Genomic DNA, 57671 nt, shown 5'->3' on the forward strand with positions numbered 1-57671 from the left:
TGTTTTCTGGGCAATTGCTGGAATATTACTTCTTTGGCTTGGCCGGGTAGCTCCATCAGACTTCGTTTCACACTTTACCGTTTTTGTGTTGGCCATTTTTGTCGGTTGGCAGGTAATTTGGAATGTCACCCATGCCCTGCATACCCCATTGATGAGTGTTACTAATGCGATTTCTGGGATTGTTGTGGTGGGGGCATTGTTACAATTGGGAGCTACTGGTTCTGGGCTTGTAACCTTGCTGGCCTTTGTTGGTGTACTTGTAGCTAGTATCAATATATTCGGTGGTTTTTTTGTTACCTACCGGATGTTGAAGATGTTTCGCCGTTAAGAAGGGAGATAAGTGATGAACGGTATGATTGCAATGGCTTATCTTTTTTCCGCGGTAATGTTTATTTTAAGTCTGGGCGGTTTGTCCAGTCATGAAACTGCGCGCCGGGGAAATATCTACGGAATGGTTGGTATGGCGGTTGCCATAATAGCCACTATTTCCGGTATTGCTTCCGGCGCTTACTGGATGGTGATTATTGCCATGGTGGTGGGGGCTGTAATAGGCCTGTCACTCGCAAAACGCGTGGCTATGACGCAGATGCCGCAGATGGTAGCCCTTCTGCACAGCTTCGTTGGCCTTGCGGCAGTTTTAATTGGTTGGGGGGGCTTTCTCGATCCTCGAGTCAATCTCCATGGTTCTGCACATGTTGTGCACAGCACAGAAATTTATCTCGGGGTGTTTATTGGGGCTATCACCTTAACGGGCTCACTCGTTGCTTTTTGTAAGCTACAGGGCATAGTTTCCGGTAAGCCCTTGACATTGCCGGCTCGGCACTGGCTCAACCTAATTGCTATCCTGGCCTGTATCGTATTAGGTGTGCTCTTTGTGCCTGCGGAAGTGAGTGGGCCTACGGTTATCAATCTACTAGTGATGACCGCTATTGCTTTAATATTAGGTATCCACTTAGTGGCTGCTATCGGTGGGGCTGATATGCCGGTGGTTATCTCCATGCTGAACAGTTACTCAGGATGGGCCGCAGCGGCTACTGGATTTATGCTAGGCAATGATCTGCTTATCGTAGTTGGTGCACTCGTTGGTTCTTCCGGTGCGATCCTCAGCTATATTATGTGCCGCGGTATGAATCGCTCTTTTATCAGTGTGATTCTCGGTGGTTTTGGCTCTGACGGTGGGGAAGTCTCCGATGAAGAAGTCGAAGGTGAGGTGATTGCCATTGACCAGCAGGAACTAGTCGATGACCTCAAGACCGCCGATAGCATCATTATCGTGCCTGGGTTCGGAATGGCTGTTGCCCATGCGCAACAAGCCGTCAGCGACTTGACCGATCGCCTGCGCGGTATGGGTAAAACAGTGCGTTTTGGTATCCATCCTGTTGCAGGGCGATTGCCGGGCCATATGAATGTCTTACTGGCCGAAGCCAATGTGCCTTATGACATAGTGTTAGAGATGGATGAAATTAATCCCGACTTCCCCAGCACCGACTTGGTACTGGTGATCGGAGCCAACGACACTGTTAACCCCGATGCCGTAGAAAAACCCGGCTCTCCAATTGCTGGAATGCCTGTAGTGGAAGTTTGGAAAGCGCGCAAAGTGGTAGTGCTAAAACGTTCTATGGCCTCTGGTTATGCGGGTGTGGCAAATCCCCTGTTCTATAAAGAGAATACTCGTATGTTGTTTGGCGATGCCAAAGACAGCCTGCAGGGTGTGATTGGGAGGGTTTGCGACTAATAAAATTGCGCCTGATGTTTAATCATTAGGTGGCCATTACCCAATGGGTCTGAGACGCTGATACCAGATTGGTATTGGATGTTTCAGCTCCATTAGTCTTTCTGAGTGAAAGTATTTTTAAATTGCTTTGACTATCGCCGGTTTTAATAAACAGTGATAACCTCCCCCGCTTAATAGTATTAAACAAAAATATTTAAGGAGCGGGGGATGGGGACCCATTTTCGTACACTTGTCTTACGGGGATTGATTGCTTTCGGAGTGCTCAGCCTCGTTGCCTGTGGTGGCGGTAGCGGAGGCAGTGGTAGTGATAGTGCTTCTAAAAAAGAGGAAGAAAATAGTGGTACCTGGGTTAAGGGTAATTTTTTGCCGTCTTCCACATTTAGAGGTAGGTGTATCTCGCCGAGAACTGGAATCAATCCAGATACAGGCTATGAGTATATTGACCAGTTAGGAACGCGTGAAGACGAAAACAATTGGCTGCGCTCCATGAGTAATGAGTTCTATCTTTGGTATGATGAAATTGAAGATAGGAACCCCGCTGACTTTTCAGATTCTCTGGCTTACTTTGACTTGCTGAAAACAAAGGCTATTACGTCTTCAGGTAAAGCCAAAGATAGTTACCATTTTGCTGAGTCTACTGAAATATTGCAGACAGAAAAGCAAATTGGATATGGAGTTCAGTGGGGCTTACTCTCTGAGCCAGGTGAATTACCACGTAAAGCCGTGGTGGCCTATCTCGATTATGAGAGAGAGGGTGAGAATAATAACTTACCAGATTGGCTTACCCGAGGCGCAAAAATCATCAAAGTGGATGGCGTTGATCTCGCCTATGGCGAAGACGTCGATACCTTAAATAGAGGTATGTGGCCCGCAGAGGAAGATGAGGCACATGTCTTCGAAATGCTGCCATTAGGAGCCACAGAAACTGTGGAAGTCACTTTGGTTTCTAAATTGATTAACTCAGATCCGGTACAATACGTAAAAGTTGAAACCACAGACTCCGGCCATAAAGTAGGCTATATCCTGTTTAATGACCATCTCGGCAGGGCGGAAGGCCAGTTAAAAACAGCGATCGAAGAGCTTGAAGCGCAAAATATTGATGAGCTTGTTTTGGATCTCCGTTACAACCGGGGTGGATATTTAGATTTGGCCGCAGAGATGGCTTATATGATAGCCGGTGATGCGAGTATTGGGCGACCATTTGAATATACTCGTTTCAATGATAAGCACCCAGAAATTAACCCATTTGAGGGAAAACCGCTTGATCCGATGCCTTTTCATAGTACTGCATTGGGTATTACGGATAAATCTCTCAAGGGGCAGACCTTACCAACACTGAACCTGTCGCGCCTTTTTGTATTAACTGGTGGGAATACCTGCTCAGCCAGTGAATCTATTATCAACGGTTTGCGTGGGATTGATATCGATGTGATTCAAATAGGTGGCACTACTTGTGGTAAACCCTATGGATATTACCCTCTGGATAATTGTGGTACCACCTATTTTTCCATTCAGTTTGCCGGTTCAAATGCTAAAGGCTTTGGCGAATACACTGATGGATTCTTCCCAGGTGGTATGCCGCAGGGCGGTGCAAATTTACCGGGCTGTGAGGTAGGGGATGACTTTGAACACTTCTTGGGTGAAACTGATGAGGCTCGTTTTGAGGCAGCCCTCAATTATATCGAAACGGGAGAGTGTGCAAGTTTTGGGATTAAGGCCTTTTCCGACTTTGGTGTAAGTGCCCCTCAATTAGAGTCAGGTGTGCGTGTACCGAAACCCATTTATCGCAGCAGCCGGCTCATGAGGCAATAGTATGAAAATACTCCGCCAGGCCAGTTTACTTTTCGTAGCCTTTATTGGCAGTGGCTGTGGGGCTCAACAGTCCTCGAAAGAGTTGCAGCAGCCTGCGCTACTCGCTGAGGCAGGACCTGAGAGTCACAGCGAAGTACAACGCGTTGTTTCTAAGGCACTGGGAGGGATGGAAATCACTCTCAGTCCCAATGTGTTTTTGGAGAGTAGCCAGCTAGTCTTTGACAAGACACCCAGACAGATGGGTTTGATTGGCCGGGATATGGGCCGGCCAATCAAATTCGAACTCTTTTTACAAGGCGAGCGTTGTTGGCTAGTGCGCTTGCCAGATGGTCCTCGTTGGTTACTAGAAACACCTTGTAAACATACAGCTTCAAACTAAAAATAAGTATAAGGGAGTTAAATCAACTTCCTTATACCTTTGCGTCGTATGACGTTAACATGCATGCAATATAAAAGAGAGCGCAATAATAGGATAAGTAAGCCTCCACGAGTGATTAAATTTGGTGATTAGCATAGCAATTGTATTCTTCTTGGGTTCCCTGATTTCAGGGCTCATTTTGACTGACACAAAGCCATCATCTGAAGAGACCATCTCCCAGCCAAGCAAAGTATTTTGCTTCAACAGCCTTGCTAATTAACAAAATTCCAAAAGCTAAACTCTTGTTTTATAGATAATTGATATTTTCTTGTTCAAGTATTCAATTAAAGATACTGTAAAAGAGGATCTTTATGTTTCGCTCCTGAACGCAGAGCCCTCGAAATATCTTCATCTTCGGTAATTACTCGATCTTCAATAGAAAATACACCATCTTTTCATTTTATCTCTTGGGAAAGTAGGGCCTGATCAGTTTTTACTAATCACTAGTAAATTAAGCATTGAAACGACATTACTAATGTTGGTCGTTCTCAACATGATCCAGTGGCAATCCGTAACTTCGCGCAGTACAACATTTTTAAATTGAAATAGAAGAAAAATATTCCTTATAAGAGATTGGGAATGATTAAAGTTAGAGAAAAATACAGTTAGTCGTATATGTCAAGTGTGACCAATTAATGTAATCGATTTAATCCCTACAAGAAATGAGGTCAATTACTATTTTATTAGCGTAAATAAAAAAATCTCCACAATTAACGAACAAAGTTCGAGCAAATTACTAATTGGTACGTTTTGTTGGTGGAAAATAAAAAAAATCTTTGCTGCGACTTGAGCTATCAATTTATAATAAAAAAATAGAGCTTATGAACATTTGTAATAATGAAATTGTTCATAGTGGAGACGTGGATAAGAAGGATGGCTAAGGATGGCTAATCAAAGAATAACTCAATGCCTACTATTAATTGTTTTTAATCCATCTTCTAGGAAGAAATATTCAAAAATTTTTTCCTATGTCAAAAGTTTTCTTTTAAGAAAGTCTAGCAATATAAGTTGTAGAGACACCTGTTAAACATAGTAATTTACTAAATCCACTGTTTGGTTAATTTGAAGTTGATTTTTAGATGATCGTATACCTGCTTGGGAAGTTTGGCTGTATATGGTGAAGTAAAAACAATTCATTGATACCTAATAAGGGCATATTTTATAAAGCCGTGGCTCAATTATATTTTTAGCCGTGGAATTATGGTTAATGCCTTTAAAGTGTTAGGGGGCGGTTTTACAGTATAATTTCTCTACTGTTTAGCTGACACCTTGGAACTATAAAGAGTGAAATTAAATTGCTCTTATGCTGTTAGTGCAGGACAAGGAGTCATTATATGTTAAAGGTAATTTTGTCTGGGATTATAATAGTAAATAATAGAGTGGTAAACAAAATCTATAGAGAGCCTGGTTTTCTTCTTTATTTGATATTTTTTATTCTTTTCCTTAGTTCTAATGCGTTAGCCAATATAAAAACTTTATCTCCTTCAAGTATTTCTTTGCAAGAACATCAGTTATCAAAAAAAGAAGAAAATTTCATATCTAGTCAAAAAACAGATGGTAACACTAAGAGTGAGTTCATAGAAGTACGCAATGGAATGTCAGGTGAAGCATCATGTAAATCAAAAATTCAGCTTACTCATTACACACCTAACATATGCTATTACAATTCTTTGGGTCTAGATTGTGTTGACCAATGTTTGAGCACTCTGCCAGGAAGTAATCCTGGTTGTTTTATGGATATTCATCTTCCTTGCGAGATACGAGACTCTCTGTTTGAAAGCGCAAGAAGCTACCAAAGTTTTGAAGATGTAAGCTGGGTTCATATTTCAGATTTACTTAACTTCCCTGCTTTAATGGGTGATTTACATATCGTTAGAAGAGATTTGTTTCAAGAATTATATAAATCTTATGTAATTCCCCCGCCCTCTGAAGGGTTTAGCGAGTCAACAAAACAAGTTAGAAAAGACAATTATCGCCTTTTATCTATAAATAATGCAATAGATATTCTTTACCCCTTAAAATCATCTGCAGTTTTTAAAAGGCTTTCATTAGGTTCTGCAATAGAAGATAGCGTTGAATTTGAATTTAATGAGCTTCTAAAAGGTATCAATCAGTTTCCATTTTTTTCCGATTTTGAAAAAAACAATTTAAATAGTGAGCTTATTTTATTTAAGGAAAGTGAATTGAAAGTATGGGGCTTGATGAGTCTTATACCAGAGAGTGTCATTCAAGAATCTCGAGTAACATACCTTAATGACCATTTAAAATATTTGGCTGAAAAGATAAATACTCTTAAAGATTCATATGCTGACTATTTAATCAATAAAATTAATAATTCAACGAAGTTGAATTTTAGAAGGTGTCAGGCAGGTATTTGTTTTAACGAAATAGATCCTCATTTTTCTATCTATTACCCTGCCGTCGATAAAATACACACCTATCTAGAGTTGATGGTTAATAATTTTGTTGATGAAGCGGAAGCTTTTGAGCGTACTATTGATATTGACTCAATTTCAATATCGACTCAAGAAGATGTCTACCCTGATTTCTCGGGTTTAATTAACACAAAATTGCATAACTTTCAGGTCAATCCGATACAGCAAAATTTAAAAGAGTTAGAAGCTGCGATTAATGTTGCATTTTTACAACAGAGTCGAGATGGTCAGGAAATATTTAATTATTTAAAATCTCAGTCATCTGCTCAGATAAAAGGCAATAGCTTTTTGGCGCCATTTGAAAGTGAGCAAGTTCTGCTATGTGAAAGTTTAGAAAGAATAGATCGAAAATTAAAAGAAAATCAACAGAAAGTCTATGAGGTATCTAGAGAAGCCACAGGTGTAATTGCGGAGATGATTAACCGCGGTCACTCTTTAGAATTAAGGGCTAAATTGGAACAATTGGTTTTGACGCTTTCACAGCTTTCAATTGAAAGTCAAAGGATTTCACGTTTAAACCGATTCTCACTCGATAGAAGCGTTAACATTTATTGGAACTTTGATTCAGATCAATCTGAATGGGATACAAAGTTGTACGATATTCAAGTTGAATATATTTCTTTTGATGGTGTCTATTGGTCGGTTATGGATTCAATACCATTGATGGATATGCTTCCTGCCGTATCTAATTTTTCTACTATCAAGGGTTCATTACTTCCAAATGCAAATGGCAGTATAGCTGGGTTAAAAACCCTTCATTTATCATTGCGGCAGTCGGCTTATACAGCCTGTTCGAAGAGTAATAATGAAATAAAATTAATCGTAAGTTTAACTGATCAAGAAGGCAGCTCTAAGCGATATGCATTAACGGCAATACTTGATCAAATTTAAAAAATAAATAAAGACTTTCAGTAGATAACATTTGTTTGATTTTTCTTAAAAAAGAAGGGTTTGTTATGCGAAAAATTCAATTGACTTTATTCATTGCGCTGAGTATTCCATCACTTTCTAATGCATATCCAGTGAGTTTGTTTGATGCGGAGCAAAGTTGTCAGGCAAGAGATACTACTACTGGTGTTCGGTATATCCCACCATGTGATTTCACTCCGCAAACCTTGCTCCCGGCACAAGAGAAAGTCACCATAGAAAATAGCAATCTACTAGAAGGAAGCTTTAAGTCTGCTCTATCATTTAGTTTCAGCTGTGAAACTTTGCGTCCACTAAGTATCGCCTATATTGCAACCGATGATGACGCAGAGTTAATAATCAGTGATGCGCCTGCAAAAAAATCAGAAGAAGATTTTTTTCTTAGCTTTAACCATCAGTATGATGGAGCAAAATTCTCTACTAGAGAGTTAGTAGGAGCAACTGGATTTCAAGCAATAAAACCAGGTTGTGAATTGATAGTAAATGACTTTATATCATATCCAGACCCTGAGTATTACCACTTACTATCTAGTTCCCTTATTAATGTAGATAAGCTATTAAAAAATATATTCTCTTTAACAAATCCCAGTATGGATTACGTTACCTCTCTTGGGTTAATTGACAATTCATTATTGATGCTTTCATTTTTGAGGCCTCAGGCTGATTGGCTTACACGATTTATGATCGATCAAACCACATTTGGTTTAATTGAAGCAAAAAACACTTTAACTCAGGACTGTGGCGCCGATTCAAATACTAGGCTGTGTACATCTGCCATTTCAAATACAAGAGATGCTATTTATCAAGAATCTATAAAGAATGAAAAAAATATAATTATTCTTAGTAAATATATAAAAGCGCAGGTTGACTGGTTAGGGTATCAAAGTATTGATGTTGAAAATGATAGGCAAAAATTAGAAGCTACTCTAAATGATTTGGCAGATCAATTACAGATTTAGAAATATCGAATTTGTACTTGATTAAATAGAATTTTGAATCTTGATTTAGAGTGAAATTATATGTGGTGTAAGTAAGAGTCCACTTTATTGATTGTTTTTTTGGGAGGTTGAAAATGTAGATATAGTTGTAACTGTAATCTTTATTAAATATTTAAGTGCCCTTTGATTGTTAAGTGGTGGGCTCTTACTAGATGATAATTTTTTAAAAAATAAATTTGGTAGCTAGGACGCAAAATGAGATCGAGAAAAATTTTAAGTTGTTTAGTGTCAGTGGCACTAACACTTGGAGCACTGAATGCTCAGGCCCTTCCTGACGCAAGGCAGGGTAACCCGCTAAGCAGTTTAGGAATACAAGCCCCTGATGGGATTGGAGACGTTGTTCGAGATCACGAAGACCCTAATACTTTATATGTTGGTCCGGCAGGCGTAAAGCAAATAAATGGTATTTATACTGAACTCGATAGCTCTGGCGCGATGTGTATTGACTACGCACATATTCGTAAGCAAGCATATTATGCGCCTCCCACTGATGATTTGAAAGAAGAAGCATATGATAATCATGACTATATAAGTAATTATTTTCAAATGACCTATGTTATCCCTAACGCTAATGCTGAAGCGTTAAGGGCGATTAATGGTGCGCGAAGTAAGATGCGGGATATTGAGAATGGTACAAGAAAAGAACTTGCAGCCATATACAATACCTTAAAAGCAGAATGGTATGACCTAGAAGCAAATATTTCTTCACTTAAAGCTGAGCAATCAGCGCTTGATTCAAAAAATACGATTAATATTGGTAGCTGTATTACTACAAACGTAGGTAATCAAAATGGCCTTATTCAGTGTCTAACAAATAATGCTAACTGGTATACCACTGAGAGTAATAAAATTTCTTCTCAACTCGCTGAGCCTATTGCGAGAAAGAAAGAGATAAGTCAAGACTACTATGCTGCAAAAGGCGAAATGGAAGCTTACCAGGCGGAATTAGCCCAATTTGAATCAGATATAGCATTTAACAGCTTAATAATAAATGCGCAGATTCAAGTAACTGATAGCGCTTGGAGCATAGAAAAAGAAGTTGAGCGAGCAGAACGATCAAAGATTGTAGGTCGTGCCAGTGCTGGCTATAACCTTTTTGACAATGAGGCAAATATACTGTCTCAAACTTTATCGCAGCACGGAAAAAATAACTATAAAGTAAAACAGCTTGATGTTTTTAATGTTAGTTTAAATTCTGGGGTAACAATAGAAAACCCTGTAATTTCAACAGCCAATGATGTTGCCTTGTATAAGAAAAATACTTGGTCATTTCCTGCAGATACTTTGATGCGAACTTCCGTTCTAAAGAAGTGGGAAATGCCATTTGAGCGTGAAGAGCGTGGAGATGTTATTCACTTTGACACGATGGATGCAGATTCATTTGCTTCAGGTGGCTTTAATTTTTATGTCACCAAAGGTGCGCGTTGTGGTGAATATTCGCAATATGTGAAAACAACTTATACTTCAACTGATTCTGGGACCGATGTAAACTGGACTGTAAGTGAGCAGTTCTTTGAACCCCAGCCAAATAGAACCGTATTCTCGGAGTCGATTGGACTAAGTTATAACTATTACGCATATCCTGGCCCTCTGCGTGGTGAGTGCTCTATAAATGTTGATCGTATGCATAATTATTGGAGAAATAGTGGCTCTAGGAGAGGTTGGAGCTGGTTTAGATCAAAAACCAAATCCTGGGATATAACTAAAACAGAAGCAAGAGATGACATGGGCGTAGAATGTACTCTTGATCTTAAGCCCGAATCTAATAATCCAGAAGAAGCCAGGCAAATTGCCGAAGACTTCGAGCGCCAGATGTACAACGATCTGTGGCAAATGTTTATCACAGTTTACGCCAAAGAATATAATATTGAGATTCTTGATCCCGAAGTTATAGATGCCGGAAAAAGTACAGTAGGTAAAACCTTGGGCGATGGTGTAATGAAAATGTGTGGCGCTAATGTCTATTGTCAAATTGGAGGTGTAGTGTTAAAGACACTTGACGAAATAGGCGGCTCAAAAGCGCAAGGTAAAACATCTGCTGAACATAATGTATATGGCAAAATATGGAAGCGTTTCGATAAAGATACATGGACAGTTAAAAGTGGAAGCGCGCTTGTTAATTTGAGAGTTTGCGTCGATAAGAATCAATGCGATTAAACTAATATTAATGATAAAGAGGTGGGTTTGCTCACCTCTTTAAGGAATACAGAATTTTTAGTTGTAAAATTTTATGAAAAAATATTTTTATTTAGGTGTCTTGGGTGCTGGTATAATTTCTTGCTCTCTATTTTTTTACTCTTACAGCATCCCCCCCCAAAAAAACCAAACGATCTCTCATGATAATTTGCTGGCTAAAGCTCAAAATTTATCTGAGACGAGTCCAAGTCTTACCCCTGAAGAGCTTAATGAGTCAAAAGAAGTATTGGTGAAGTCTCAAGAAGATAGCGTTCCTTTAGAAGAGGACTTTATTTCTAATGAGCTCCAAAAAGCGCTAAATAATGAGATTGATTATTCTGATGGAGGCCCTTTGGAGCAGGTTAAGGAATTATTTCCTGAGATATCCGGTCAAATAGATGCATATCAAACTAACGTTTATAGTCACAACCAAACCATAAAAGAATTTAAGGGGTTAGCTGAATATAAGAATCAGTTGCTTCGTAACGGTCAGACTGTGCCTAAATACCTTGACTATGAGATGGAAGCTAAGAGGGATGGATTAATGCTGGCAGCCCAGGCTTTAGGCAAAGAGGCTATGGAAGTGAATGCTGCAATACGTAGGCAAGCTAATGCTGCTCGATTGTCAAAGGACTGATGAGTTATATAATGAAATACCATTTATTTATTCTCTATGTTTTCTGTTTATTGATTCCCTGCGTTGCTAATAGTAATAGTTGTGAAAAGGAGGGAGGAAGTGATTGTGAGGTATCTAAAACAGTACGTGTACATATAATTGAAACATTAATTCAGCCTGATGATGTATCTATAAGCAGTTGTCACGATTTATCTGAACAGATAAAATCCTTTAAGGGTGCTGTATATGAATCAGGAGTATCCTATGCTAGCTCTGCAAGAGAATTTACTAGCAAACTTTTTTCAGTTGGCGGGACCTTTTATACAAAGGATAATAAAGAGCTGGAAGTTAATCCGGTAAGTGTTAAGTTACAAAGGTTTGGTTATCTAGATATTGATCTTGAAGATTGGGGAAATAACCCTTCTCTTTCTGGACGTAATATAGATAAAATGGAAGAGTTAGCAAGGTGCTTTCTGACTGATGAAGTTAGCTACTATTCATATGATTTAATAGCTCGTGTAGATGACAATTTGGTTTTTTGGACATCTCGGGAGGCAACAGATAATCAGTTTGACTATGATCTTGAGTCGAAAGAAATATTTAAGTATCTCTACGGGAAGGATGGGCTAGGATATGGCGATTATGTACGAGGTGGGATTTATTATAAAAATACACCAAAACTCTTTGGTGTCGAATGGAGTTATGATCAGTTTTCATTAATTTGGGGGCTTGAGCCAATAGATGTTTCTGATCGGGCCGCAGAAATTATCCCGGAAACTATTGCGAGGCAGGTAAAAGATAGCTGGCTAGGTAGCTGTCAATCAGTGCGAATACGCATCTCATCTGATCCAGGATTCTCATCTGCTACAAAGTATATAGAAAACAAACCTTTGCACTGTCTAGAACAGCCGCTGTTTACGGATTTATCTCGTTACCCCCCACCAGATAATAATGCACCAGATTTTTCCAAATATCTCAGCAGTATTGAATCATTGCATCATCAATCATTGTTGTTGGATTCTCAAGGCGTGCGTATTCCTTGTGATAGTAGAGATGAGATATCTTTTGATGGTTGTAGCCAGAAAATAGTTCATGAGTTCTCCCCACTTTTAATTTCCTTTTTAAAGGCGGAGATAGATTTATATATTGAGCTGGTTTTTCCAGAGTGGAAGACCCACTCTTATAGGGTGGACAGGTTTACTGGTGATGTGTCTTTGATGATAAATGAGCAGTAAATATCGGGTTTCCTAACTTTCCATGAGATTTTTTATGATTAAAAATAAAATTGTCCTAGCTTTACTGTCTTTTATTTCTTGTTGTGCTCAAGCTTCAGGTAATGATATCGAGTCGCAAACAAAAGATTTTGTATTCGTTAATGGCTTAAAATATGAATTAAATTATGATTCCTTTGGTAAGGAATATAATTTTACTTTCCCTGAGAATCCAAAGGTATATTACAGGCTGGTAACAACAGTTCCAGTGGTAGGGGATATGGCTCAATCATTAAACTTTACCGTTAATATGCGGGCTAAAGGGTTGGGCTATTATGATTCCGGGTTTCGATGCCTAGCTCCGATTTCTCGGTATCCTGTTGATCCTATGCATCCTTTTTTAAGAGAAAATTTAGGTGATTTAACGCAGCTTGAAAATATAAATCCTAAGACCAATAGCCCATGTTATTTGGGTGCTGATACGGATAATCAGTTTAATTTTTCTGTTTCTATGTCAGTATATTGTAACTCTACAAGTCGAAAATTACTTGGCTCTGATTCTGCTAACAGGGATACATTGCTTTCCCAGGAGCAAGTAAATGCTATCAGGGACAGTCTTGATACGAGACTCGGAGTTGTCGGAAATCCTTATGAAAGAGAGAGGGAGGTGAATTTATTTATAGATGTTGAGCGTGAGTCTGGTGAAGCGTGCAGCGAACTAAGAATAGAATTAAGTGGATGGCCTCTCACAGAGATTTATGATGTTACCGGCGATATCTTGATTTTAGAGTCATTCTGATCAGGTTGTGCATAGATATTTTTAAGTGTGTTGCTTTTAGTTGAATAAAGATGAAGCTTTTCAATAAATTCTATATTTTTATAGTATCTTTTGTGTTTGCTTTTGCGAATATTCCTGTTTTTGCATCTAGTTTGACTGGTGCAGACTATGTCTATGTTAACGGGACAAGAATTACTTTGAGTGACGAGTCTTTTGTCAATATTGGTGGGCAAAAATATGTTGCCACTGTACCTGTAGAAGGGGATGTAGGGCGAGATTTAATATTTGATATCGATGCCAAGATAAAGGGCGATGGTTATTATGATTTAGGTTTTAAGTGCTACGCTAGAGGGTGGCAAATTGGAGAGCTTGAACCTGGGATAAGGGATCTTTTATTCCCTTGGTATCCTCCCTGCCCAATTGGATATGCAGTCCCTGGTGATAATTTTTACTTTTCCATTCGCATGGATGTTACCTGTAGTGACTTCATTATAGGCACCGAATCCGCAAACAGAAATACTCTGCTAACCAGCGAACAAAAGAGCGCTATCGCAAAAAGTGTTGATCGGAAATGGGGCAAAGTTATAGGCAATCCTTATGAGCGCACAAGAGAGTTGAATTTGTTAATAGATAATTACCTTAACACCGAGGGGGCTTGTAAGGAGCTTAGGATAGAAATAGAAGGGCTAAATGGTACTCAGATCTCTGAAATTGTTGGGGACATTTTAATTGCCGAAGATTTTTAAGTTCATTCATTGTATGAAAACAATTTTTAGCTTTTAGTAAGGTTTAAGATTATGAAGATAAAACATATTTTTCTATTCTCTATGTTGCTACCTTTAAGTGTGGTCGCTGGTGACTTTGTGTCACATTCTAACTTTGCTACCAATAAGTCTGTTTATGTTAGTGGTACCAGAGTCACCTTGGACCATACTTCATTTACTAAGTACGACGATATTGAATCTTACTTTGCATTGGTGCGTGTTGATGGTGATGTTGGGCAGTCCCTTGTGTTTGATGTAGATGCAAAAGTTAAAGGTAATGGGTTTTATGATGTTAAAGAGGATTGTATTAGGCTTGATCCTATTGGGGAGCCGGTTTATCCAGATCCTGTGAGTAATTGGCAACCAATGGGAACTAGGAGGGTGTGTACCGCAAGCGATTATCCTAAGAATAAATTCTTTTTTACTGTACGTTTGAATGTCACCTGCAATGAACATGTGGTTGGCACTTATACTGGAAATAAAAATGCATTGTTAAGTCCGGCTGAGCTGAAGGCTGCAAAGGGGGGCGTTGATCCAATTACAGGTAAGCCTATCGAAAACCCTTATAATACTGAAAGAAATATTAATTTATTAGTGGATGCTGAGATTAATACAGGGGGGGCTTGTAAAGAACTTAGGGTGGAGCTGGAAGGATTGCAGGGAACCAAGATTTCTGATATTGCCACAGATATTCTGATTGCCGAATCTTTTTAGGGCTTGGCTGCTTTTAAGATCAAAATTATGAGATTGCTTCTTTGTTAGCATAGGGGACGATATGACTCTATTGATGATGCAGTCCGAGAAGTTCTATTAATGATATGGTTTTAATTGCCGATTTTGGGCTTGGCAATTAACGATTGTCCGTAGCGTTTTGGAGGTTGCTCAGGCTTTCCTCCTCAAAATTTTTCCATAAATGGATTTTAAAGATGAAAATAAGGTTGTTGTTATCTTTTGCTTTGTTATGGTCGGTAGCTGTATCTGCTGACGAGTTTGAGACTTTGCCTGGTTTGGCGGCAAATAAACATGTTTTTGTTAGCGGTTCAAGGGTAACTTTGAATCATGAATCCTTTACCAATGTCAACAAAAATATAAAAGGTGCAAACGATAAGTATGTTGCGCTGGTCCGTGTTGAGGGCGATCCTGCAGGACCATTAATTTTTGATGTTGATGCAACAATAAAGGGGAATGGTTTTTATGATACCGGATTCAGGTGTTATAAGTATTTTAGGCAGCCGAATGGGTCAGTTAGAATCGGATCGGGATTGCCACCAAATTGTGATTCCACATCAGTTAATGTCGATAATAAATTCTATTTTTCAGTGCGATTAAATGTGACCTGTAATGATATGGTTATTGGTACTTATACTGGAAATAAGAATGCTTTAATAACTCCCTCACAGGTTCAAACTATTGAGGATAGTATAGACCGTACCTATGGATGGATTATAGGCAACCCTTATGAAACTAAAAGGGAGATCAGCTTACTCGTTAATGCTGAGAGAAATACAGGTGGAGCCTGTAAAGAGCTTAGAGTTGAGCTAGAAGGGCTACAAGGGACTAAGATTTCTGAAATCACCAGCAATGTTTTAATTGCTGAACCCTTTTAAGAGGGAATTTTTCATTACAAGTTGAATAATAGCAGCTAGGTTTAAACTTAAATTCCTGACTGCTTCAATCAAGGCCTGACGGAGTTCCCTGCTGATAGTAGGACTATTGTTCAGGCCTCATTGTCTATGGCTAGTCCAGTTTTATAGGACTAGCGCAACAAATTAGATTTGCGTACATCCGGCTTCTTCGCAGCTCGATAGATTAAAGCGATTTTACCAATCTCCTGGATCAGATCAGCAGAGGATTTCTGGCAGAGCTCCCCGACAATCTGATGTCTGACTTCACGGTCAGCGATCATCAGCTTTACCTTGATCAGCTCGTGATCTTCCAGTGCACGTTCCAGTTCTTCCATCACGCCCTCGCTGAGCCCATTGCCCGCTACAGTCACGACAGGTTTGAGATTGTGACCGAGAGAGCGCAGTGCTTTTTTGCGGTCGGCGGTTAAAGGCATACAATACTCCATTACCACTTTGTGGATATCGATATGGGAGTGGCCAAAAGCCTCGATCTTCGTCAGCAGTTGTTTGGCTGACCCGATCGCGGCTCATGACCGCTCTTACTAATAAGCTGTAGTGATTGTAGGCATTGTACCCGATGGGCCGATCTAAGAGCAGCCACCGCTGGCTGCGTGAACATTTTAATGACCATTACGTCAAACAGTCCCAGAAAGAGGGCTATCGCTCCCGTGCCAGCTACAAGCTGCAGGAGTTACAGGATAAGGACCGCCTGTTCAAGCCAGGCATGACGGTTGTCGACCTGGGCGCTGCACCGGGAGGGTGGTCTCAGGTGGCGATGGAGCTAGTGGGGCACAAAGGCCGGGTTTTGGCGTCTGACATATTGCCGATGGATCCCCTGGCCGGTGTGGACTTTGTGCAAGGTGACTTTACTGAGGAGTCAGTGCTCAACGAGCTGCTGCAACATCTTGGCGATGAGATGGCAGACCTTGTGATTTCCGATATGGCCCCCAATATGAGTGGGATACGCGATGTTGATCAGCCCGCCTCCATGTATTTGGTAGAGTTGGCAGTAGATATGGCTCGGCAGGTATTAAAGCCTGGCGGTGCTTTTGTTGCCAAAGTCTTCCAGGGTGAGGGGTTTGATGAGTTGATCCGCGACTTGCGAGCGAGCTACAACAGTGTTGTGACTCGTAAGCCTGGCGCCTCCAGACCTCGCTCTCGCGAAGTCTATTTGGTGGCCAGGGGCTTTAAGGGCAATTAGGCGCGAAGGCGTATTTCTAGTCTGCCTGCTCGATATGGTATAAGCAGTATTCCTATTGGGCGGCAGGGCTGTTGTCTCCTACACCTATACTGATTTGATGGGTATAGATAGGATTGGCACAGCAAAATGAACGGATTTTGAGTGCGAAAGCGAGAGGGCTATCCCTTTGAATGATATGGCAAAGAACCTTGTACTGTGGTTGATCATCGCGGCGGTGCTGCTGATGGTATTTCAGAATTTTAAGCCGCAGACACGGGATGAGGCTCTCAGTTATTCCGACTTTGTTCAGGATGTGCAGTCGGGACAGGTGAAAAGCGTCGTTGTGGATGGTCTGGTGATTACTGGCGAAAAAGCCGACGGCAGTCGTTTCAAGACTATCCAGCCACAGATTATTGACGATGAACTCACCAATGAGTTGGTGCGCAGTAATACCCAGTTCGTTGGCCGTGAACCTGAATCTCCCAGTATCTGGCAGCAACTCTTGGTAGCGAGCTTCCCGATCCTCATTATTATTGCCGTCTTTATGTTCTTCATGCGCCAGATGCAGGGCGGTGCTGGTGGCCGTTCCGGGCCTATGGCTTTTGGTAAAAGTAAAGCGCGCCTATTAGGCGAAGATCAGATCAAGACCACCTTCGCCGATGTTGCGGGTGTGGATGAAGCAAAGGAAGAAGTACAGGAGCTGGTAGAGTTTCTACGAGACCCCACCAAGTTCCAGCGCCTGGGCGGTAATATCCCCCGTGGTGTACTGATGTGTGGTCCTCCCGGAACCGGTAAGACCCTGCTGGCTAAGGCCATTGCCGGTGAGGCAAAAGTGCCCTTCTTCTCTATTTCCGGTTCCGACTTCGTAGAAATGTTTGTCGGCGTGGGTGCTTCCCGCGTCCGTGACATGTTCGATCAGGCCAAGAAGCAAGCTCCCTGCATTATCTTTATTGATGAAATCGACGCCGTAGGCCGCCACCGTGGCGCCGGTGTTGGCGGTGGTCATGACGAGCGTGAACAGACACTCAACCAGCTACTGGTAGAGATGGATGGCTTTGAAGGCAATGAAGGGGTGATCGTGATCGCCGCCACTAACCGCCCGGACGTACTCGACCATGCTCTGTTGCGCCCTGGTCGATTCGACCGTCAGGTTTTTGTCGGCCTACCGGATATCCGTGGCCGCGAGCAGATTTTGACTGTGCATATGCGTAAGGTACCACTGGATGACAAGGTCAATGCTCAGACTATTGCGCGGGGTACACCCGGTTTCTCCGGTGCCGATTTAGCCAACTTGGTGAATGAAGCTGCACTTTTTGCTGCTCGCGCTAATAAGCGAACGGTGACCATGGAGGAGTTTGAGCGTGCCCGTGACAAAATCATGATGGGTGCCGAGCGCAAGTCCATGGTGATGAATGAGAAAGAGAAAGTGAATACTGCTTATCATGAAGCGGGTCATGCGATTATTGGTCGCCTGGTTCCAGAACATGATCCGGTTCACAAAGTCACCATTATCCCTCGCGGCCGTGCACTGGGTGTTACCCAGTTCTTGCCTGAGGAGGATAAGTACAGCCTCTCCAAGCGTGCAATTGAATCCCAGTTGTGTTCACTGTTTGGTGGTCGTATTGCCGAAGAGATGACCCTGGGTATAGATGGTGTGACAACCGGCGCGTCCAACGATATCGAACGCGCTACCGACTTGGCACGTAGTATGGTGACCAAATGGGGACTCTCTGAGAAACTTGGTCCCTTGCACTATGGAGAAGATGAAAGTGGCCAGCCGGGGCAGGGTAACCCGGTTTCCGGCAAGACCTCTAATGATATTGATGAAGAAGTTCGCCGTATCATTGATAGCTGCTATGAACGTGCCAGCCAGCTGCTAGAGGAAAATCGGGATATCCTTGAAGCGATGAAAGATGCCTTGATGGAATATGAAACCCTGGACGCAGAACAAGTGGACGACCTGATGGCTCGTCGCAAAGTGCGTCCACCTAAAGACTGGGAAGACAACAATTTTGGCTCCGGTGGCAACAGCTCAACCGATGAAGTGGATAAAACGGATACATCTGAGGCCTCTACGGAGGCAGACAAGAGTAACCCGGTTGGTGGCCCGTTAAACGAGCACTGATTCTCAGCGAAACATTTAAATGGCATAAACGGAATGTAGGTCGGGATGGCGTCAGTCCACCCCGGTTCGACATTCCGTTTTTTTATCTCTGTATATGAAAATCACCTGTGGAAAACACACACTAGACCTCTCCTCACCGGTAGTGATGGGGGTTCTCAATACCACCCCAGACTCTTTTTCCGATGGCGGCAGTTACTATCAGGCTGGCATGCTAGATCTGTCTCTTGTCTTGCGCCGGGCCGAGCAAATGCTAGACGAGGGGGCCGCAATTATTGATGTGGGTGGGGAGTCTACTCGACCTGGAGCTTCTCCTATTTCTGAGGAGGAGGAGCTCGACAGAGTACTTCCCGTGGTAGATGCGATTTGTACGAGGCTGGATGTCGTCGTCTCGGTAGATACCAGTACACCAACAGTGATACGCGAAGCCGCTAAAGTGGGAGCAGGGCTTATCAATGATGTTCGTGCACTTGAGCGAGAGGGTGCACTTGAGGCTGCTGCGCAAACAGATTTACCGGTATGCCTTATGCATATGCAAGGACAGCCGGATACCATGCAAACTTCCCCCAATTATAGAGATGTAGTAACGGAAGTCGCCCATTACCTGGCGGGCCGTATTGAGGCCTGTGGTGCGGTGGGAATTAACCGAGAGCGCCTCTTGCTGGACCCAGGCTTTGGCTTTGGCAAGAACGATGCTCATAACCTGGCTTTATTAGGTGCCTTGTCGCAATTGGGCCCAGCGGATGTGCCTATACTGGCTGGCTTGTCGCGTAAGTCGATGATCGGGCGCCTGTTGCAGCGAGAGGTGGAGGATCGGCTTCCAGGTAGCCTTGCACTTGCTATGCTAGCAGCCCAGCGAGGGGCAAAGATTTTACGGGTACACGATGTTGCAGAGACAGTTGATGTTCTGCGATTACAGCAAGTTGTCGAGGGGTTTAAAGCCTAATTCTTACAAACATTAGCCTCCTAAAATTGTAGAGGCATTTTTAAAATTTTTACAAATTAAATGCGGCGTAGTTAGCTGCAGTAGAGAACAGAAATGGAAAGAAAGTACTTTGGCACTGACGGAATTCGTGGACATGTGGGAAAGGGGCCAATAACCCCGGACTTTATGCTGAGGTTAGGGTACGCCACCGGTAAGGTACTGGGAAAGATGTCCGCGGGTAAGAGGTCCAGTCGCCCCTATATTTTGATTGGCAAGGATACGCGAGTGTCCGGCTATATGTTTGAAGCTGCCCTGGAGGCGGGTTTAATCTACTCAGGAGTTGATGTGGGCCTATTGGGCCCCATGCCTACCCCTGCTATTGCCTACCTCACTCGCACTTTCCACGCTCGGGCGGGAATCGTAATCAGCGCCTCGCATAACCCTTTTCACGATAACGGCATCAAGTTCTTCTGTGCCGAAGGCTACAAATTGCCCGACGAAGTAGAGCGCGAGATCGAAGCGGCGCTCGAGCTTCCCATGGAAGCGGCGGAAAATCTAGGCAAGGCATATCGAGTAGATGATGCGGCCTCGCGTTATATCGAATTCAGCAAAGCATCCACACCTTGGAACTTTTCTCTGGGTGGTCTCAAAATCGTTCTTGATTGCGCAAACGGGGCCACTTATCACATAGCACCAAAGGTCTTTCGAGAGCTGGGGGCAGAAGTTACTGCCTTAAGTGCTAGCCCGGATGGACTAAATATCAATCTGGAGTGTGGCTCTACCAAACCCAAGCAGTTACAGAGCGCAGTAGTGGAGCAAGGTGCAGATCTCGGGATCGCTTTCGATGGTGATGGAGACAGGGTTTTGTTTGTAGATCGCAATGGTGATCTTGTCGATGGGGATCAGCTGCTCTTTATTATTGGTCTTTACCAGCAGGAGCATCTTGGTGGCTGTAAGGGCATTGTCGGTACCCTGATGAGTAATTACGGCTTTGAGTTGGCCCTGCGGGAGCGCAATATCCCGTTTGAGCGCGCTAAAGTTGGCGACCGCTATGTGCTCGAAAAAATGAAGGCCAATGGCTGGATGCTGGGTGGTGAATCTTCTGGCCATATCATCTGCGCCGATGCTTCAACAACCGGAGACGGCATTGTTGCTGCTCTTCAGGTGCTTCGAGCCCTTTCTGAATTTGGCCTACCTCTGCACCAGCTCAAGGCGCGCATGCAGATGCTTCCCCAGCACATGATTAATGTGCGACTTGGACATCGCGATGGTATACTCGACCATCCGGAAGTTATGGCAGCGGTCAGTGATGCGGAGCTTCAACTCGCTGACAATGGTCGTGTTCTACTGCGTCCCTCTGGTACTGAGCCCCTTATCCGGGTAATGGTGGAAGGCCGTGATAGCACTCAGGTAGAGCAACTGGCACAGCAGATCTCCGCTGTAGTACAAAGGATTGGGGGCGGCTGAGCCCTTCATTAGGGGTGCTCCTGAGGTGTTCTATATGGCGCCATCAGTGAGATAGGCAAACTCGTATATTTTTGGTTGTATGTTGGCGGCAATGTCGCTAAGATTTGCGCCCCTTAAAGGAGCACACATGCGAATACCGCTGGTAGCAGCTAACTGGAAAATGAACGGCAATAAAGCCTTTGCCGAACGTTTTTTTTCTGACTTCGACCTGCAGGCTATTGCCGCTCACGTGGTTGTTTGCCCGCCATTTCCTTATATTCCCCTGGTGTCCCAGGTAGCAGAAGATAGGGAGCGCTTTAGTGTTGGTGCGCAAAACCTTAGTCAGGAATCCAGTGGCGCGTATACCGGTGAAATATCCGCTGAAATGCTGCTCGACTGGAATGCTCGCTATGTCATTGTTGGGCACTCCGAGCGCCGCAGCCTCTATGGGGAGACAAGCGAGCTGGTAGCCAAGAAGTTTGTGGCTGCCCAGCAGGCTGGTTTGATCCCGATCCTTTGTGTCGGGGAAACCCTGCAAGAGCGTGAGCAGGAGCGTACTCTCGAGGTGATCGCAAACCAGCTTAAAGCTGTTAGAGACATCATCGAAAGTGATACCTGGAAGCATTCAGTTGTGGCTTATGAACCTGTTTGGGCAATAGGCACAGGTAAAACTGCAACGCCTGAAGAAGCACAGGACGTTCACCAATTTATTCGGGGTGAGCTCGGTAATGTAGGTGAGCAGGTACAGATTTTATATGGCGGTAGTGTAAAATCCGCTAATGCCAGCGCCTTGTTTGCGCAGGCTGATATTGACGGCGCCCTTGTGGGTGGCGCTTCGCTTGATGCGAAAGAGTTCGCCGCAATTTGTCGCGCTGCTGAATAATATTCAGCGAGCGGATTAGGGAATACTAAAAACGGGTTAGCACAACCCCGGCAGAGAGTTTCCAGAAAATGGAAGAAATTGTTTTAGGTATACACGTTCTGGTTGCATTGGGTATTATCGGCCTGATTTTATTGCAGCAAGGTAAGGGTGCCGAGGCCGGTGCCTCCTTTGGTGCAGGTGCATCTCAGACAGTTTTTGGTAGTCAAGGTGGCGGAAATTTCTTTTCCCGCTTGACAGCAATTCTTGCTACTGTATTCTTCGTCACCAGTTTGGGGCTGGCCTTTTTGGCTCGTCAAAACGCAGATGCCGATGTCGATGCAAATCTGCCGCAAATACCCGCTGCAGTTGAGCAAGTTGGACCGGCCAACGAGTTGCCAGAAATCGAAAGCGATATCCCGCAACTTGAATCAGATCTGGAAGCCGGTGATGTTCCTCAGGCTCCGACTGAAAGCAGCGATTCGCAAGAGCCAGCTGTAAATCAGGAAACTGATTCAGAGGAACAGCAGTAAAGATTTTTGCCCAGGTGGTGGAATTGGTAGACACGCTATCTTGAGGGGGTAGTGAGCTATGCTCGTGCGGGTTCAAGTCCCGCCCTGGGCACCACATCAAGATCCGAAGAAGTTCGGAATCATTCAGAAAGCCCGGTAAATCCGGGCTTTCTGCTATTTGGAGGGTACGTAGCCCTCCGCTCTCGTTCGTTGTCATCCGGTGCTATCTGGTGCTACATTTGGTACTACCTAGTTCAATTTAGAAACTGGTAGCACCACCATGGCTCTGACAGATACTCAAATCAAGCAGGTCAAACCAAGCGACAAGGATCAGTGGCTTACGGGTGGACAGGGGCTGCGCCTGTTGATCAAATCTACTGGCTCCAAGTATTGGCGGCTTAAATATCGATTCCAAGGAAAGCAAAAGACGTTGGCCTTGGGCGTTTACCCCTCTGTAAGTCTCAAATGGGCGAGGCAAAAAGTAGCTGAAGCAAAACAGCTGCTAGTAGAGGATCGTGACCCTTCAGCACAGAAATGAGTTGAGAAGTACCAGGCTAGAGTCAGTATTGACCGGAGTTTTGCTGCTGTTGCAGAAGAGTGGTGGAACCACCAGAAAGGAACCTGGACAGAGGACCATGCCAACCGTGTATGGACTAGGCTACGAGATAATACCTTCCCTCGAATTGGCCAAAGGCCCATAGCCGATCTTCAGCCCCAAGATGTAATAGCCATTGTCCGCGATATAGAGGAGAGGGATGCGATGGATGTTGCGCAACGGGTTTTACAAGTTATTCGCCGCTTTGTCGCTATGCGGTTCAGGTTGGCAAGCTTACGCATAATCCCGCAATTGAGTTAACGGGTATTTTGCGTGGCCGAAAAAGTAGCCACCGGGATTCCCTCCCGCGAGAAGAGTTACCCTGCTTCCTGAAAGAGTTAGACCTTTACCAGGAGCGAGAGCGGATATTAACCAAGCTCGCTATCCAGTTATTGATACTCACCTTCGTTCGACCTGGGGAATTACGTTGTGCATGTTGGGAGACTTTGAATCCTCTCTTTGGCGAATCCCCGGTGAGCGTATGAAGATGGGCACGGATCATATAGTACAGCTATCTACTCAAGCCTGTGCTGTCTTGGAGGAATTAAACCCCATCAGTGGCCAATATTTAAAGCATAAGGGTTAGCTGTGCCTTAGTGGGGCGTTATCGTTGACAGCTTCCATAGCGGTTAGCTGTTCTTAAAATAATCCGGCTAACCCCCTGTGGTAGCTTCGAATACAGCAGGGTAATCAACGGTAGAAAGGGGGGCTGCGAAAAGTGGTGCAGATTCTCGCCTTTGTATACTTCCGTCAAAGAATTCCCCACCACCTTTATATTAACAGTTCAGATAATACGTATAATGGTGAAAATCTATCTTGCTCTTGGTTATCTAAATAAACACCATACATTTTAGTTACACTTTTTTATCTATATATAATACTTATATTTACTTGCTTATTTTTAGAATATAAATTTCGAATTGCGAATCTGTAGAGGACCAACAGAATGTTAAAACGTTTAACTGTGTCTATTCTCAGCCTCATAATGCTATTCGGCATATCTCTCATATCTTCCCAAGAAGATATAAAGCTGTTTGTTTTTACTGCCATCCCGGACCAGGACCCGGTACGCTTACAAAAACGCTTTGGCAAAGTTGCACAGTATTTATCTGATACGCTAGGGGTTGAGGTTAAGTACTTACCCGTAGATTCCTATAGCGATACGGTCGAAGCTTTTAGAAATAATAAAGTTCAATTGGCTTGGTTTGGTGGTTTTACTGGGGTGCAGGCTCGTATTGCGGATCCTGGCGCCAAAGCCATTGCTCAAGGTGAAGAAGATCAAAATTTCACTTCCTACTTTATTGCCAATAAAAGCACCGGACTCAAACCGTCAGAAGACTTTCCCCGTGGTATTGAGGGTATGACGTTTACCTTTGGCTCAGAACACTCTACTTCTGGACGACTAATGCCGGAATATTTTATCCGAAAGGCATTGGATAAACCTCCAGCTGATGTGTTTAGCCACGTTGGTTTTGGTGGCCATCATTCTAATACCTTGGATCTTGTGCAGTCTGGGAAATATCAGGTTGGAGCCCTGAATTACAAAGTGTGGGAGAATGAAAAGAAAGCTGGAAAAGTGGATGAGAGTAAAGTCCAAGTGATCTGGAAAACTCCGGGATATCCAGATTACAACTGGACAATTCGTGGAGATGTCGATGATGCCTGGGGTAATGGATTCACAGAAAAGGTGCAACAGGCGATTTTGAATATGCGAGATCCAAAACTACTTGCCGCATTTCCCCGTAAAGGGTTTATCAAAGCCGATAACTCAATGTACCAACCAATCGTGGAGGTTGCCCACGAAATTGGCTTATTGAATAACGAGTAAGCAAATTAAATTCAAATTGTCCCTGCCGAAGGGGATATTGCTTACCTAAGAGGTCTCTGGGGTAGCCATGAAAAATCTTAGCTTTTACAAGCTGAGCCGATCAAAGAATATATGCTACTTAGAGTCCAACAATAATATTGAAGCTATTGGGCAGAATAGAGCTTAAGTAAATTTATTATAATTCTAACTAGTCCAGTTTAGGTGCTGGGCTAGTATTTATCTTAGTGTTAAAAATTTTCCCTATTAAAACTCCCTTCCTATTACTTGCCTATCCAAATAGATACTAATCTCCTCATAATCAATACCGTGTTCCGCTTGATAAGACTGAGTAACCCGCTCATTAGTATGCGCTATCAATTGCTGCACTGACTGCACGTCGTATCACATCAGCTTAAACCGGTCTGAGGCCAGGCTGCGCACTTCGTGGAAGCTGGGTGGAGTTTTGTTTTTGGGGTAAGTCGATATAAAGTCCAGTAGGGTTGCGAGCTTCTGTAAACATATCGCTCAGTCGGCCGGGGCTTACCTGGTAAACATGCTCTTTAGTCTTTCCGGTGCACCGTTGCTTAGGTGTGTGGCTCAGTATGTAGGGGCAGCGGCAATTTCTTAGGCTGAGTTCCCTTACACGGCTAATAAGTTTGCCAAGTTGTTGGTGGGTTTTTAAATTAAAACTTAGATGGTTGGCGGCGAGACTGTCTCGTTGCGCTTCGGATTTATTGATTGTTTTGCGTAGATTGTCGCCTTGTAGCTGTTTCTCAACGTTCAGCTCACAAATATCAGCACGGAGCATAGTTGTGAGCATACTGATACCCAAAGCTATTTGCAGAGTGTCATAACCCATCTCACCGGCCTTTTCATAAATGGTCCAGTAAGCCTCTAGGGTTAGGCGTTGATGTTTCTTGGTAGGTTTTCAGTAGGCGCGGTCGATCATCGGCTGCGGTAAACGGGTTGCTTTCCAGTTTGCACAACCCTTCAGCCATTAAGAAATTAAAAAATTTATTAAATTCCGAGCGGCGAGCATGCTGCTGATGAAAGGTAAGGGATTCCCACCACTTGCGCAGATCCGCTAGCTTCGCTTTGTGCACTGGGATGGACTTAAAGTCCTCGCCAAAGTGCTTTAGGGCGTTACAGCGATTGCGCCAGCTAGCTTTACTGGGTAAGAGTGGGTCATTCTCCACCCACCATTCCATATAGCGCACGGCATGATGGGCAAAGCTAGCTCTATGGGGTATTTTACCGGGTCTGCGTTTTACGTTATCGCCACGGTGAGTATTGGCCTATTCGGGCATGTGCAGGGCATCTTCAGGGGATGCTTTGAAGATCTTGTTGGAGCCATCCGGGCGGCGATAGCAACAGTATTTTCCCTGTGGCGCGGGTCCGGGTAGAGGTTGTCCGTTAGTGGGGTAGTGCCCACCATACGGGGGCGGGGCTTTTTAGGTCTGACCATTTCCTTGCTCGACTACTGCTTTATCTGCTTTCAGCCAGCAGGCTTAGTCCGCTTCTGAGTTGGCCAAAGTTGACCGCATGTCTCTACTCAGGTGGTAACACAGAAGTGATGATTCTTTGTGGGTAGCAGCTGCTGAAAATTGAATATATGAAAGATTTGAGCCGTGCTTTTTATGTCATCGACACACACTTTTTAGAAATCATGAACGACTTCTTTCTTGAGGGTTTGACTTCATTGGGGGTAAGTATCAGTGGAGCCAGCTGTTAAGTTAGGAGCAGAACATGAAAGAGCTATAAGATTTGATCCCCACATGCTCCGAAGTTGCTAGATGGCTTCGTTTGTATACTCACAATTTTGATAGCTGGCGTAGATGCCTTTGCAAGCTAACGGGTGTTTTGCATTTCACTACAAACTATGGCCAAGTTCAAGGTGCTCGGCCTACCCACCTCATGAAAACTGTACAACAGTTTCAAGTCAATTTCGGAAATGAGTTGTGTCTGTAAATCTTGCTTCTTAATCGATAGGAGGGTTTCCGTACTGATTACTTGCGGGCATATGTGGTCAGCATGACTTTTAAGTGGGTTGTGAGTGCTAACATACCTATTAAGCGCTAGCCTGCTTCCTTTCATATTTACTTGTAGTACAAGTTCCATTTTTCTAAGGATGTTCTGAACAAGTCTTGGATGCTGGGCCATTCCACTATTTTTGGGGTACGATTTTTAAAAATTATCTTTCAAGTTTGGGGGGGTAAATCCTTAAGAACTTCTCGTATCACTTTTGTGGATGCGTATAAAATCAGTTCGATTCGTATAAAAATAATACTGTGCTTTCGTTGTGGCTTTAGAGGGGTAAGTGCTCACAAAGTAAGTTAAGGGAAGGCTACTCGTTTGCCCATTGATGACAGGCACCAGACGCACATTGAGACTGGTTTTTAATCTGTGTAAGTTCTGCGGTTTGTAAGAAAGCAAGTTATCAGGCGGGATTCACGTAATGGCGCGTAATTAATTTAGTGTGACGTAGATCAATCGCCGCGTTAACATGCCGCGCTGACCAATAAGGCTGGTGATGCACTCAGGAGGAGTCATCATCCAATTGTGTAAGCTATGCCGCTCGCATACTTAAGATGAGTGAATTTCTATCAGGTATCACTCGGCTATTTGAAGTAAATCCTTCCAAACGGATTTGTAACCATTATCTCAGTTCCACGCTTGTGAGAGGGGGACTGGTTCACAGTTATTCAAGAAAGCTGCTATGGGCCCAACAACTTCGCGCACTGTCTGGCAGATCCAGCGGGATGTGATCTACGCACTGCTTGTGCGCGAGATGAAAACCCGTTTCGGCAAGTTGAAGCTGGGCTATGCCTGGGTGTTGTTAGAGCCAGCCATGCATATCATGGTCCTGGCAGCTCTCTTTAGCTTCCTTGGGCGAGAATTCTATCCCGGAATTCCCACCATGTTGTTTATGCTCGCTGGCATCGCTCCGTTTCTATTTTTCTCCCACTGCTTTAGTAAGTCTATGGCAGCTGTGGACTCTAACCGCGGGCTGTTCAATTATCGCCAGCTGCGCCCCTTTGATGCGGTTGTAAGCCGGGTGATGCTGGAGTTTGTAATCTACTTGGTAAGTCTGGTGGCGCTGCTAGGGGTACTGGCTTGGATTGGTATATCTGCGAGCTTTAACAATTTTCTCTTGTTGGTTGTTGTGAACATTCTCTATCTGTGTTTTTGCTTCGGTATGAGTCTGGCGCTTTGCGTAGCCGGTGCAAAATATCCTGAGATGTCAAAATTTGGTTCATTGATCCAACGACCACTCTACTTTATGTCAGGGGTATTCTTCTCTCTCGAGCAGATACCTGAGCAATACCACCCCTATCTCGCCTGGAACCCCTTGCTTCATGTGATCGAGCTAACCCGTGAAGGATTGTTCAGTAGCTACCACGGCATGTTTGCCAACTTGTCTTACCTGGCCTTCAGTTCGTTGGTCATGCTCGGCTTTGGCTTGCTGGTCTACCGCAGTCAGTGGCAAGACTTGGTGCGCAGCAAATGATTGAGTTGCGCAATTTGACTAAGTCTTTTCGCACGCCGAATGGTCGCAAGGTGCTGTTCAAAGATGTGAATGCTGTTTTCCCAGAGGGCAAGAATATCGGCATCCTTGGGCGCAATGGTGCTGGCAAATCGACCCTGTTGCGGATAATGGGTGGCATTGATTATCCAGATTATGGGCGGGTCATAACCAACGAGCGCATCTCCTGGCCTATGGGCTTGGCAAGTGGTTTCCAGGGCAGTATGACAGGGCGAGAGAATGCCGAGTTTATTTGTGGAATCCATGGAATTTGGGGAGGGGGCCGGCAGAAGGTACTGGATAGGGTTCAGGACTTTGCCGAGATTGGCGACTACTTTAATGCGCCGGTCAAGACTTACTCTTCCGGTATGCGCTCCCGCCTGGCGTTTGGCCTGAGTATTTCTGTGGATTTCGATTGTTATTTAGTAGATGAGGTGATGTCAGTCGGTGATGCGCACTTCAAACATAAGTGCGAACAGGTGATCGCCGAGAAACGCAAATCAGCCAATTTTATTATTGTGGCCCATGCAATGCCGCAACTGAAAAAGAATTGCGACGTTGGTATCTATCTCGGGCCGGAAGGGCTGCGGATATACGATACCGTAGACGAAGCCATAGAAGTTTATCAGCAGGGAATTCCCAAGCCCAAGGTGCAACCACAGAACAGGGCCGCACAGGCACTTAAGGCATAGACAATGGAAACAAATATGCAGCTCGATACAGAGCAAAAGACTAAGCCCGATAGTGGCGCACTAAAAAGAACCGCCGAGGTTGTAAAAGACCTGTTTACAGGTTTTGCTGCGAATGAACCGCAGCCGCAACCTGGAGCAGGTCGCTCGCGCATGAGCCCTTGGCATGGATTACTACTTTGTGTTGGCCTGCCTATACTTCTTGTATCTGCCTATTATCTTTTCTTTGTATCGGATCGCTATGTCAGTAGTACCCAGCTTATTGTAAAAGATAATGGTTCCAGCCAGGGTATGTCATCCTCACTTGGCTTCCTGTTACCAGGGGTGGGAGCAGACAATCAGGATGCCTTCCTAGTGGTCAACTATATCCAGTCTCTGGATATGGCGGTATATCTGGATAAGACATTACAGTTGAGTGATTATTACAAGAGCGATCGTTACGACATCTTCTCAAGTCTCGGCTCGGAGGCCACCCAGGAAGATTACTTGAAATACTACCGCGAACATATTGCGGTTGGTTACGATGAGTCTACGGGCATTATTACAATCGAAGCGCAGGCTTTTGAGCCTGAATTTGCACGCAGATTAGTTGAGACCGTTACCCAGAAATCTGAAGATTTCGTGAATGCTCTTAGCAATCAGCTGGCCGACAAGCAAGTGGCTTTTGTTCGAAGTGAGCTGGAGTTGGCGCAGAATAAACTCCGCGCCTCCAAGCAGGAAATTCTCGATTTTCAAAACCGCAATAAGGTAGTCAGCCCGGAAGAGCTGACCAAAGGCATCAGCGGCATTATTCAAGGATTGGAGGCGAAACTTGCTGAGCAGCGTGCCAAGCTGACTGCGGCCAAAACCTACCTTAATCCTGATTCCTCTCAAGTTGTCTCTATGCAAGCTGAAATCAATGCCCTGGAGGGGCAAATAGCTGAAGAGAAGGAACGCCTTGTAGGTGTCTCAGACGCTCAAGGAGAACAGCGCCTCAACAGCTTGAGTGCATACTTTCAGAATTTGGAATTGAATCTTCAGTTTGCCACCGATGCTTACGCCGCATCTCTTAAAGCTTTGGAGACCGCGCGAATGGAGGCCTCCGGAAGGCTGAAGCACTTAATGGTTGTCAGCCAGCCATCGTTGGCTGAGAAAGCGGAATATCCACGCAAACTTTATAACCTCGCTAGCCTGGCAATTATCCTGCTATTAATTTATGGCATTGTGAAAATGCTGGTATCCAGTATTCGCGACCACAGGATCTAGAAAGGTTATTGCCTCTCGGTGAAGTACCGGGGATAAGCTAAAAAAGCTGGATTATTGAAAACAAAATCTAGACTTTATACATAGAGACTCAAACTAAAAGATCGAAAAAATGATCATAAAAAAACTAAAAATTCTTGGGGTGTTACTGGGCTTACTGACAGGCGTTGCCTTGCCAAATGCCCAGGCCCTGGAAACCCAACTATTGGATAAGAATGATTCTACAGAGATTCCCAAATCCAATGTGCCGGTCTTTGGTCAGTCCCTATTCCAAGGTGCTTTTAAAGATCAGCCCTTTAGTGGCTTTAACCCAGACTATCGTATTACCGTAGGTGATCAGATTAACCTACAGCTGTGGGGTGCCTATAGTTTTAGCGCAACCCTGGCCGTGGACCCCCAGGGTAATATTTTTGTACCTGAGGTTGGGCCTGTACATGTCGCCGGCGTGAAAAATGGCGAACTCAATGATTTTGTTCTGCGCCAGGTTAAAGGCGTATTTAAGAAAAATGTGCGCGCCTATGCCAATCTAGAAGCGAGTCAGCCAGTCAAAGTATTTGTAACTGGCTATGTGAAAAGTCCAGGCTTATATAATGGATACTCCTCTGACTCCATCCTCTACTATCTGGATAGTGCCGGTGGTATTGATCGCGATAGTGGCAGCTTTATAGATGTCAAAGTTGTACGTGGTGATCAACTATTGCAAAGAGTCAATCTGTATAACTTCCTTACCGAGGGCAGCATGCCCGCATTGCAGCTGCGTAATGGTGATGCCATTGTTATTGGAGCACGTAACGGAGCCGTTTCTATCGAAGGCGCGGTGCAACAGGCCGCACAAATTGAATTTAACGGTCCTTATACCCAGTTAGGGGAGATGTTACTGGTTACCAAGCCAGATCCTCAGGCTAATTTTGCCCGTATTACCCAAGTGATCGATGATCAGCAGCAAGCCAGCTATTTACCTCTAGAGGAAGCTCTGAATACAGCGCTTTATCCTGGGGCCAGAGTTGAGTTGGTTAGAGATAATGACATCAAATCGATATCCGTTAGCGTAAGTGGTGAATTGGATGGCCCTGCCAGCTATGTGCTTCCCTACGGCGCAACCCTGGAAGATCTCTTGTCGCAGCTCCAGTATCGCGGTAATGCCGATCAATCTGCAGTGCAGCTATATCGTAAGAGCGTGGCTAAGAAGCAGCGTGCAGCACTAGAACGCTCCCTTGATGCACTTCAAATGGAAGTTCTTACCCGCCAGCCAAACACTGAATTAGAAAAAGGCGCTCAGTCTGAAAATGCGGCAATGATTCAAAAATTTATTGCTGAGGCACGAAAAGCACAACCCCGTGGTCAAGTGGTACTGGCTAACAATCCCAATGCTGGAACCATGTTGCTTGAAGATGGTGACAAGCTGGTGGTGCCGCTGAAGAACTCGACGGTTTCAGTGGTAGGTGAAGTGATTTTCCCCACATCATTGGTATTTAATGCGCGTCACACACTGGAAAATTATATTGAAATGGCCGGCGGTTTCTCCAATAACGCTAATCAAGATGAACTGGTGATCCTACACCTGGATGGCACTATCAGCCGGGTTAAAAAAAGTAAGTTCGATAACCGTCTGAAAGATATCTTGCGCCCTGGCGATGAAATAATGGTGATGCCAGAAGTGCGCTCCAGTGAGCTACAGGTGACTAAAGATGTCACAGAAATTCTTTATCGTATAGCAGTGGGTACAGCTGCAGTTTTGTCTTTCTAAGGTGTATGGGGGACTCCTCTTCTTTATAACCTTTAGATAAAAAAGAAGAGGAGAAGACGAAAGTAGTGAGCAATATATAGCTCCAAGGAGAAAAAGATGATCATAAAGGGAAGTTCAACCAGAAAAGGGGTTATTCTGGCTGGAGGCTCCGGTACCCGTTTATATCCTCTTACCAGGGGAGTCAGTAAGCAGCTGATGGGGGTCTATGATAAGCCAATGATTTATTACCCGCTGACAACTCTGATGCTGGCGGGAATCCGAGACATACTGATCATTACGACTCCAGAAGAGCAGTACTTATATCAACGCTTGCTGGAAGATGGTGCTCAATGGGGAATTAATATCAGCTATGCGATACAACCGAGCCCAGATGGTCTCGCGCAGGCTTTTATTATTGGTCGTGAGCATGTGGGTAACAACAAGAGTGCTTTGGTGTTGGGGGATAACATTTTCTATACCCAGCACTTTAGTCAGATCTTGCAGCGTGCAGATGAGCGGGAAGAGGGTGCTACGGTCTTCGGTTACCGTGTTGCCGATGCAAGATCCTATGGCGTCGTAGAATTTGATCAGGAAGGCAAAGCCGTTAGCTTAGAAGAGAAACCGGCCCGTCCAAAATCTAATTATGCGGTAACAGGCCTGTATTTTTATGATAATCAAGTTTGCGACTTGGCCAGGGAGGTGCAACCCAGCCCGCGCGGGGAATTGGAGATTACCGATATCAACAATATCTACCTTGAGCGCGATGAACTGAATGTAGAGTTATTGGGCCGTGGCAGTGCTTGGCTGGATACCGGAACCCATGACAACCTGCTTGAGGCTGCGCATTTTGTTCAAACCATGGAGCGGCGTCAGGGGCTGAAAATTGCCTGCCCTGAGGAAGTGGCGTATCGCAAAGGTTTTATTTGTGCCGAGCAATTGGAAAAGCAGGCTCAGCCACTCTTGAAGAGCGGTTATGGCGAATATTTAATGAGCTTGTTGCTAGAATCTGGAGAGACCTCTGCTCTAACTCAGCATCGATTGACCGCTGTTCTCTAGCACAACATCCTTTTTCCTTTGCCTTGTTAATAATCAAGAAATACACAGTATGAAAGTGATAGAAACTGCAATAACTGATGTGAAAATCCTGGAGCCAAAGGTTTTTGGTGATGAGCGTGGTTTCTTTTTCGAATCTTTTCGGCAAGATTTATTCAGTCAGGAATGTGCAGATAGAGTCTTTGTCCAGGATAACCATAGCAAGTCTACCTTGGGCATACTACGTGGTCTGCATTATCAAACCAAGCAAACACAAGGTAAGTTAGTGCGCGTTACAAAAGGTGAGGTCTTTGATGTTGCGGTCGATTTGCGTAAAAGCTCCTCAACTTTCGGCCAGTGGGTTGGTGTGACGCTTTCAGCAGAAAATAAACGTCAACTTTGGGTACCGGAAGGCTTCGCCCATGGCTTCTATGTTACTAGTGCTGAGGCAGAGTTCGTTTACAAATGTACCGATTACTACGCACCTGAGTATGAACATTCCATTTGTTGGGATGATCCTGATCTGGCGATCGAATGGCCCTTGATTAATGGCCAAGCGCCCAAGCTCTCAGCGAAAGATGCTGAGGGGAAACATCTAAAAGATGCGATTGTTTTCCAGTAACGGCTCGTTGCAGACGAGACCTATACCTAAAGGTATAGCCATAAACTATCAGTGGGGCCCGGTATATAATTCTGAATGCCAGGCTTTATCGCTGCTAGTTTCCACTATTAGGGCCGGGTACCACTGGCCTAACCCAATTCAATGTGAATAAGTGAATGAGAATCCTAGTAACCGGTAAGAATGGCCAGCTGGCAAGGGAGTTGCAAAAACGCAAACCAGCCGGTATTGATCTGATAGCACTAGGCCGCAACGACCTGGATATCACAGATAGTGATCAGGTTATGCAAGCTGTTAATAAGTACCAACCAGATACTCTCGTCAATGCTGCTGCCTACACAGCGGTAGACAAGGCGGAATCAGAGAGAGAGCAAGCTTTCGCCACTAATGCGACAGGTCCAGAAAACTTGGCGAAAACTTGTCGCGAAATGGCTATACGCTTAATACATATTTCCACAGATTTTGTATTTGATGGCCAGAGTTCTACACCTTATCAACCGCAAGATGCCCTACGTCCATTAGGGGTATATGGAGAAAGTAAGGCTGCCGGTGAAGATGCCGTGCAAAGTGTATTGCCACAAGCAATCATTTTACGGACTGCCTGGGTTTATAGTGCCCACGGAGCTAATTTTTCCAACACCATGCTTCGGCTTATGCGTGAACGTAATCAATTGGGTGTAGTGGCGGATCAGATAGGTACACCTACGAGCACCCAAACATTGGCTGAGACAATCTTTACATTGATAGGCAAGCCAAATTTACAGGGTATCTATCACTGTACGGATGCTGGTACTGCAAGTTGGTACGACTTTGCTGTCGCAATCTATGAAGAAGCCAAGGAGCTTGGGCTACTAGCAGAAGCGAAAAATGTAGAAATTAGGCCAATCAATACCTCAGATTACCCTACTCCCGCAGCTAGGCCAGCTTATAGTGTTCTGGATAAGTCTAAATTGGTGAATGATCTGAAGCTTGAACCACAGCATTGGCGCAGGGTTTTACGCGAAGTTTTACAGGAAAAGACTGCGTCATAAAAAATTCAGATCATGCTGTCCTTTATGTTAGTAGACATCCATATGCATGAAGTGACACACGGGTGAAAGGCGCATGCACTGAATAGACACTAGAAACTACTGAAGAACTAAAAGTTTAATCTTGTAAAGATACGCTTTTAGTTTTCTAAAATCCAAAAAAGAATTGTCAAAAAAATGAGTAATTTACTGGTAACCGGCGGTGCTGGTTTTATAGGCGCAAACTTTATCCACTATTGGATGAGCACTTACCCACAGGATAAGGTAGTCGTTCTAGATGCACTAACTTATGCTGGTAACAAGGCTAACTTGGAGTCGGTAGCGGAAAATGCTAATTTTTATTTTTGCCAAGGTAATATCTGCGATACGCACTTGGTAGAAACGCTGCTCAAAGAGAACAGAATTGACACATTGGTGCACTTTGCAGCGGAAAGTCATGTCGATAGGTCTATCAGTGGCCCAGACGCATTTATTGAAACCAATATTATCGGTACTCATAGCCTGCTCAAGGCAGCAAAAAAAGTCTGGCTGGACGAAGGGATTAATAAAGACAATCACCGCTTTCACCATGTTTCCACTGATGAAGTTTATGGAACCTTAGGCCCTGAGGATCCCGCCTTTAGCGAAACCACACCCTATGCACCCAATAGCCCCTATTCAGCTAGTAAGGCTGCGTCAGATCACTTGGTGCGTGCATACCACCATACCTATGGACTGAAGGTTACCACCAGTAATTGCTCCAATAATTACGGCCCTTACCACTTTCCGGAAAAACTGATACCACTAATAATCACAAATATTTTGCAGAATAAACCGTTGCCAGTTTATGGTGATGGCCAACAAATTCGCGACTGGTTGTATGTAGAGGACCATGCGATTGGGATTGATTTGGTAATAAAAAAAGGATGTCTAGGCGAATGCTATAACCTTGGTGGTATTAATGAATGGAAAAATATTGACATTGTAAAGCTTATTTGCAACTCAATAAATGAAGAATTTATCAAAGATACAAAGCTGGCAGATCGTTTTCCCCAAGCTAAAATGGCTCAACAGGGCCGGTGTGGAGACTTGATTAAATTTGTTACTGATCGAGCAGGGCATGATCGACGTTACGCTATTGATCCATCAAAATCGCTAGAAAATTTAGGCTATAAGCCAAAATTTTCGTTCGAAAGTGGTATCAATAAAACCATCAAATGGTTTTTAACCAATGAAAATTGGTGGAAAAATTCCCGATAGATATTAGTTAAGAATTAATCGTTGATTTAATGCAGGATAAAGGTTTGAGGGTGGGTATGTTGAATTTGAAAGGGAAGGTAAAAGAGTATTTTTCAAATAAAGAACTCCTGATTAATAAAGCTAAAGAGGTAAATTTTGTCGGAGATCTAAGAAAAAATAAAATTCTGATAGAGAATGAATTTGATGAAAAATACTATCTGAAACAGAATCCAGATGTATTGAATTTTGAAATATCAGCAATAGATCACTATATCCGATTCGGGGCAAAAGAAGGTCGAAATCCCAATTGTTACTTTGAAACTAACTTTTATATAACAGAGTGCGGTGACTCAAGAGTAATCAATGGAGAGTTAAACCCTTTTGCTCATTATATTACTTATGGTCGTGAACAGCTTTTGAATCCTCGTCCAATCAAGTTCCCATTAAAAGATCTAACTCCAGATAGTTTTGAACATATTCTAAACATAATAGTTAAAGAGTTTGATCCTTCCTATTACCTGGAAAACAATCCTGATGTTAGAAGAGCTGGTGTTGATCCAATAAAACATTTTATTGTTGAAGGCTGGAAAGAAAGTAGGAATCCAAACTCAACTTTTATTATCAATGCATATCTTTTAGCTAATATTGATGTTAAAGAAGCAGGAATAAATCCTTTTTATCATTATATTGCACAAGGAAAGAGTGAAGGTCGGATGCTTTCTTTGGGTAAAGAAGATAAACACTCTAAACTCTCAAGTGTTAATAGTCATAGTGAATCATATATAGATTATAATCCTAATCTGCAGGAAGAAATATATTCTAATTCTGACGACCAATATAATCATATATATGAGGTGTTAGATAAAGAATTTGACAGAGAATACTACCTCAATGCTAACCCTGATGTAGCTGAGGCAAATTTAGATCCGCTTTATCATTTTATCGTACAGGGCTGGAGTGAGGGGAGAAATCCTGCAGAAAACTTTAACACAAAAGGCTATTTGTCAGCCAATAAAGATGTTTTAGAAGCAGGAGTAAATCCTTTTTATCATTATGTAGTTGCAGGGAGAGCTGAAGGGAGATCTCTTCAGGAAGTAGCTGCTAAAGCCCCAAAAAATGAAGAAGTAAAATTTATCATTGAAACTATTAAACAACAATTTAATAGTGCCTTTTACTTGAAAATGTATCCAGAGGTTAAGGCTTTGGGTGTAGACCCTGTTGAACACTATGTACTTGAGGGATGGAATAAAGGATTTTGGCCGACACCCGATTTTAACTCAACATATTATCTATCAGATAATCCAGATGTGAAAGAGGCTGGGGTTAACCCTTTTTATCATTATTTGGTTTCGGGCAAAAACGAGCGTAGGTACTCAGATCAACCAGGGGGAGACGTTGCCAACACGATCCTTACAATAAGAACAGCGGATGAAATAGCAAACACTTGGGTAGTGAATACTTCTGTGGAGCTAATGACAAAAGAAGCAATAGAAACTTTGTTTTCAGTAAGTCTCCATGAGGTTAATTATCTTTCCTTTAGCCATGATGTTTATTTGAAGAATCTAGGTGGCGTCCAACAATGCGTGGCAATTGAGCAACAGGAGGCTAATAAACAAGGTTTTGGTTATCTACACTTAGCTCCTGTACAGCCGCTACCATTTATGGCTGAAAAGAGAAATGAATTTTTGTTCCATCTTTCAATTAATGGAATATACGAAGGGGTTGTAAATTGGGAGTTATTGGAATTATGTTTGAAAAAAATCAATGCAGAATTCAGACCAATAATACATGTTTTACATGGCCACAGCGCTGAAATCATTGAGAAGTTATTAATAGCAGTTAATAGGCCTCATACAATATTCTGGTTACATGATTATCTCTCTATTTGCGAAGGATATAATTTACTAAGAAATAATGTAGTTTTTTGTGGTGCGCCTTCTCAAACGAGTCAAGCTTGTTCAATTTGTATTCACGGCTCTCGTAGGGAGAAACACTACAAAAGGGTAGAGAAATTATTTAACTCAATTGATATGAATGTAGTTGCACCATCGGAATTCACCTTAGATTTATGGAGATCCAAATCGAGTCTAAAGATGAAATCAAATAGGGTTATTGAACATCTATCATTAGAGTTAGATTCCATAAGGCCTGATCATGTTGGCGGTGTGATTAGAATAGGTTTCCTAGGCTTTCCTGCATATCTTAAAGGGTGGGGAGATTTCGCCAAATTAGTCAAAAAGTTTATTTGTGATGAAAGATATGAATTTGTTCATTTGGCGCATGAAAATCCAAATCTATTACCTATTGAATTTGTAGAGGCAAAGGCTACTTTTGATGATCGTGAAGCAATGATTAGGGCTGTTAGAAAAAGTAACTTAGATCTCGTATTTATTCCAGCAAAGTCTCCGGAAACATTTGGCTTTACGGCCTATGAAGCAGTAGCTGGCGGAGCAAAAGTAATAACCTACTCTGACGCAGGTAATGTATCGGCTTTTGTTGCTCAGTATAATTCAGGAGCTATTTTTAATGATTTCAACGAGGTAAACAAATTATTGGAAGCTGGCATCACTGAGTCGTTGTTATCGGGCAGGTCATATTCAAAACCTATATATAGCAAAATGTCAATGGATTTGAGTTAGGAGTTAATATGAGAGTTGCATGTTTTTCAAGCTTTACATTTAGTTATCTTGCAAAAGCGAGAGTTCTAGCGGCTTCCCTTAAGAGATTTCATCCTGAGTGGGATTTTCATGCATTAATGACGGATTTACCCCCAGAAAATGTAGAATTCGATCTAGAAAATGAGAATTTTAATAGCATTATATGGAGTAAAGATTTAGGTATTCCTGACTTTGAGGAGTGGATAAGAAAACACAATATTGTAGAAGCGTGCACAGCTGTAAAAGGTGCTGCACTTTATTATCTCTCACAACGAGACTATGACATAGTTATTTACCTGGATCCTGATGTAGTAGTATTCGGGGAATTGTCAGACATTTGTAAGGAGTTAGAAAGTAATCAAATACTACTAACGCCACATCAGCTCACTCCAGAAGATCCGGAAGACTGGGTTGCCATTCACGATAATGAATTGTCATCTTCGAAGCATGGGGTTTACAATCTTGGCTTTGTTGCGATTCGAACAAAGAGTGAGGGTGTACGCTTTGCGCAATGGTGGAGAGATAGGCTTTATAAGTATTGTAAGGAAGATATTCCTAATGGAATGTTTACAGATCAAAAATGGTGTGATTTAGTCCCCGCTTTTTTTGATAGTGTGAAAATTATTCGTGATCCTGGGTTTAATGTCGCAAGTTGGAATCTCAGCCAAAGAGAAATTTCAATAGATCAGGAAGGAAAGATATGGGTGAATGGATCTCCTATTAAATTCTTTCATTTTACTAAGCTAGGACCAACAGGACGAAAGATGACGGAGAGATATGCAGTAGATAACACGGAAGTATACGAGCTTTGGTCCTGGTACGGAAGACAAGTCAGCTTAAATCAGATAGAAGGGCTACCGAATAGATATTGGGCATATGGTTATATTTGAATTATATTATTTGAGATGTTTATGCCAATCAATAACAATATAAAAAATAAAGATTTATAATAAATAAATTCACAACGAATTTCCATTATACATATAATTAGATAGAACAATACTTAATGAACCTAAACCAATCACAGCTATTAAAACAGGTGAGATCCACCAACCCCAAAGAAGCATTAAAATATATTGATGATAATTCTTTGTTTTCTAATGGTATGAGGAAATCCTTAAGCTTTTATTTGAAGGCATATCTTGATGAATTTCCAGAAGCTGAAAGTTTAGAAAGTTTTATCTCTGAAGATGAAAGTGCGATTCTATATGGCAAGTGCCCTGTAATATTCTTAGGCAGTAATAATTGGGCTTTGAAGCGCTTTGAAACGATAAAGAACCTTTCAAAAAAGCTTGAAGTCTGGAGTATGCAGGTCAATAGGATATTAGATAAAATAGAAACAGATCGATTGTCTATATTTCTTATACCAGAAAAAGATAGTGTCTTACGTTTTTTTGGTGACGAAGAACTAGACAATACATCCATTGCAATAGATTTATGGCGACAAAAATTAAGGAATGAAAGAGGTGCGATTTCTTATCACTTGGATCCCTTAAAAAACGTAGTTGATAAAAGGCTTGAAAACTATCGTTATTACGATTCACATTTATTAGCACGTGATTACATAACATATTTTTTTTCCTCCCTGGAGCAATTTGGACTTATCAGTTCCTTCAGAACTGAAGAATTTTCGCTTGTTCCTTATGATTATTATGCAGATTTATCCTCTAAATTTGATCATGATGTAATAAACCCTATTAAATTTTTGCTCCCAAACTTCGCTCGCGATTCAGTAACTTTAACAAGTGGATGTAAAAATTTCGCAAATCCTTTGAGAGATACATTTCAGTCATTTCATAATAAGGAAGCCCCAATTAAGGCTAAAGTCACTATTTTCGGCGACTCCCACTCAAGTATTTATGAAAAAAGAAATCTCACATATTTATATGCAAACACATTCAAAGATTGTAGTTTTTACTGGGATCCTATGGCAATAAATAATATTAATCTTATTGATACTGATTACTGTATCCTTGAAATTTCTACAAGATTTCTTTTTGGTTAAAAGTGGTGTAACTGAAGTGAAAAGATTAATTATTCATGTCGGCATGCCTAAATGTGCATCAACATCTATCCAACAAGCCGTTAAAAATTCTAAAGAAGTATATTTTCCAGAAAGTGGGGTTCATGATACGGAACATTTAGCAATACCATTAAAAATAAAAGGAGTTGATGATTGGACACGCCAGTGGTTTGATGATGAATGGGCAGAAAATGAATTCCAAAAAATCATAAATGAGATCTGTGAGTTAAAATTTAAAGACTCGATAAATACAATCTTTCTAAGCTCAGAACGATTGGCTGATTGTAATGAAATACAATTGTCTAAACTAGTATCATATTTTCCAGATTTTGACATTGAATTTTTACTAATCCGTCGCGACAAAGATGCATTTATTAAATCTAATTGGCGCCATGCAGTTTTTAGGCATGATTTAAGTGATAGCTTCGATTCGTTTTACAAAAAAATGCTCAAATGTGATCTGGATTTTTTCTATAATAGGTTTAAATCATCTTATAAGATAAAATTATTGGATATTGACTGTAAGGATTGGGTAAAAGAACTTTCAACATTCATAGGTGCCACTAATTTAGTATTAAATAATGAAAATGTCAGCGCTAGTTTTGAGTGCTGCAAAATGCTAAGTTTAATGCATAGGGAATTAGGGACAGATATGTTCCAATCTTTTTTTAATCATGAAAGGAAGGTGGAATTTTCTGAACTATTTAAGTCGCCTAAAAAAAAATCAATAACCCAATTTACAGACCCTATATTTTAAAAATTTAATCTTTATTTTTTGATAAGTTTTAGGCTTTTTGGCAATAGACCTTCATACATCTTTTGTGAATGATTTAAAATAATATTCTGTAAATATATAGTGAATTACAATGGGCATCGCATACCCTTTCATTGCTGAATTTCAATTATGGCTTAATCGCCGTCAAAAATGTAAATTAGAGCCCATAAGTGATTGTGAAACCATTGCAAGTGGTTATGCATGTACTGGAAAGGATCCGGCTTTTGAAGTAAGACCTGAGCGATGTGATTTTCTTCGAGGTTGGTATATGCTAGAAATTATGGCAAAATCATCCGTTCCAGTATTACCCACCAAACTCTATGCTGACTATGGGCAAGGATTTAAAGAAGCCGAGAGCTTTTTCTTGTCAGTTAAAACCGGACAATTAACCAAGAGGCTATGCTATTTTCCGAATAGTGTTAGGGCTCTACGTTTTGATCCTGCTGATTTCCCTTTAGAAATAAAAATAGATCACTTCGTACTAGCTAAAGTTACACAAAGCTTCTCACGAAAGATTATGGCAAGAAAACTTGTAAGAGCCAAAAAATATGAATCAGAGGAACTGGCTACAGCAATTAGTTATCCAGAATATTGGTACGAATATAATGCTCTGTTCTCACAGGATTTGCTAAATGATTATGATGTAAAATTGTTGGAAGAAAAATCGTACTATACAGCGTATAATGTCGAAAAAAAATTACGATTATTGGTTTCTAAGCCAAAGATTTCCATTGTAATGCCGGTATTTGATCCCCCGATTCAGTATCTCAAAGAGTGCCTGGATTCAGTGGTGATGCAATCATATCCACACTGGCAATTGTGTATTGCAGATGATAAATCTAGTGATCCAAAAGTAGCGCAGCTTCTAGAAAATTATACAGCTAAGGATCAGCGTATTCGTTGGATTCAACGTGCGAAAAATGGACATATATGTGTCGCGAGTAACACAGCTTTAGCATTAGCAGAAGGTAAATATGTCACTTTTTTGGATCATGATGACTGTTTGTTTCCACATGCCTTATTAGAAGTTGTAAGTAGTATACAAGAAAATCCTGAGGCTGACATTTTTTACACTGATGAAGATTTCATTGATGATAAAGGGCGCAGATTTGCTCCTCATTACAAATCCGACTGGAATCCAGCATTATTACTTTCACATAATTATGTCACACATCTGACTATATATCGCCGTGAACTATTGATGAGAGTCGGTGGGTTTCGTGAAAAAGCAGGAGTGGAAGGTTCACAAGATTATGATCTACTTCTTCGTACTTCAGCTGAAACTACTGATAAGAATATTATCCATATTCCTAAGGTACTTTACCATTGGCGCGCACATGAAAACTCCACTGCTCTGGATTCCGAGAAAAAGTCTTATACTTCTATTGCTGGACAAAAGGCACTACAAAATTATTTAGATACTTCAGCAATATCAGGAAATGCTCAACTAACCAAAGATGATAATCTTTATCGGATTGATTATACAATAGAGAAGGATCCACTGGTTAGTTTACTAATTCCTACCCGAGATATGCTTGATGTTTTAGCCCCCTGCGTGAGTTCAATTCTGAACAAATCCACTTATCAAAACATTGAAATATTAATTTTAGACAATCAAAGTAAGGAACGCGAAACTTTATCTTGGTTCCTTGAAATACAAAAGAATGACACACGAGTCAAGATATTAAAATTTGATAAGCCTTTCAATTATTCTGAAATAAATAATTTTGGAGCATCCCATGCTCGTGGAGAAATTATTGGTTTAATCAATAATGATATAGAGATAATCACGCCACAATGGATTGAGGAGTTGGTTTCACTAGCCCAACAGCCTAAATATGGTTGTGTCGGCGCCCTACTTTACTATCCAGATGATACAGTACAGCATGGGGGGGTGATTTTGGGGCTTGGTGGATACGCGGCTCATTCTCATCGTGGGTTACCACGAGGCAGTCAAGGGTACTTCAATCGACTAAAAGTGCGCCAAAATTTAAGCGCAGTGACGGGTGCCTGTTTATTTGTACGTAAGGAAATTTATGAAATGGTTGGCGGCTTGGATGAAGAGTTTGCTGTTGCCTATAACGACGTCGATTTTTGTTTAAAAGTCCTCGAATCCGGTTATCTAAACATCTTTACACCATTTGCAGAACTTTATCACCACGAAAGTAAATCTAGAGGACTTGAAGATTCCAATGAAAAGGTTACTAGGTTCAACTCCGAAAAAGAGAAGCTATTAGAGAAGTGGGGAAATTATATATTAAATGATCCTTACTACAATATTAATTTGACACGCTCTAAAGAAGATTTTTCGATTAGGATTAATAATAATTAGAACTACCTAATAGAGTGTATAGAAGAGGTAAATATGACTTTTTTTAAAGCAACCTCCCCAAAAAAATCAGAAGAGCTTTTGATAGAAAACGGAAACTTTCTTGGAGCTCTTGATAATCAATGGGGACCAGTTATTCATGGTTGGGCACTAAATAAAATAAATAACTCACCTGTAACTGTTAAAGTAACTACTGATAAAGAAGAATATTATATTGTAGCCAAAGAACTACGTAAAGATATTATTGATTGCGGACTTCACCCTACAGGTAATTGTGGTTTTTCTATAAATATAGGCCGGAGACTAAATAATCCTGCAAAAGTAAACATGATGATAGATGTTGGAGAATTAAAACCCAGTCGTCCTAAATTTGTGAATAAACAAATATTTTTTATGCATATTGCAAAGACAGCGGGAAGCTCTACAAACCGATTTTTTGTACAATTCTTAGGTGATAAAAATTCGGCTGTTCATATTGAGGGTGAAAATAATCCTAAATCGCTGAGGGGGTTAAGATATATTTCAGGTCATATAGGTTACGAATCATTTTTTAATAATTACTTTCCACACTTAGCTTGTGATAGGCAAGATATTTATCTTGCAACCATCTTAAGATCACCCTTAAAACAGTTAGTTTCACACCTTAATTGGGTAAGGCATTTAATTGAGCCGCAAAAAGCAGAATTCCTAGCTAGCCATCCACCAATAGTTCATAAAATATCACAAAGATTAAAAAACTTGGATTTCACCAGTCCGGAGGACATGTCGGAATTTGTGGAAACTTTAAAACCTTCCGAAAGACCACTTTTCGATAATTGTCAGTCACGATACTTCCATTCAGGCTGTAGCTCATCCAGTTATAGTCAGAATGATTTTAATAAAGCTTTAGAAAACTTCAAAAAATTTCACTTCGTCGGTATTACAGAAAGATTTGAAAGTTCGATTCGAATACTCGCCGATAAGGCTGGCATTATCGATGACTGGATAAGTACACCAAAAGAAAATGTCAACAGTTTTGATTATGGATTCGATTTTAATAATGGTGAACTAATCGAGTCTGTCTCACCTCTAATTAAATATGATAATAAATTATACGAATTAGCCTTGGCTAATCAGTAGTAAATCTAAATGCTAAACATTATAGCCGAGATAGATAACAAATGATTTCTTTTTCAAAAAAAAGCAATGTATCTAGAAATTTTTTGCTGAGATAATTCCCAGTCTAATATTTTAAATCCATCTGATATAAATTGAATCAACATATAAAATGATCAAGACTTTATTCCAAATAGACCTATTGCAAAGGGTGAAAATCCAGCAAGATTTGGTTGCCAATGGTGATTCAAAAAACAAATTTTCTCCTTCTGAAATTGAAGATGTGATAATCCCCATTGGTAGAGAATTAAAAATATCTGGCTGGTACATGCTTGAATTTAATGTTACGCATGATTCATCATTTGCCTCAGCAGAGCTTGTTTTCAGCCAAAACGAAAATTTCGAAGCTATTTGCTCAAGCAAACTTACTATTCTCAGTGGAAAACTTTGCAAAAGAATTGTTTACTTTCCAAAGGTGGTCAGAGTCAATGCGATCAAGTTTTATGGAATCGAAAAAGATTTTTTACCAAACAGATTAAATTTGGTCCGACTAGCACCTTGGTTTGCCATTGATAGAATATTAAAAAAATTATCGAATACGCATCTTTTATTCCGTGGTTATAATAAAAAAACAATATGGTCCATTATTAGAAAAGAAGCGAAAAAAAGAAAACAAAAAACATACCAGGCGGCATTAGATTATTATTCAGATACTTTCCTTAGACATTGTTTTAGTCAAGATTATAACCGATGGTTGAGTAATCGGCAGTGGAAATTTTATGGTGATAGTAAGGGTGATCAGCCTCATAAAAATTACGCAAAACCACTAATATCTATCATAATGCCGGTTCATAATCCTTCTTTAAAATTTTTAAGTGAGGCAATAGATTCTGTTACTGAGCAATCATATAGTAACTGGGAGTTGTGCATTGCAGATGACAATTCGAATGGCCCAGAAGTTCGCGCCGCTCTTCTGAAATACCTTAAAATGGATGAAAGGATTAAGATTGTATTTCGCGATAAAAATGGACATATTTCTGCAGCTAGTAATAGTGCGCTTGCTTTAGCCAAGGGTGATTATGTTGCTTTATTAGATCAAGATGACAGGCTTAATTCAAATGCCCTTTTATCTGTTGTTCAAACTCTTAATAAGGACAAAGATATTTTGCTTGCATATACAGATGAAGATAAGTTTGATCAAGATGGAAAAAGATTTGAACCTCATTTCAAGCCTAAATGGAACCCTGATCTATTACTTTCTCATAACTATATTTGCCATTTTGTTGTGATAAAAAATGAACTAATAAAAAAAATTAATGGATTTCGTGAGGGTGTAGAGGGAAGTCAGGATCATGACCTACTGCTGCGCTGTATGCCCTATCTAAATTCTAACTTGGTGAGTCATATACCAGAAATACTCTATCATTGGCGTGCTACCCCAGGATCAACTGCACTATGTGGAAAAAATAAAAAATATACTCAACATGCAGGTTTACGTTCCATAAGGAATTATATCCAAGAAGAAAAATTATCTGCAGAAGTTTATTACGGTGCAGCTCCAAATACCTATCGTATACAATGGAAAATACCTTCTCCACCTCCGAAAGTAAGTTTATTAATTCCTACAAGGAATGGATTTAATTTTCTTAAATCTTGTATCGAGAGTATTTTATGTAAAACAAGTTACAAGAATTTTGAAATTTTAATTCTAAATAATCAGAGTAGCTGTAAAGATACTTTAAACTTCTTTAAGCATATAGTTTCTGATCCTAGAGTTTCCGTCCACTCCTGGGATCATAAGTTTAACTATTCAGCGATTAATAATTTTGGAGTGAAACAGGCAAATGGTGATTTGATAGGTCTTGTAAATAATGACATAGAGCCCATCAATGAGGATTGGCTGAGTGAAATGGTTCGCCATGCCTGTAGACCTGATATAGGCTGTGTAGGTGCTAAATTATATTACCCAAATGATACGGTTCAACATGGCGGTGTAATTCTTGGGATCGGAGGGGTTGCTGGACACTCACATAAATATTTCAAAAAGCACGATTATGGTTATTTTTCACGACTACAGCTAGTACAAAATTTATCAGCTGTCACAGGTGCTTGCTTATTAGTGAAAAAAACAATTTTTGAGGAAGTTGGAGGATTGAATGAAAAAAGTTTACCTGTGGCTTATAACGATGTAGATTTATGTTTAAAGGTTCGAGAAGCAGGATATAGAAACCTTTGGACTCCATATGCAGAACTCTACCATCATGAGTCGGTATCTCGTGGAGCTGATAATACACTCGTTAAGAGGCGTCGAGCTCAAAAAGAGACTGAATATATGCGCAGTTATTGGGGTAATCAATTGGATTCAGACCCAGCTTATAACCCAAACTTGACACTTGTGCATGAAGACTTTTCACTCGCATAGTTAAAATTCGGTAATGGACTAAATTATTTTAGTCCGATATTTTTGGTTTAAAAACAAAAACTATTGTTAGTTAAAAAGTTAAACTATTTCAAATTTTTAGTCTATTGTTATTTGCTAATTATTAAATGTAGTATTTAATGTTTAGCAATGATCTAAAGGAAATTATGAAATCCTTAAAGCTTAATCTAGGTGCATAATAATGGTACTTATTTATGGTGATTTCTTCTACCGTACTTAAAAAGTTTAAATAGAGCTATATTTTAAATTTAGCGCTAAGTGGAAAGAAAAATTTTGATGAAAAGATCCTGGCTCTAAATTTCTATCATAAATATTATTAATTAACACACAGGTAAACCAACGCCTCTGGCGGTGAGACTTGACAAGGCTCAGCCGTTCCGGCGTGCAGAGTAAAAATATGGCCTCCATGAACGGGCAAGTTCTAGAAGGAGGCCATATGCGAGATTGGCAGTGCCAAGCTCACGTGAAACATTATTGCAGGTACCACGTGGTATTTGTGCCCAAGTATCGAAAGAAAGCGTTATTTGGGACATTGAGGCGGGAGATTGGAGCAATATTCCGAGACTTATGTCGTCAAAAGGGCATTGAGTTAGTCGAGGGGTACGCAATGAGGGATCACATTCATATGCTGTTAATGATTCCTCCGAAGTTTAGTGTTTCCAATACGGTTGGGTTTCTGAAAGGGAAATCTGTGATCCAGATATTTCGAAAGTACAAGCATGTACAGAGAAATTTCACAGGAAGACACCTTTGGGCTCGGGGTTACTGCGTGAGTACAGTGGGGCTTGATGAGCAGATGATTCGAGAGTACATCAAGAATCAAGAGGTCGAAGAATGCCGGCAAGAGCAGATTCAACTAGCGGGGTTGTAACTAGCCCCCTCTGGGGGCTTTCACCATACCACCCGCTATGCGGGTGGTTGCTGATTCATAAATCTTTTAGAAACGAGGTGTCACACTTTCTAAGTTGTTTTAAGAGTCACACCATTTAAGGGGTTTATAGATAGAATAGAGTACGATAATACCAGTTAGGCATAAAAAATTTCTACATCATAAATATCTCCCCATAAAGATCACAACCACGCCATAAAAAATCCCCAAGGAGCTAATAAGGTATATTCTGGTAGAGCGTTGCGCCAAATTGAGATTTTGGTGGCATTATCAGGAATATTCGCTATATATATGTGTACCCTTAGCATCACTCACAATAATAAGAGTGTTTATATAGAACGATATTCAAGAAATATTATCTATGAACCCTATGGCCAAACGCTCAAACTGGCAGATCCAACGGGACGTGATATATTCACTCCTTATTCGCGAGATGAAGACCCGCTTCGGTAAGTGGCGGCTCGGCTATGCTTGGGCATTACTAGAGCCTGCTTTACATATAATGGTGTTGGCAACCATCTTCAATTTAATTGGAAGAAGTTTTTATCCAGGTATCCCTACTGTATTATTTATGCTCGGTGGTATTGCGCCTTTTTTGTTTTTTAGTCACTGTTTATCAAAAGGAATAGCGGCTGTATCATCCAATCGTGGTTTATTCAATTATCGTCAGTTGAGACCCTTTGATACTGTAATAGCAAGAGTCTTTTTAGAATTTTCAGTTTACATACTTTGTATGTTGGTTCTAATGATTATACTTGCTTGGGTGGGAGTTTTTGTTCCTTTTGGGGATATACTTTTGTTATTTGAAGTAAATATTTTATTTTTTTGTTTCTGCTTTGGTCTTAGTTTGGTGTTATGTGTGCTTGGTGAAAAGCATCCTGAGATTTCAAAAGTTATTCCACTAGTGAATAGACCTCTATATTTTATTTCTGGGGTTTTTTTTTCCCTGGAGCAAATTCCAGAGGAGTATCACCAGTATTTACTATGGAACCCTTTACTACATGTTATTGAAATAACAAGAGAAGGTTTATTTGCGTCCTACGAAGGTAAATTTTCTAATTTCCAATATTTGATCTTTTCTTCAATGGGTATGCTTGCTTTGGGGTTGTTAACTTACAGGGCTTATTGGAGAGACTTGGTGAGAAGTCAATGATAAAGTTAGAAAACCTTACCAAGTCATATCGTACGCCTCATGGGCGAAAGATCCTTTTTCAAAATGTAAACGCTAATTTTCCAGAAGGAAAAAATATAGGAATTCTAGGAAGAAATGGAGTAGGTAAGTCGACTTTATTAAGAATTATGGGCGGGATTGACTACCCTGACTCTGGAAAAGTTGTAACAGATAAAAGAATATCCTGGCCTATGGGATTATCCGGTGGATTTCAAGGGAGTATGACAGGTAGAGAGAATGTTGCTTTTGTTTGTGGAATACATGGTGTTTGGAGAGAAGAGAAACGCAAAGTAATGAACCTAGTCCGAGAGTTTTCAGAAATTGGTAACTATTTTGATGCTCCAATAAAAAATTACTCCTCAGGTATGCGTTCTCGATTAGCTTTCGGACTTAGTATTGCGTTGGATTTTGATGTTTATTTAGTCGATGAAGTAATGTCGGTGGGTGATGCTCACTTTCGAAGTAAATGTGAAGCTGTTATTTCTGAGAAACGAAGAAAATCTAACTTTATTATCGTGACACATGCAATACCAATTATAAGAAAAAATTGTGATGTGGGGCTTTATATTGATAATAATGGTGTGAAGATCTGTAAATCCATAGGAAAAGCGATTGCTTTATATCGAGCAGGTATACCAGATTACTCAGATGGGAAGAGAGAAAATAATAAGTAATAATTTAATAAGTCAATATGAATAAGTCGATGAAAGCGGTTCAAATTTTAAAATTAAATCATATGAATGGTACGTTGCAGAAGATCACAGATGATCTAGGAAGGTTTCTGAATAAGTTTTCCAAATTAAGCAGTAGCATTATAAAAAAACTTAAAAAGGAAAGTAGATCATTTCTCTCTAGGTATATCTGGTTTCTGATATTCATACTTATGCCAGTATTTATGGTGACTGTTTACTATGTATTTTTTGTTTCTGAACGATATATAAGCATTGCACAGTTGATTGTCAAAGATACTGCATCTTCTCAAGGGGCATCAGCCGGCTTGGGTTTTTTGATTCCTGGAATAGGGAATGATAATCAGGACTCTTTTCTGGTAGTGAACTACATTCAGTCACTAGATATGGCTTTGTATTTAGACAATGAATTGAAGTTATCAGAATACTACAAAAGCGATAAGCATGATATATTTTCGCGCCTATCTACCGATGCTACTCAAGAAGAATATCTAAAGTATTACCGAAATCACATAGTGGTAAATCATGCTGAAGCTACCGGAATAATCACTATAGAAATGCAGGCCTTCGATCCAAGTTTTGCGCGGCTACTCATTGAAACGGTAATACTGAAATCTGAGAACTTTGTTAATGCACTGAGTAACCAACTTGCTGATAAGCAAGTAGACTTCGTCGAGAATGAAGTTGAACTTGCCCAGAGCAAGCTCCGAATGTCAAAGCAGGATATTTTGGATTTCCAAAATAGTAATAATGTGGTAAGCCCTGAAGAGTTAACAAAGGGAATCAGCAGTATTATCCAGAGTTTAGAGGCTCGTTTGGCCGAAGAACGTGCCAAACTTACAGCCGCCAAAACTTATCTAAATGCAGACTCATCACAAATAATTTCAATGCAAGCAGAAATTGGCGCCTTGAAAAATCAAATAGAACTGGAAAAAGTTCGATTGGTTGGTATAGGTGACGAGAAAGGTGAACAGAGACTCAATACATTAGGTGCACACTTTCAGAATCTAGAATTAGATCTACAATTTGCAACTGATGCTTACGCAGCATCACTTAAGGCTCTAGAAAGTGCAAGAATGGAAGCTTCTGGTAAATTAAAACATCTGATGGTTGTAACACAACCATCACTCGCTGAAGAGGCAGAATACCCACATAAGATTTATAATTTAGTGAGCCTCACATTAATACTTTTACTATTGTATGGCATTGTGGTTATGCTAATAGCAAGTATAAGAGATAATCGCATATAAAAGGGCATCGTAAATATAATGCTACTTTAGGGTGCACGATTTACATATAAATCATCTATAGGCTAGGATGAATAATTGAAAAATGAAACTTACTAGTGAAGATACAATTAAATACTTTATATCTATTTTTATTATAATCAGTGTTTTATCATATGGTAAGGTCTTTGCCCTAGAAACACAGCTTATTGATAAAATAGAAATAAGTGAAAAAGCCAAATTAGAGGTCCCCGTTTTTGGGCAAACGCTTTTTCAAGGTGGATTTAAGGATCAACCATTCAATGGATTTAACCCTGACTATAGAATAACAATTGGAGATCAGATTAATCTACAACTATGGGGAGCATATAGCTTTAGTGCTACTTTAGCAGTTGATCCTAAAGGAAATATATTCATCCCAGAGGTAGGGCCAGTACATGTCGGAGGTGTTCAAAACGGAAATCTCAATGATTTTGTTCTACGTCATGTAAAACGGGTTTTCAAAAACAATGTGCAAGCTTATGCGAACCTTGAGGCTAGCCAACCTGTAAAAGTATTCGTCACTGGATATGTGAATAATCCAGGGCTATATAATGGTTTCAGTTCCGACTCGATCTTATACTACTTAGATAGTTCTGGTGGAATAGACGCCGAGAGTGGCAGCTTTGTCGATATAAAAGTGATTAGACAGGGGGAATTAATACAGCAGGTTAATTTGTATAATTTCTTAGTCGATGGTGTTATGCCAGCTTTACAGCTGCGTAGTGGCGATGTCATTGTAGTCGGGGCCAGAAAAGGGTCTGTTACTATCGACGGAGCCGTTCAACAGGCTGCGCAATTGGAATTTTCCGGTCCTTATACTCAATTGGGTGAGATGCTGTTGGTCAGTAAACCAGACCCACAAGCCAACTTCGCACGCATTACGCAAATTATAGATGGAGTACAACAAGCTTACTATTTACCCTTATCTCAGGCAATGACAACTCGACTGTATCCTGGTGCAGAGGTCGAATTAGTGCGTGATAATGATGTACGGTCAATATCAATCTTAGTTTCTGGAGAACTAGACGGACCTGCTACATATATACTGCCTTATGGTGCCACGCTTCATGAGTTATTAATTCAATTAAGTTATCGAGAGAATGCTGATCAAAAATCGATTCAACTTTATCGGAAAAGTGTGGCGGAGAAGCAAAGAGCTGCACTTGGTAGATCCCTTGATGCACTTCAGATGGAAGTTTTGACCCGTCAGCCTACTACGGATCTTGAAAAGGACTCTCAAAAAGATAATGCATTGATGATTCAGAATTTCATTAAGCAAGCTCGTAAAGCAAAACCTAGGGGGCAGGTTGTTATCGCAAATAATCCAAAAGCTTCTGATATGTTACTAGAGGATGGCGATGAAATAGTTGTTCCTTTAAAAGCTTCTACAGTGTCTATAGTTGGCGAAGTGATATTTCCAACATCTCTTATTTATAATAAAAAATATACTTTGGAAGACTATATAGAGCTAGCTGGAGGATTTGCTAATAATGCCAATCGTGATGAATTAGTGGTATTACACCTGGATGGAACAATTACGCGTATTGAAGATCGAGATTTCGATAATCGCCTTGGGAATCGGTTGCGTCCCGGAGATGAGATTATGGTGATGCCAAAGATAAGCGCAAGTGAATTGCAGGTGACAAAAGATATCACAGAAATCTTGTACCGAATTGCCGTTGGAACTGCAGCTGTTCTATCATTCTGAAGTTGGTAGTGTTTGAAAAAAATACGTAATTCATATGATATTACTTGAGCGAAAGAAACAAATAAATTAACTGTTTTCAATATAAATGTAGTACAAAATATTTTGACCCTGGCGCTAATCTAAATATGCTGGAGGAATTGTGACTGCGACTCATTATGGGCGTAGAGGGATCATACTAGCCGGTGGTACTGGAACCCGGCTCTATCCGCTGACTAAGGGTATCAGTAAGCAACTGATGCCTGTATATGACAAACCAATGATATATTATCCACTTACCACATTGATGTTAGCGGGTATTAGAGAAATTTTAATCATCACAACACCTCAGGATCAATGTCTTTTCAAAGCACTATTAGGAAATGGTGCACAGTGGGGAATAAATTTAAGTTATGCAATTCAGAGGTCTCCAAACGGATTGGCTGAAGCATTTATTATCGGACGTGATCATATTGGTAGCAATCCCAGTGCTCTAATTCTGGGAGATAATATTTTTTATGCGCACCAATTTAGCGATCTGTTGAATAGAGCTAATGCCCGGCTCCAGGGTGCCACTATATTTGGATATAGGATTGCAGATCCAGGTGCCTATGGTGTTGCTGAATTTAATCCAGAAGGCAAAGTTATTAGTGTTGAGGAAAAACCAACAGAACCAAAATCAAATTACGCCATCACTGGTTTGTATTTATATGATCATAAAGCTTGTGATTTAGTGAGAGAGATTAGACCAAGTAATCGTGGTGAACTGGAAATTACAGATCTAAATCGAATGTATCTGGATAGAGGTGAATTAAATTTAGAATTAATGGGGCGAGGTTCCGCCTGGTTAGATACTGGTACTCATGATAATTTACTAGCCGCTGCACACTTTGTACAAACCATTGAACGTCGTCAGGGGCTAAAAATTGCCTGCCCAGAGGAAGTGGCTTTTCGTAAAGGTTTTATTTCAGCCGATGAACTTGAAACTCAGGCTCGATTACTTATGAAAAGTGGCTATGGAGACTATTTGATGCGCTTACTTGGTGAGTCAGTGCGAGATCATAATTTTGGGCGTTAATTTTTCCAACAATAACATTAAACAAAAAAATTTATTATTTTTCATTGCAATAAAATGTTACAAGTTAAAAACTATAAATAATGGCTAAAATGGAAATTTAGTACGTTTAAGATTGAACTCTCTTTTAGTGAAGAGTGTTCCATATGTTCGTTAAATCTAACAGCTCATTTCGAATTTAGAAAGGTTCTTAAAAAATTTTTTTGAATAAAAGTTTAATAGAAATCGAAAATGAAGAAGTCAACGGTCTTTCTGTTAATATATCTAAATTTAACTTAATTTTTGGCAACTGATTCATTATTGGTTTCAGCTATTCATGGTAAAAAAGCAATGAATGAGAAGTATCAAGTTCAGTTACTGAAAGATACTCCACTATTTGATGCTGAGTGGTACCTATCTCATCATTCTGATGTAGAGAGTATCAAGCTAACACCAGAGCTACATTACTTACGCTACGGCTGGCGTATGGGGAGAAGTCCATCCGCTTTATTTTGCAGTGTAAGTTATCAGAAGAAATATCCAGATGTCGCCCAAAGCAATGAAAATCCTCTAATTCACTACCTACGATTTGGTAGACGGGAGGGTAGGGAAGTTCAGCCAGTAAGGCAAAGTAACTGGAATATGAAAAATGATAAAAGTGTAAACATATTAAAATATAGAGCGAAAAATTTCGAAAATGATACCGATAATATTGTGGAATCACAATTAAAAGAGACTCAATGTCTACTGGAAAAATATGTAAGACGTTGTCAAGAACTTGAGTATCAGATTATTGATGAAAAGGGATAAGATGTGAATTAGTAAAGGAATACTTGTATGAAGGTACTTATTGTTTTTGGTACTCGCCCCGAAGCGATAAAAATGGCGCCATTATCCTTAAGGCTTAAAGGTGATTCTAGATTCGAGACCAAGGTTTGTGTGACTGCACAACATCGTGAAATGCTGGATCAAGTGCTCAGCTTGTTTGAATTGAACCCAGACTACGATCTTAACTTAATGAAACCAGGACAGAATCTTACTGACCTAAGTGCAAATATTCTAACAGGTGTAAGCAAAATAATTACTAAAGCCAATCCGGATATGGTTTTGGTACATGGAGATACTACAACTACTTTAATAGCAAGTTTAGCTTCTTATTACAATAAAATTCCTATTGGCCATGTAGAAGCCGGCCTACGTACAGGGAATCTATACTCACCCTGGCCAGAAGAAGCAAATCGAAAACTAACAGGGTCTCTGGCTACTCTACATTTTACACCGACGGAAAATTCAAAAATAAATTTGCTAAATGATGGAGTAAGTGAAGATCAGATATATGTAACTGGAAACACAGTTATTGATTCTTTGCTTGAGGTCGTACGTAAACTTGATAACAATCAATCCCTTTATGAGGGGTTAACTAGAGACTTCAGTTTCTTAGATGATACAAGAAAGTTAATTTTAGTCACTGGGCACCGTCGTGAGAGTTTTGGTGGTGGATTTGAACGTATATGTAAGGCACTTGTTGAAATTTCTAAATCTCATCCTAATACTCAGATAGTTTATCCTGTACATCTAAATCCAAATGTACGGGAGCCTGTAAATCGTCTTTTAAAACATGTAGATAATATCTATCTTATTGACCCTTTAGATTACTTGCCATTTGTATATTTGATGAATAGATCAAATATTATTCTAACCGATTCTGGGGGAATTCAAGAGGAGGCACCATCTCTAGGTAAGCCTGTTCTAGTAATGCGTGATACGACCGAACGCCCCGAAGCATTATTGGCGGGTACGGTAAAGCTAGTAGGTACCGATACCTCAAATATTACAAGTGAACTATCTAGACTTCTCACCGATAATGATGAATATAAAAAGATGAGTTATGCTCATAATCCTTATGGAGATGGGCAAGCATGTAACAGAATAATAGAATCTCTGATTGAATTTCAGTGATATTTTGAGTGATACAGGGAACTTCATGAAACTGCCATTTCTAATGGCACTTCCAATGAGAATTAATAGGAATGTTTATGGAATTCGAAACCATTTCCGTTATTGGGCTGGGGTATATCGGATTGCCTACAGCTGCTGTAATTGCTTCCAGGCGTAAGAAAGTAATAGGTATAGATATAGACCAGTATGTGGTTGATACCATAAATAAAGGAAATATTCATATCGTAGAACCTGAATTGGATATGATCGTCCATGCCGCGGTAACTGGAGGCTTTTTAAATGCAACGACTAGGCCTCAAGCCGCTGATGCCTTTTTGATAGCTGTACCAACACCATTCATCAAAGAATCTGAAGGAAATATTCATAAAGCGGATCTTAGCTACATTGAAATGGCTTCTAAAGCATTAGCTCCCGTATTAAAGGTTGGAGATTTAGTGGTATTGGAATCAACTTCTCCTGTAGGAACAACAGAGAAAATGTCGTTATGGCTTGCGGAGGCTAGGCCAGACCTGACATTCCCGCAAACTCATGGTGAGCTATCCGACATTCGAATAGCACACTGTCCGGAGCGAGTATTACCCGGGCATGTGGTTCGTGAATTAGTTGAGAATGATCGTGTTATAGGGGGTATGACTCCAAAATGCTCCGAAGCGGCTAAAAATCTTTATCAGATATTTATCGAAGGTGAGTGTCTGATAACTACAACCAGAACGGCTGAGATGACCAAGCTTACGGAGAACAGTTTCAGGGATGTGAATATTGCTTTTGCCAATGAACTATCTGTTATTTGTAATAAGCTAGGTATTAATGCCTGGGAGCTAATCTTACTTTCTAACCGCCATCCACGTGTCGATATCCTTCAGCCAGGTGCCGGTGTCGGCGGACATTGTATAGCCGTAGATCCCTGGTTTATTGTTGATTCATGTCCTAAAGAAGCCAAACTGATACGTACTGCCCGTGAGGTTAATGACGATAAACCAAAGTGGGTTATTAATCAGGTTAAGGAACATCTAAAGAAGATTCAATCAGAAAAATCAGGTTATACCAATGGTGATATTACAGTTACCTGTTTGGGGATCGCCTTTAAACCTGATATTGATGATCTTCGTGAAAGCCCGGCCCTTAATATAGTGAATGCAATTGCGACTTTGGGTTGTAGATTAAAGGTGGTTGAACCAAATATTGAGAACTTGCCCAAGATGCTCGAACATTCGAACGTTGAGCTTTCTACTTTAGAGAACTCACTGAATGACGCTGATATTGTATGTATATTAGTTAAACATAGCCTATTTTCAGAACAAAAAAGCCTATTAACAAGCAAAAGTAATCTGATAGACGCGGTTGGCCTTCTCGCCTAAGGGTTGGACAGATTAATTAAGTAAACATAAACGGATTTTACAGTTTGCTAATCACTGGACAGAATATTTTATGGATGTGCTGTTAAAACACGCTGAAATACTCTCACAACATTCACTAAGCAGAGTGTATTCATCAGTACCTGGCCGTGTAGCCTATATAGTGAGCCATGGAGAAAGTTATGCCAGTAATGGTTACGCGGTTCGTACACAAGAAGTAGCTAAATCTTTGAATGAGCAAGGTTTTGATACTCTGTGTTTTGTAC

50 protein-coding genes and 1 tRNA gene (2 of these 51 running past the window's edge) are annotated in these 57671 nt (G+C 41.1%); 48 read left to right on the forward strand and 3 right to left on the reverse strand.

Features of this window, described 5'->3' with window-relative positions; genetic code table 11:
* The 13 genes from ACJJH9_RS02945 to ACJJH9_RS03005 all read left to right on the forward strand — a co-directional run.
* Positions 1-328, forward strand: partial view of a Re/Si-specific NAD(P)(+) transhydrogenase subunit alpha gene (locus ACJJH9_RS02945; RefSeq protein ID WP_444924239.1) — the 3' portion only. Its footprint begins 1223 nt before the window's first position; only the last 328 of its 1551 coding nucleotides appear in the window; its start codon lies off the left edge, out of view; it ends in the stop codon at positions 326-328.
* Positions 329-343: 15 nt separating this feature from the next.
* Positions 344-1735, forward strand: coding sequence for a Re/Si-specific NAD(P)(+) transhydrogenase subunit beta (pntB, locus tag ACJJH9_RS02950; protein ID WP_444924240.1), 1392 nt, complete (start codon positions 344-346; stop codon positions 1733-1735).
* 207 nt (positions 1736-1942) lie between these two features.
* Complete coding sequence (locus tag ACJJH9_RS02955) at positions 1943-3547, forward strand: S41 family peptidase (protein WP_444924241.1); 1605 nt, start codon at positions 1943-1945, stop codon at positions 3545-3547.
* 1 nt (position 3548) lies between these two features.
* Positions 3549-3926 carry a hypothetical protein gene (locus tag ACJJH9_RS02960; protein ID WP_444924242.1) on the forward strand — a complete coding sequence of 126 codons (378 nt, stop codon included), beginning with the start codon at positions 3549-3551 and terminating at the stop codon, positions 3924-3926.
* Between the two features lie 1373 nt (positions 3927-5299).
* Positions 5300-7291 (forward strand): hypothetical protein, encoded by a 1992-nt coding sequence (locus ACJJH9_RS02965; protein ID WP_444924243.1) that lies wholly within the window; start codon positions 5300-5302, stop codon positions 7289-7291.
* 65 nt (positions 7292-7356) lie between these two features.
* Positions 7357-8286 (forward strand): hypothetical protein, encoded by a 930-nt coding sequence (locus ACJJH9_RS02970; protein WP_444924244.1) that lies wholly within the window; start codon positions 7357-7359, stop codon positions 8284-8286.
* Positions 8287-8520: 234 nt separating this feature from the next.
* Entirely contained in the window at positions 8521-10482 is a 1962-nt protein-coding gene (locus tag ACJJH9_RS02975; RefSeq protein WP_444924245.1) for a hypothetical protein, read from the forward strand.
* Positions 10483-10555: 73 nt separating this feature from the next.
* Entirely contained in the window at positions 10556-11137 is a 582-nt protein-coding gene (locus ACJJH9_RS02980; RefSeq protein ID WP_444924246.1) for a hypothetical protein, read from the forward strand.
* A gap of 11 nt (positions 11138-11148) precedes the next feature.
* On the forward strand, positions 11149-12351 hold the full coding sequence (locus ACJJH9_RS02985; RefSeq protein ID WP_444924247.1) for a hypothetical protein: 1203 nt from the start codon (positions 11149-11151) through the stop codon (positions 12349-12351).
* 34 nt (positions 12352-12385) lie between these two features.
* On the forward strand, positions 12386-13126 hold the full coding sequence (locus ACJJH9_RS02990) for a hypothetical protein (protein WP_444924248.1): 741 nt from the start codon (positions 12386-12388) through the stop codon (positions 13124-13126).
* A 50-nt stretch (positions 13127-13176) separates the two neighbouring features.
* Entirely contained in the window at positions 13177-13851 is a 675-nt protein-coding gene (locus ACJJH9_RS02995; protein ID WP_444924249.1) for a hypothetical protein, read from the forward strand.
* A 51-nt stretch (positions 13852-13902) separates the two neighbouring features.
* Entirely contained in the window at positions 13903-14583 is a 681-nt protein-coding gene (locus ACJJH9_RS03000) for a hypothetical protein (protein WP_444924250.1), read from the forward strand.
* 212 nt (positions 14584-14795) lie between these two features.
* Positions 14796-15476: a hypothetical protein gene (locus ACJJH9_RS03005; protein ID WP_444924251.1), complete on the forward strand. Its 681-nt coding sequence runs from the start codon at positions 14796-14798 to the stop codon at positions 15474-15476.
* 149 nt (positions 15477-15625) lie between these two features.
* Here ACJJH9_RS03005 and yhbY read toward each other — a convergent pair whose 3' ends face one another.
* The gene (gene yhbY / locus ACJJH9_RS03010; RefSeq protein WP_444924252.1) at positions 15626-15928 is read right to left on the reverse strand and encodes a ribosome assembly RNA-binding protein YhbY; all 303 of its coding nucleotides are present in this window, start codon (positions 15926-15928) and stop codon (positions 15626-15628) included.
* 143 nt (positions 15929-16071) lie between these two features.
* On the opposite strand from yhbY, the gene rlmE reads away from it, so the two are divergent.
* From rlmE to ACJJH9_RS03060, 10 genes are all read left to right on the forward strand, one after another.
* Entirely contained in the window at positions 16072-16695 is a 624-nt protein-coding gene (gene rlmE / locus ACJJH9_RS03015) for a 23S rRNA (uridine(2552)-2'-O)-methyltransferase RlmE (protein WP_252083196.1), read from the forward strand.
* Positions 16696-16870: 175 nt separating this feature from the next.
* Positions 16871-18799 (forward strand): ATP-dependent zinc metalloprotease FtsH, encoded by a 1929-nt coding sequence (gene ftsH, locus ACJJH9_RS03020; RefSeq protein ID WP_252083195.1) that lies wholly within the window; start codon positions 16871-16873, stop codon positions 18797-18799.
* 94 nt (positions 18800-18893) lie between these two features.
* Positions 18894-19742: a dihydropteroate synthase gene (gene folP / locus ACJJH9_RS03025; protein ID WP_444924253.1), complete on the forward strand. Its 849-nt coding sequence runs from the start codon at positions 18894-18896 to the stop codon at positions 19740-19742.
* A 93-nt stretch (positions 19743-19835) separates the two neighbouring features.
* The gene (glmM, locus tag ACJJH9_RS03030) at positions 19836-21188 is read left to right on the forward strand and encodes a phosphoglucosamine mutase (RefSeq protein ID WP_444924254.1); all 1353 of its coding nucleotides are present in this window, start codon (positions 19836-19838) and stop codon (positions 21186-21188) included.
* Between the two features lie 127 nt (positions 21189-21315).
* Positions 21316-22050 carry a triose-phosphate isomerase gene (gene tpiA / locus ACJJH9_RS03035; protein ID WP_444924255.1) on the forward strand — a complete coding sequence of 245 codons (735 nt, stop codon included), beginning with the start codon at positions 21316-21318 and terminating at the stop codon, positions 22048-22050.
* Positions 22051-22118: 68 nt separating this feature from the next.
* A complete protein-coding gene (gene secG, locus ACJJH9_RS03040; protein WP_252083192.1) occupies positions 22119-22559 on the forward strand; it encodes a preprotein translocase subunit SecG in 441 nt (146 codons plus the stop codon).
* Positions 22560-22567: 8 nt separating this feature from the next.
* Positions 22568-22653 (forward strand) — tRNA-Leu (locus ACJJH9_RS03045).
* Between the two features lie 165 nt (positions 22654-22818).
* Positions 22819-23076, forward strand: coding sequence for an Arm DNA-binding domain-containing protein (locus ACJJH9_RS03050; protein WP_444924256.1), 258 nt, complete (start codon positions 22819-22821; stop codon positions 23074-23076).
* A gap of 27 nt (positions 23077-23103) precedes the next feature.
* Positions 23104-23394, forward strand: coding sequence for a phage integrase central domain-containing protein (locus tag ACJJH9_RS03055; RefSeq protein ID WP_444925201.1), 291 nt, complete (start codon positions 23104-23106; stop codon positions 23392-23394).
* A gap of 685 nt (positions 23395-24079) precedes the next feature.
* Positions 24080-24961, forward strand: coding sequence for a putative selenate ABC transporter substrate-binding protein (locus tag ACJJH9_RS03060; RefSeq protein WP_444924257.1), 882 nt, complete (start codon positions 24080-24082; stop codon positions 24959-24961).
* Positions 24962-25352: 391 nt separating this feature from the next.
* Here ACJJH9_RS03060 and ACJJH9_RS03065 read toward each other — a convergent pair whose 3' ends face one another.
* Together ACJJH9_RS03065 and ACJJH9_RS03070 are read right to left on the reverse strand one after the other, a co-directional pair.
* Positions 25353-25760, reverse strand: coding sequence for a hypothetical protein (locus ACJJH9_RS03065; protein WP_444924258.1), 408 nt, complete (start codon positions 25758-25760; stop codon positions 25353-25355).
* 52 nt (positions 25761-25812) lie between these two features.
* On the reverse strand, positions 25813-26136 hold the full coding sequence (locus tag ACJJH9_RS03070) for a hypothetical protein (RefSeq protein WP_444924259.1): 324 nt from the start codon (positions 26134-26136) through the stop codon (positions 25813-25815).
* A 1520-nt stretch (positions 26137-27656) separates the two neighbouring features.
* Between ACJJH9_RS03070 and ACJJH9_RS03075 the strand changes: the two genes are divergently transcribed.
* From ACJJH9_RS03075 to ACJJH9_RS03195, 25 genes are all read left to right on the forward strand, one after another.
* Positions 27657-28448 (forward strand): ABC transporter permease, encoded by a 792-nt coding sequence (locus ACJJH9_RS03075; RefSeq protein WP_444924260.1) that lies wholly within the window; start codon positions 27657-27659, stop codon positions 28446-28448.
* Positions 28445-29155: an ABC transporter ATP-binding protein gene (locus tag ACJJH9_RS03080; protein ID WP_444924261.1), complete on the forward strand. Its 711-nt coding sequence runs from the start codon at positions 28445-28447 to the stop codon at positions 29153-29155. The genes ACJJH9_RS03075 and ACJJH9_RS03080 overlap by 4 nt, the downstream gene beginning before the upstream one ends.
* A gap of 15 nt (positions 29156-29170) precedes the next feature.
* Positions 29171-30397, forward strand: a complete 1227-nt coding sequence (locus tag ACJJH9_RS03085) for a KpsE/RkpR family capsule polysaccharide export protein (RefSeq protein ID WP_444924262.1) — start codon at positions 29171-29173, stop codon at positions 30395-30397.
* 109 nt (positions 30398-30506) lie between these two features.
* A complete protein-coding gene (locus tag ACJJH9_RS03090) occupies positions 30507-32141 on the forward strand; it encodes a polysaccharide biosynthesis/export family protein (RefSeq protein ID WP_444924263.1) in 1635 nt (544 codons plus the stop codon).
* A 96-nt stretch (positions 32142-32237) separates the two neighbouring features.
* A complete protein-coding gene (gene rfbA / locus ACJJH9_RS03095) occupies positions 32238-33176 on the forward strand; it encodes a glucose-1-phosphate thymidylyltransferase RfbA (RefSeq protein ID WP_444924264.1) in 939 nt (312 codons plus the stop codon).
* Between the two features lie 49 nt (positions 33177-33225).
* The gene (gene rfbC, locus ACJJH9_RS03100) at positions 33226-33774 is read left to right on the forward strand and encodes a dTDP-4-dehydrorhamnose 3,5-epimerase (protein WP_444888125.1); all 549 of its coding nucleotides are present in this window, start codon (positions 33226-33228) and stop codon (positions 33772-33774) included.
* Between the two features lie 155 nt (positions 33775-33929).
* Complete coding sequence (rfbD, locus tag ACJJH9_RS03105) at positions 33930-34802, forward strand: dTDP-4-dehydrorhamnose reductase (RefSeq protein ID WP_444924265.1); 873 nt, start codon at positions 33930-33932, stop codon at positions 34800-34802.
* A 174-nt stretch (positions 34803-34976) separates the two neighbouring features.
* A complete protein-coding gene (gene rfbB, locus ACJJH9_RS03110; protein WP_444924266.1) occupies positions 34977-36038 on the forward strand; it encodes a dTDP-glucose 4,6-dehydratase in 1062 nt (353 codons plus the stop codon).
* 56 nt (positions 36039-36094) lie between these two features.
* Complete coding sequence (locus tag ACJJH9_RS03115; RefSeq protein WP_444924267.1) at positions 36095-38656, forward strand: glycosyltransferase family protein; 2562 nt, start codon at positions 36095-36097, stop codon at positions 38654-38656.
* Between the two features lie 8 nt (positions 38657-38664).
* A complete protein-coding gene (locus tag ACJJH9_RS03120) occupies positions 38665-39564 on the forward strand; it encodes a glycosyltransferase family protein (protein ID WP_444924268.1) in 900 nt (299 codons plus the stop codon).
* Positions 39565-39680: 116 nt separating this feature from the next.
* On the forward strand, positions 39681-40679 hold the full coding sequence (locus ACJJH9_RS03125) for a hypothetical protein (RefSeq protein ID WP_444924269.1): 999 nt from the start codon (positions 39681-39683) through the stop codon (positions 40677-40679).
* A gap of 16 nt (positions 40680-40695) precedes the next feature.
* The gene (locus tag ACJJH9_RS03130) at positions 40696-41454 is read left to right on the forward strand and encodes a hypothetical protein (RefSeq protein ID WP_444924270.1); all 759 of its coding nucleotides are present in this window, start codon (positions 40696-40698) and stop codon (positions 41452-41454) included.
* Positions 41455-41563: 109 nt separating this feature from the next.
* On the forward strand, positions 41564-43804 hold the full coding sequence (locus ACJJH9_RS03135; protein WP_444924271.1) for a glycosyltransferase family 2 protein: 2241 nt from the start codon (positions 41564-41566) through the stop codon (positions 43802-43804).
* Between the two features lie 33 nt (positions 43805-43837).
* Complete coding sequence (locus ACJJH9_RS03140; protein WP_444924272.1) at positions 43838-44920, forward strand: hypothetical protein; 1083 nt, start codon at positions 43838-43840, stop codon at positions 44918-44920.
* A gap of 148 nt (positions 44921-45068) precedes the next feature.
* Complete coding sequence (locus ACJJH9_RS03145; RefSeq protein WP_444924273.1) at positions 45069-47318, forward strand: glycosyltransferase family 2 protein; 2250 nt, start codon at positions 45069-45071, stop codon at positions 47316-47318.
* Positions 47319-47772: 454 nt separating this feature from the next.
* Positions 47773-48207, forward strand: coding sequence for an IS200/IS605 family transposase (gene tnpA / locus ACJJH9_RS03150; protein WP_444924274.1), 435 nt, complete (start codon positions 47773-47775; stop codon positions 48205-48207).
* Between the two features lie 379 nt (positions 48208-48586).
* Positions 48587-49378 carry an ABC transporter permease gene (locus tag ACJJH9_RS03155; RefSeq protein ID WP_444924275.1) on the forward strand — a complete coding sequence of 264 codons (792 nt, stop codon included), beginning with the start codon at positions 48587-48589 and terminating at the stop codon, positions 49376-49378.
* Positions 49375-50070: an ABC transporter ATP-binding protein gene (locus ACJJH9_RS03160; RefSeq protein ID WP_444924276.1), complete on the forward strand. Its 696-nt coding sequence runs from the start codon at positions 49375-49377 to the stop codon at positions 50068-50070. The genes ACJJH9_RS03155 and ACJJH9_RS03160 overlap by 4 nt, the downstream gene beginning before the upstream one ends.
* A gap of 29 nt (positions 50071-50099) precedes the next feature.
* Positions 50100-51335 carry a KpsE/RkpR family capsule polysaccharide export protein gene (locus ACJJH9_RS03165; RefSeq protein ID WP_444924277.1) on the forward strand — a complete coding sequence of 412 codons (1236 nt, stop codon included), beginning with the start codon at positions 50100-50102 and terminating at the stop codon, positions 51333-51335.
* Between the two features lie 82 nt (positions 51336-51417).
* Complete coding sequence (locus ACJJH9_RS03170) at positions 51418-53061, forward strand: polysaccharide biosynthesis/export family protein (RefSeq protein WP_444924278.1); 1644 nt, start codon at positions 51418-51420, stop codon at positions 53059-53061.
* Between the two features lie 139 nt (positions 53062-53200).
* On the forward strand, positions 53201-54115 hold the full coding sequence (rfbA, locus tag ACJJH9_RS03175; protein WP_444924279.1) for a glucose-1-phosphate thymidylyltransferase RfbA: 915 nt from the start codon (positions 53201-53203) through the stop codon (positions 54113-54115).
* Positions 54116-54394: 279 nt separating this feature from the next.
* Positions 54395-54901, forward strand: a complete 507-nt coding sequence (locus ACJJH9_RS03180; protein WP_444924280.1) for a hypothetical protein — start codon at positions 54395-54397, stop codon at positions 54899-54901.
* 27 nt (positions 54902-54928) lie between these two features.
* Positions 54929-56050: a non-hydrolyzing UDP-N-acetylglucosamine 2-epimerase gene (gene wecB, locus ACJJH9_RS03185; protein WP_444924281.1), complete on the forward strand. Its 1122-nt coding sequence runs from the start codon at positions 54929-54931 to the stop codon at positions 56048-56050.
* Between the two features lie 77 nt (positions 56051-56127).
* Entirely contained in the window at positions 56128-57408 is a 1281-nt protein-coding gene (gene wecC / locus ACJJH9_RS03190; RefSeq protein ID WP_444924282.1) for a UDP-N-acetyl-D-mannosamine dehydrogenase, read from the forward strand.
* 70 nt (positions 57409-57478) lie between these two features.
* Positions 57479-57671, forward strand: the start of a protein-coding gene (locus ACJJH9_RS03195; RefSeq protein ID WP_444924283.1) for a glycosyltransferase. The gene runs 3641 nt beyond the window's last position; 193 of the gene's 3834 nt are visible here — the first part of the coding sequence; its start codon is at positions 57479-57481; the stop codon falls past the right edge of the window.

It is taken from the genome of Microbulbifer mixtoriginis (SeqCode), from assembly GCF_052466715.1.

What these genes read in the sequence shown, in the direction of transcription:
- pntB (WP_444924240.1), top strand. Translation starts at nt 344, where the DNA reads ATGAACGGTATGATTGCAATGGCTTATCTTTTTTCCGCGGTAATGTTT.
- ACJJH9_RS02955 (WP_444924241.1), top strand. Translation starts at nt 1,943, where the DNA reads ATGGGGACCCATTTTCGTACACTTGTCTTACGGGGATTGATTGCTTTC.
- ACJJH9_RS02960 (WP_444924242.1), top strand. Translation starts at nt 3,549, where the DNA reads ATGAAAATACTCCGCCAGGCCAGTTTACTTTTCGTAGCCTTTATTGGC.
- ACJJH9_RS02965 (WP_444924243.1), top strand. Translation starts at nt 5,300, where the DNA reads ATGTTAAAGGTAATTTTGTCTGGGATTATAATAGTAAATAATAGAGTG.
- ACJJH9_RS02970 (WP_444924244.1), top strand. Translation starts at nt 7,357, where the DNA reads ATGCGAAAAATTCAATTGACTTTATTCATTGCGCTGAGTATTCCATCA.
- ACJJH9_RS02975 (WP_444924245.1), top strand. Translation starts at nt 8,521, where the DNA reads ATGAGATCGAGAAAAATTTTAAGTTGTTTAGTGTCAGTGGCACTAACA.
- ACJJH9_RS02980 (WP_444924246.1), top strand. Translation starts at nt 10,556, where the DNA reads ATGAAAAAATATTTTTATTTAGGTGTCTTGGGTGCTGGTATAATTTCT.
- ACJJH9_RS02985 (WP_444924247.1), top strand. Translation starts at nt 11,149, where the DNA reads ATGAAATACCATTTATTTATTCTCTATGTTTTCTGTTTATTGATTCCC.
- ACJJH9_RS02990 (WP_444924248.1), top strand. Translation starts at nt 12,386, where the DNA reads ATGATTAAAAATAAAATTGTCCTAGCTTTACTGTCTTTTATTTCTTGT.
- ACJJH9_RS02995 (WP_444924249.1), top strand. Translation starts at nt 13,177, where the DNA reads ATGAAGCTTTTCAATAAATTCTATATTTTTATAGTATCTTTTGTGTTT.
- ACJJH9_RS03000 (WP_444924250.1), top strand. Translation starts at nt 13,903, where the DNA reads ATGAAGATAAAACATATTTTTCTATTCTCTATGTTGCTACCTTTAAGT.
- ACJJH9_RS03005 (WP_444924251.1), top strand. Translation starts at nt 14,796, where the DNA reads ATGAAAATAAGGTTGTTGTTATCTTTTGCTTTGTTATGGTCGGTAGCT.
- yhbY (WP_444924252.1), bottom strand. Translation starts at nt 15,928, where the DNA reads ATGCCTTTAACCGCCGACCGCAAAAAAGCACTGCGCTCTCTCGGTCAC.
- rlmE (WP_252083196.1), top strand. Translation starts at nt 16,072, where the DNA reads ATGGGCCGATCTAAGAGCAGCCACCGCTGGCTGCGTGAACATTTTAAT.
- ftsH (WP_252083195.1), top strand. Translation starts at nt 16,871, where the DNA reads ATGGCAAAGAACCTTGTACTGTGGTTGATCATCGCGGCGGTGCTGCTG.
- folP (WP_444924253.1), top strand. Translation starts at nt 18,894, where the DNA reads ATGAAAATCACCTGTGGAAAACACACACTAGACCTCTCCTCACCGGTA.
- glmM (WP_444924254.1), top strand. Translation starts at nt 19,836, where the DNA reads ATGGAAAGAAAGTACTTTGGCACTGACGGAATTCGTGGACATGTGGGA.
- tpiA (WP_444924255.1), top strand. Translation starts at nt 21,316, where the DNA reads ATGCGAATACCGCTGGTAGCAGCTAACTGGAAAATGAACGGCAATAAA.
- secG (WP_252083192.1), top strand. Translation starts at nt 22,119, where the DNA reads ATGGAAGAAATTGTTTTAGGTATACACGTTCTGGTTGCATTGGGTATT.
- ACJJH9_RS03050 (WP_444924256.1), top strand. Translation starts at nt 22,819, where the DNA reads ATGGCTCTGACAGATACTCAAATCAAGCAGGTCAAACCAAGCGACAAG.
- ACJJH9_RS03060 (WP_444924257.1), top strand. Translation starts at nt 24,080, where the DNA reads ATGTTAAAACGTTTAACTGTGTCTATTCTCAGCCTCATAATGCTATTC.
- ACJJH9_RS03065 (WP_444924258.1), bottom strand. Translation starts at nt 25,760, where the DNA reads ATGCTCACAACTATGCTCCGTGCTGATATTTGTGAGCTGAACGTTGAG.
- ACJJH9_RS03075 (WP_444924260.1), top strand. Translation starts at nt 27,657, where the DNA reads ATGGGCCCAACAACTTCGCGCACTGTCTGGCAGATCCAGCGGGATGTG.
- ACJJH9_RS03080 (WP_444924261.1), top strand. Translation starts at nt 28,445, where the DNA reads ATGATTGAGTTGCGCAATTTGACTAAGTCTTTTCGCACGCCGAATGGT.
- ACJJH9_RS03085 (WP_444924262.1), top strand. Translation starts at nt 29,171, where the DNA reads ATGCAGCTCGATACAGAGCAAAAGACTAAGCCCGATAGTGGCGCACTA.
- ACJJH9_RS03090 (WP_444924263.1), top strand. Translation starts at nt 30,507, where the DNA reads ATGATCATAAAAAAACTAAAAATTCTTGGGGTGTTACTGGGCTTACTG.
- rfbA (WP_444924264.1), top strand. Translation starts at nt 32,238, where the DNA reads ATGATCATAAAGGGAAGTTCAACCAGAAAAGGGGTTATTCTGGCTGGA.
- rfbC (WP_444888125.1), top strand. Translation starts at nt 33,226, where the DNA reads ATGAAAGTGATAGAAACTGCAATAACTGATGTGAAAATCCTGGAGCCA.
- rfbD (WP_444924265.1), top strand. Translation starts at nt 33,930, where the DNA reads ATGAGAATCCTAGTAACCGGTAAGAATGGCCAGCTGGCAAGGGAGTTG.
- rfbB (WP_444924266.1), top strand. Translation starts at nt 34,977, where the DNA reads ATGAGTAATTTACTGGTAACCGGCGGTGCTGGTTTTATAGGCGCAAAC.
- ACJJH9_RS03115 (WP_444924267.1), top strand. Translation starts at nt 36,095, where the DNA reads ATGTTGAATTTGAAAGGGAAGGTAAAAGAGTATTTTTCAAATAAAGAA.
- ACJJH9_RS03120 (WP_444924268.1), top strand. Translation starts at nt 38,665, where the DNA reads ATGAGAGTTGCATGTTTTTCAAGCTTTACATTTAGTTATCTTGCAAAA.
- ACJJH9_RS03125 (WP_444924269.1), top strand. Translation starts at nt 39,681, where the DNA reads ATGAACCTAAACCAATCACAGCTATTAAAACAGGTGAGATCCACCAAC.
- ACJJH9_RS03135 (WP_444924271.1), top strand. Translation starts at nt 41,564, where the DNA reads ATGGGCATCGCATACCCTTTCATTGCTGAATTTCAATTATGGCTTAAT.
- ACJJH9_RS03140 (WP_444924272.1), top strand. Translation starts at nt 43,838, where the DNA reads ATGACTTTTTTTAAAGCAACCTCCCCAAAAAAATCAGAAGAGCTTTTG.
- ACJJH9_RS03145 (WP_444924273.1), top strand. Translation starts at nt 45,069, where the DNA reads ATGATCAAGACTTTATTCCAAATAGACCTATTGCAAAGGGTGAAAATC.
- tnpA (WP_444924274.1), top strand. Translation starts at nt 47,773, where the DNA reads ATGCGAGATTGGCAGTGCCAAGCTCACGTGAAACATTATTGCAGGTAC.
- ACJJH9_RS03155 (WP_444924275.1), top strand. Translation starts at nt 48,587, where the DNA reads ATGAACCCTATGGCCAAACGCTCAAACTGGCAGATCCAACGGGACGTG.
- ACJJH9_RS03160 (WP_444924276.1), top strand. Translation starts at nt 49,375, where the DNA reads ATGATAAAGTTAGAAAACCTTACCAAGTCATATCGTACGCCTCATGGG.
- ACJJH9_RS03165 (WP_444924277.1), top strand. Translation starts at nt 50,100, where the DNA reads ATGAAAGCGGTTCAAATTTTAAAATTAAATCATATGAATGGTACGTTG.
- ACJJH9_RS03170 (WP_444924278.1), top strand. Translation starts at nt 51,418, where the DNA reads ATGAAACTTACTAGTGAAGATACAATTAAATACTTTATATCTATTTTT.
- wecB (WP_444924281.1), top strand. Translation starts at nt 54,929, where the DNA reads ATGAAGGTACTTATTGTTTTTGGTACTCGCCCCGAAGCGATAAAAATG.
- wecC (WP_444924282.1), top strand. Translation starts at nt 56,128, where the DNA reads ATGGAATTCGAAACCATTTCCGTTATTGGGCTGGGGTATATCGGATTG.